Genomic DNA, 51887 nt, shown 5'->3' with positions numbered 1-51887 from the left:
CGACTGTATCAGACGCTTTCCAGTGTCTGACCCCCAGTCAGCGGGGTCCGTCTTCCCGGCTGTTGGGCCGTTCCGACGAGTGAGACTTTAGCGGATGTTCACCGGCCGATCCAAATCGGCCGCTTTCCCTTCCGGCATTCCGTAAACAGGCAAACGGAAGCCACATCAGGCCGAAGACGGCCGTCGTGGTGAATCCGAGTACGTTGCTGCGGGATGGCTGTCCGGGGACCGACCGGAGTCGGCGCTCACGTCGGACAACCCGAAGGACACTACGGAAGAGATCCGGCGGTGTCAACTCTGCCCTCCGCTGTCCCCGCTCCGGTACTCTGTGTCCATGACTTCGCACACGTGCTGCACCCAGTGGTGGGCCGCCTAGGGCGGCCCGGGACTCACGTATGCATCCGACGGCCGCCGCCTCAGGCGGCCGTTTCGCGTTCTCCCGGCCGTGACGAGACGGCGGCTCCTGACAAGGGAGAGCACGCGCTCATGACACGCATCTTCAGCGGGATCAAGCCGACCGGCCACATGACCCTGGGCAACTACCTCGGGGCGCTGCGGCAGTGGGTCGAGAAGGACCAGCACCGCGCGGAGTCGCTGTTCTGCGTCGTGGACCTGCACGCGCTCACCGTCGACCACGATCCCGCGCGCCTTCGCCGGCTGAGCCGGCAGGGGGCGACGCTGCTGCTCGCCGCCGGGCTGGACCCCGAGCTCTGCACGGTGTTCGTGCAGAGCCACGTCGACGAGCACGCCCGCCTGTCCTACGTGATGGAGTGCGTCGCCTCCGACGGCGAGATGCGGCGGATGATCCAGTACAAGGAGAAGTCCGTCCGCGCGCAGGCGTCCGGGCAGAGCGTGCGGCTGTCGCTGCTCACCTATCCGGCGCTGATGGCGGCCGACATCCTCATCTACGGCGCCGACGAGGTGCCGGTGGGCGAGGACCAGACGCAGCACGTGGAGCTGACCCGGGATCTGGCCGAGCGGTTCAACCACCGCTACGGCCACACCTTCGTGGTGCCCCGGGCGGTGGTACCGGAGGTGGCCGCGCGGGTGATGGACCTCCAGGACCCCACCGCCAAGATGGGCAAGTCCCATGACGCGACGGCCGGGATCATCTACCTGCTGGACGAGCCCGACACGATCGTCAAGAAGGTCCGGCGGGCGGTGACGGACAGCGAGGCCGGAGTGACGTACGAGCCGGAGACCCGGCCGGGCGTCGCGAACCTGCTGGAGATCCTGTCCGCGTGCACCGGCAAGGAGCCGGCGGCGCTGGCCGACGCGTACGAGGGCAGCGGGGCGCTGAAGGCGGACACCGCCGAGGCCGTGGTCGAGCTGCTGCGTCCGCTGCAGGAGCGGCACGCCCGGCTGAGCGCCGACCCGGGGTACGTGGACGGGGTGCTGCGGGACGGGGCGGCGCGGGCCAGGGCGCTCGCCCGGCCGACCGTCGACAGGGCCTACCGGGCGATCGGCCTGCTGCCGCCGGCCTGAAGGTCAGGCACTGAAGGTCAGGCGCCGGAGGCCAGCTCGCGGCTGCGGTCGCGGGCGGCCTCCAGTGCGGCCAGCAGGGCCGCGCGGACGCCGTGGTTCTCCAGTTCCCGGATGGCGTTGATGGTGGTGCCGGCCGGGGACGTGACGGCCTCGCGCAGTTTGACGGGGTGCTCGCCGCTGTCGCGGAGCATGACGGCGGCGCCGATCGCGGACTGGACGATGAGGTCGTGGGCCTGGGCGCGGGGCAGGCCGAGCAGGATGCCCGCGTCGGTCATGGCCTCGACGAGGTAGTAGAAGTACGCGGGCCCGGAGCCGGACAGCGCGGTGGCCGCGTCCTGCTGCTTCTCCGGAACGCGCAGGGTCTTGCCTACGGGCTGGAAGATCGCCTCGGTGCGGGCGAGGTGCTGCTCGGTGGCGTGCCGGCCCGCGGAGATCACGGACATGCCCTCGTCGACCAGCACCGGCGTGTTCGGCATCACGCGGACGACGGCGATGCCCTCGGCGAGGCGCTCCTCGAAGTAGGTGGTCGGGATGCCGGCGGCCGCGCTGATGACGAGCCGGTCGGCGGCGAGGTGCGGGGCCAGCTCGTCCAGCATCGCGCCCATGTCCTGCGGCTTGGCGGCCAGGATCAGGGTGTCGGCGGCCTTGGCGGCCTCGGCGTTGCTGACCGCCTCGACGCCGTAGCGGGCACGCAGTTCCTCGGCGCGTTCGGCGCGGCGGGCGGTGACGAGGAGGTCGGCGGGGGCCCAGCCGGCCCGGATCATGCCGGAGAGCAGGGCCTCGCCGATCTTGCCGGTGCCGAGGACGGCGACTTTTTGGCTGCGGGTCAGGTCGGTCATGGCGGCGGCTCTCCTCGTCGCACCTGCGGGGCTGGTGGTGGCCCATCCTTCCAGGTGACCCGGACGCGGTGCTTCCGGTGGCGGTGGCCGGGTGGGACGGGGTTGCCCCGGGGGTCCGGGGCGGGCGTGGGGGAATCGTCAGGGTCATCCCCTATGGCGTTCGCGTCCCCTGCGATGGACCGTTGGCGGTATGAGGCGTTCATCCCGTGAAATCGCTGTGTCGGGCGCGGAGAAGCGGCAGTTGGCCGTGGCTTCGGCGACCCTCGGTCCCTGGCGGCCGGCCGCGGTCGTCGGCGCGCTCGGCGGAGGGGTCGACCTGGCCCTCCACCTCGTGTCGGGGCACTTCGGGCTCGGCATCTTCAGCAGTGCGATATCCATTGCGGCGCTCCTGTTCTTCTGCGTGGGTGGGGCAGGGGCCGCGCTCGGGTACTCCTCGCGTGGGGAGGGGCGCGATCGCCGCATACGGCGGTGGGCGCGGCGGCACCCTTGGCGCGTGGCGGCCGTGCCTGCCACCGCGATGTTCTTCTTCGACCTGGTCGTGCGGCAGGTCCTGACCAGTCAGGGCTTCTTCGGGTCGGTGTGGACCGGGCTCTGGCATGGCGCGGTTGTCGCGGCGGTCGTGGGGGGCGTGGGGTCGGTGGCGGCTTCTCGTAAGGCCTGAGGCGCCGGTCGCTGCGCGTTGCCGTCTGCTGGTCTCGCTGCGGCTGGTCGCGCAGGTCCCAGGGGCACCCCGGCAACCGGGGTGGCCACGGGGGGCTTTGCCGCCTGCCGCGCCGTCGTGGCTGGTCGCGCAGTTCCCCGCGCCCCTGGCGGTGCACGTTCGGTGGGTGGGTCGGGGCCGCCACGGGAGTATCTCCTCGGAACTGTGCGTGCGGCTTCTTCCATCGGCTTGCCCGGGCGCACGCACAGTTCCTGCGGGGACACTCCCGCACCGTCCCCTCCCAGCCCGCCCCCCGTCTGCGGGAGGAATAGGGCCCGGCTCCCCTACCCACCGGGCGCACCCAAGAGCGCGGGGAACTCCGCGCCCAGCCCCAACGGGTCCGTGCCCGGCAACGCACCCCCGGGGGCACCCCGGATGCCCGCCCCGAAGGGGCGATGCTCCAGGAGCGCGGGGAACTCCGCGCCCAGCCAAAGCCGACCGCTCGACGGCAAAGCGCCCTCGGGGGCTGCCCAGTTGCCGTCAGGGGCGCGGGGTCCCCCAGCGCTTCGCCTGGGAGGTGCCCCCAGCGCGACCAGCCACGACGGCGCAGCACCCGGCAACGGCGGCCCGGGGGCACCCCGGACCCCCGCCCCGGAGGGGCGATGCTCCAGGAGCGCGGGGAACTCCGCGACAAGCCAAAACGAACCGTTGCGACGGCAACGCAGCCCAGGGGGCACCCCAGATCCCGCAAGGGGCGCGGGGTCCCCCAGCGCTTCGCCTGGGAGGTGCCCCCGGCGCGACAAGACACGGCGGACCGTGGGACGGGGCGTACCGCCCGGGGGCTGCCCGGTTGGGGTAGGACGAATCCGGGCGCGGGGAGGGAGGGGGGTCAGTGAGGGGAGCGGGGGGACTCGTAGGTGGCGCGGGCGAGCGCCTCACCGGGGGCCTCGGTAAGGGACCGGACAAAGTAGGCGAGCAAAGCCCCGATGAAGCCGATCGCGTAGACGCCCCGCGAGGCGTCCGCGTCGTCCGCGCCGCCCTTGGCCCGTGGAGTGGTGAAGGACTGCCACGTCCGCTGGAAGGCGAGCGCCGAGCAGACGGCGAACCCGCACACCGCGAGGATGACGACCAGGACGTTGACGTCGGAGTCGGCCAGCCCCTGGAAGCCGAACCGCAGGGCGAACGCCCCGGCCGCGGCCGCGGCCAGCGAGCCGGCGGAGACCGCGACCCGGCGCCCCCGGTACCCGCCGTCGTGCTCGACCCAGGTCGTGCCGAAGAACCGGATCGGTTCCGGCTGCGGCCGCGCCTGCGCCCGGGACCGGGCGGACGGGCGCTTCCTGGAGGTGCTGGTCGATTCGCTCACGTCATCGATTATGACGTATGGCCCGGGAATGTCCCGGATCACCCGTACTCCCACGGTTCGGCCCGCACTCCCCCGGTTCGGCCCGTCCTCGCCCGGCCTTCGGGCGGACGCCTCACAGGTCCCGGCGGCCGACCACCAGCACCGCTGTGACCACCGCCACCAGCGGCCACAGCGCGAGGACGGTCCAGGACCCGGCGAGCGTCGCGCCGTACAGGCCGGGCGGGTGCCAGCCGTCGACGCTGGTCAGGCGGTCCCAGGCGGGGAACGGCAGGGCGTGCTCGATGTCGGCGGTCCACCGGTGCTTCTCGCTGAAGAGGGTGTGGAGCAGCAGCAGGACCAGGACGCTGACGACCATGGTCGCGGCGCTGTGCCGGACGACGGCGCCGATGCCGAAGCCGGCGAGCGCGGCGACCGGTGCGAGGAGGGCGGAGGCGGCGACGACGCGCACGGTCGCCGGGTCGCCGAACGCAACGCCGATGTGCCGCCGGGACAGGATCGCCTGCGAGCCGAAGAAGGACGCGAAGGCGACGGCCGTGCCGAACAGGGTGAACACCGGCGTCAGGACAGCGACCTTCGCGGCGACCACCGAGCGCCGGGCAGGCACCGCGGTGAACGTGGTGCGGATCAGCCCGGTGCTGTACTCGCCAGCGATCGCGATCCCGCCCAGGCCGGCGCACGCGAGGATCAGGATCGTCGCGGAGACGTTGGTGAACGCGTCCCGGAGCGCCCACACCGGGACGAAGTGCGCGCGGATGTCGGCGTTGTAGCCGGGCCAGTTGTGGGAGTCGGCGTTGGCCGCGTTGAGGTTGGTGGCGATCACCGCCAGCCCGCTCAGCGCGAGCACCCAGGCGGTGGAGCGCAGCGACCAGAGCTTGATCCACTCGGCGGCCACCAGGTCGCGGAAGCGGGCCTGTTCGGCGGCGGGCGCCCGTTCGCCGGGTCCGTGACCGCGTGCCGTGCCGGGGGCGGCGCTCGCGGGCGTGCCCGGCTGCGCGCCCGTCGCCGTGGCCGCCGTCGGGGTCGGTGCCGTGCTTCCGGTCATCGGGCCTCTCCTGCCAGGTATGCGCCGCTGCCTGCGGTCAGTTCGAGGAAGGCGTCCTCCAGGGACGTGCTGCGGGTGGCCAGTTCCTGGAGCATCACGCCGTCGTGGAAGGCGAGTTCGCCGATGCGGGCGGCGGGCAGGCCGGTGACGGAGAGGACGTCGCCGTCCTCCGCCGCGGTCACCCGCCCGCCCTCGGCGGCGAGCAGCGGCGCGAGCCGGGTGGCGGCGGGCGTGCGGACGGTCACCGTCGTGGCGGTGCCGCGGGCCGCGAAGTCCCGCACGGTCTCGGCCGCGATGAGCGCGCCGCGGCCGATGACCACCAGGTCCTCGGCGGTGTGCTCCATCTCGGCCATGAGGTGGCTGGACACGAAGACGGTCCGGCCTTCGGCGGCCAGCCGGCGGAACAGCCCGCGGACCCACAACACCCCCTCGGGGTCGAGGCCGTTGAGCGGCTCGTCGAACACCAGCACCGGCGGATCGCCGAGCAGGGCGGTCGCGATGCCCAGGCGCTGCTTCATGCCGAGCGAGTAGCCGGCGACGCGGCGGCCGGCCGCGCTCTCCAGGCCCACCTCGGCCAGCACCTCGTCGACCCGGGCGCGCGGGATGCGGTTGCCGCGGGCCAGGGCGGCCAGGTGGGCCCGGCCGCTGCGCCCGCCGTGCACGTCGTGGGCGTCCAGCAGCGCGCCGACGTGCCGCAGGCCGCGGGGCCGTTCGCGGAACGGGCGGCCGCCGACGGTCGCGGTGCCGCCGGTCGGGGCGTCGAGGCCGAGGATGATCCGCAGCGTGGTGGTCTTGCCCGCGCCGTTCGGGCCGAGGAAGCCGGTGACGCGGCCCGGCCGCACCCGGAAGGTCAGGCGGTCGACGGCGGTGGTCCCGCCGTATCTCTTGGTGACTTCGTTGACGTCGATCACGCCGTTCACGGTGCCTCCGTGCGGGGGCGGGCGGCATCGGGCGGGGGGCCACAGTTCGGCGGTCGCGATGTGGCCCACGGGCGTAGTCCCGGGGGCCGATGACCGCCCAGACAGCGCTGGCTACTCTCGGGGCATGGCTGCCCTGCCCCGCCCGAACCAGCGTCCGCCGCTGGTCAAACGCGTCCCGCCGGGCGCATGGCCGGCCCTGGTCTGGGGGCTGGCGACCGCCTACCCGCTGGTTGACCGATTGGGCAGGCCGGGCCCGGTGTTCGCGGGAGCAGGCGCGGCCAAGGGCTTCGGGCTGCTGCTGGTCGTGGCCGCCGGGCTCGTCGGTCTCTCCACGGCGGTAGTACGCCGGCCGATGTCGGCCATGGTCATGCTGCTCACCGGAACGGTGGTGTCCACCACGGCGCTGAGCGTGCTCGGCATCCCGCTGCTGGAGTTCCTGCCGGTCGACATCGGCGTCTGCTACCTCGCGGCGACCCATCCGCGGCGCACCTCGGTGCCGGCCGCGGCGCTGGCCCTGGCCACGGTCACCGGCTACACGCTGGCCCGGGCGCTGCTCCACCACTCGATCCAGGGGCCGACGGCGCTGATCGTCGCGCTGTCCGGGCTCGTCGCCTGGCTCATCGGGGACTCGGTCCACCAGAACCGGGTACACGCGGAAGCAGCAGGCACCCAGGCCGCCGAACAGGCGGTCGCCGCCGAACGGCTGCGAATAGCAAGGGAGTTGCACGACATGATCGCGCACAGTGTGGGGGTGATCGCCATCCAGGCGGGCATGGGAAGCCGGGTCATCGACACGCAGCCTGAGGAGGCGCGGGCCGCGCTCAGCACGATCGAGCTGACCAGCCGCGAGACGCTGGCCAGCCTGCGCCGCACGCTCACCGCGCTGCGCAGGACCGCCCCCGGCGGTCCCGACCTGGCGCCGGCCCCCGGCCTCGCCGACCTGGACCGGCTGACCGCGTCGACCGCGGCGGCCGGCGTGCGGGTGGCGCTGCGCCGCGAGGGCGCCGAGGTGCCGCTGCCGCCGGACGTGGACCTGGCCGCGTACCGCATCGTCCAGGAGTCGCTGACCAACGTGGTGCGGTACGCGGCGGCGCGTGCCTGCACGGTGACGATCACCTACGGGGAAAGGGAGTTGAGGGTGCGTATCGAGGACGGCCCGGCGGCGGGCGGGCGGCGGGAGGAGCGGGAGCACGGCCACCGACCGGCCGCGCGGGGACCGGGGTTCGGCATCGCCGGGATGCGCGAGCGGGTGGCGCTGCTGGACGGGCGGTTCGCGGCCGGGCCGCTGCCGGCGGGCGGGTTCCGCGTCGAAACGTGGCTGCCGCTGCCGGCGGACGAAACGGTGGCGGAAGCACCGGCGTCGGACGAAGCGGTGGCGGAGGCGGCATCGGGCGGCTCGTCGCCGAAGCCGGGAACGGGACGACTGGAGGCGGGAACGGAACCGCAGGGGCCGGCGTCGTGACCATCCGCGTCGTCCTCGCCGACGACCAGCCGCTGGTGCGGACGGGCCTGCGTGTCCTGATCACCGATGCTCCGGACATCGAGGTGGCCGGGGAGGCCGGGACCGGCCGCGAGGCCGTGACCCTGACCCGCGAGACCCGCCCGGACGTCGTCCTGATGGACATCCGCATGCCCGACCTCGACGGGATCGAGGCGACCCGCATCATCACCGCGGGCGCGGACACCGCGTCCGCCCGGGTGCTCGTCCTCACCACCTTCGACGACGATGACCACGTCTACGGGGCGCTGCGGGCGGGGGCGAGCGGCTTCCTCGTCAAGGACATGGCCATCGACGACATCCTCACCGCGATCCGGGTGGTCGCGGCGGGCGACGCGCTCATCGCGCCGTCCGTGACGCGCCGCCTCATCGCGGACTTCGCGGTCCGTCCCGACCCCGCCCCCGCCGCCCGCAGCCTGAACGGCGTGGTCACCGAGCGCGAACGCGAGGTCCTGACCCTGGTCGGCCGCGGCCTGTCCAACGGCGAGATCGCGGCCGAGCTGTCCATCAGCGCCGCGACGGCCAAGGCCCATGTCGCCCGCCTCTTCACCAAGCTCGGCGCGCGCGACCGCGTCCACCTGGTGATCATGGCCTACGAGGCGGGACTGGTCGCCCCGCCCAACTGACCTCTCACCGCGGGCCGCAGACCCCGGCGGACGATCCGGCTGGCTGCGGCGGCGGGTCGGCCGGGGGTTCCGCCAACACACCCGTTCGGCAGATGTTGTGACCGATTGATTGAGCTATGCGGTGTTCTGGGTCGTATGTCCATTGCATCCGCTCCTTCCAGTGACACCGCCGGTGGCAGACGTCGCAGGGCGCTGGCCCGTGTGACGCTCGGTGCGACCTCGGCCTGCGCCATCGCGGCGGCGTGCTTCGTCGCGGTCAGCCCGGGCGACGCGCACGCCGCCGGCGAGGTCGCCACCAGCACCCTGGCCGACCTGACCATCTCGTCCGCGCCCGCCCTGGGTCTCGACGCCTTCCACGGCACGTTCGGGACCGCGGCCTCGGCAGCCGACGCGGGCCTGGACAACGGGGACTTCTCCGACCCCTCCGGACTGCAGGACCATCTGACCGTCGAGGGCTCCCTCACCGCCAAGACCGACGCCGAGCCCTCGAAGAACTACGCGCAGGCGCAGGCGTCCGGGTTCACGCTGGCCCTCACCCGGCCGGACTTCCTCAGCATCGGCTCGCTCGACTCCTACGTGGAGTGCATCCCGCCGCCCGTCGGCCCGCTGGCGCTGGCCTACGCGCACACCGACTCCGACGAGATCGACGTGGTCGGCCACCTCGTGCCGGAGGGCACCACGCAACTGGAGGTCACCGGCGAGGAGTTGGGGCTGGCCGGCACGGTCCGCAGCGCCACGCTCACGGTCACGTACGACCGCTTCGAGGACCCGGCAGGCGGCGCGTACCAGCCCGTGGGCAGCGCCCGGGCCGGCCTCGACGTCACCATCACCGGCACGTTCACCGGCACGGACGGCGACGTCGTGTACGACGGCCCGCTCACCCATGCGGAACTCGGGCACGTGGCCGTGACGTGCGAGGGCGCGGCACCCACGACCGGCCCGAACACCACGCCGCCCACCACCGGGCCGACGACGGAACCGCCGACGACCAGCCCCACGACGGAGCCGACGACGGGGCCACCGACGACCAGCCCCACGACCGAACCTCCGACCACCGGGCCGACGACGGAGCCTCCGACCACCGAGCCCACGACCGAACCGCCCACCACCAGCCCGACGACGGAACCGCCCACCACCGGGCCCACGACGGAACCCCCGACCAACGGGCCGACGCCCACGCACAGTTGCCCGCCGACCGGCGAGCCCGGCACGTCGCCGAGCCCGATGGACAGCGGCTGGCACAGCTGACCCGTCCGCGGCGGCCGGGCAGCGGTCCGACCGCCGCGGCGCCGTTCGCGCGGGGCCGTACCGCCGGTGATCGGCATGGCGGTACGGCCCCGCGCAGGTGCGCGGCCCGGCGCGACATTCCGTGCGCGACGTATTGACGACCTACTGACCGGTCAGTAAGTTCCGCGCAGCGTCGAGGCATTGCTCCAGCGCGGGACCGCGCTGGACGACGCCCCCCACGTCTGTCGTCAAGGGAGATCCAGATGTCGTTGCGCGCTCTCGTCCGCGGCCTCGCGGCGGTCGCCGCCGCGGGAACCGCGGCCCTCGGGCTGACCGCCCCGTCCGCTCAGGCCTCAAGTCCCGTGCCGTACGTGGCACTCGGCGACAGCTACAGCGCCGGTTCCGGCATCCTGCCGCTGGACCCGAACGCCTCGCTGCTGTGCGCCCGTTCGACGGCGAACTACCCCCACGTGCTGGCCGCGCGCACCGGCGCGCAGCTCACCGACGCGACGTGCGGCGGCGCGCAGACCAAGGACTTCGCGGGGTCGCAGTACCCCGGGGTCGCTCCGCAGCTCGACGCGCTGAGCGGCAGCACCAAGCTCGTGACGATGACCATCGGCGGCAACGACAACAACACGTTCATCGACGCGATCCTGGCGTGCGGCTCGGCGGGCGTCGCGACGCTCGGGTTCGGCCACCCGTGCCAGAGCCTGTACGGCAGCAGCTTCGACGACACCATCGACTCCAGCACCTACCCCGCACTGGTGGGCGCGCTCGCCGCGGTGCGGGCCAAGGCGCCCGACGCGCGGGTGGCGATCCTGGGTTACCCGTGGATCCTGCCGACCTCGTTCGACCCGACGTGCTTCGCGAAGATGCCGATCGCCTCCGGCGACGTGCCGTACCTGCGGGACCTGCAGACGCATCTGAACTCGGCGGTGCGGCGGGCCGCCGCGGCGACCGGTGCCACCTACGTGGACCTGTCCGCGGCATCCGAGGGGCACGACGCGTGCGCGGCCTCCGGCACCCGCTGGATCGAACCCGTGCTGTTCGGCACCAACTTCGTCCCGGTGCACCCCAACGCGCTGGGCGAGTCGAAGATGGCCGACCGGACCGCCGCCGCGCTGGGCCTGTGAGGCGGACCGGCCCGTGACCGCGGACGCGTCCACGACTCCGTCCGGACGGTGACGACACCACCGGTGCCGCACGCCAGTGCCCCGCCGTCGCGTTGACGGCGGGGCACTGGCGTGTCGTGGGAACGGCCGGCTCGGCCGGCGGCGAACTCCCGGCTCAGCCTTCGAGCTTGCTGATGTCGCGCACCGCGCCCTTGTCCGCGCTGGTGGCCATGGCCGCGTAGGCGCGCAGCGCCGCGGAGACCTTGCGGTCGCGGGACTTCGGCGCGTAGACGCCGCCGAGCGCGTCCCGGCGGGCGGCCAGCTCCTCGTCGGAGACCAGGAGTTCCATGGAGCGCGACGGGATGTCGATGCGGATCCGGTCGCCGTCCTGGACCAGGGCGATCGTGCCGCCGGAGGCCGCCTCGGGCGAGGCGTGGCCGATCGACAGGCCCGAAGTGCCGCCGGAGAAGCGGCCGTCGGTGATCAGCGCGCAGGACTTCCCCAGGCCGCGGCCCTTCAGGTACGAGGTCGGGTAGAGCATCTCCTGCATGCCGGGGCCGCCGCGCGGGCCCTCGTAGCGGATGACGACGACGTCGCCGGGGGTGATCTCCTTGCGGAGGATCTTCTCGACGGCCTCCTCCTGGGACTCGCAGACCACCGCGGGGCCCTCGAACGTCCAGATGGACTCGTCGACGCCGGCGGTCTTCACGACCGCGCCGTCCACGGCGAGGTTGCCGCGCAGCACCGCCAGGCCGCCGTCCTTGGAGTAGGCGTGCTCGACGTCGCGGATGCAGCCGCCGGCCGCGTCGGTGTCCAGCGACTCCCACCGCTCGGACTGCGAGAACGCCTCGGCCGAGCGGACGCAGCCGGGGGCGGCGTGCCACAGCTCGACGGCCTCGGGCGACGCGGTGCCGCCGCGCACGTCCCAGGTCTCCAGCCACTCCTTGATCGAGCGGGAGTGGACGGTGTGCACGTCCTCGTTGAGCAGCCCGCCGCGGTACAGCTCGCCGAGGATGGCCGGGATGCCGCCGGCCCGGTGCACGTCCTCCATGTAGTAGGTGCCGCCGGGCGCGACGTTCGGGGCGACCTTGGCCAGGCACGGCACGCGGCGCGAGACCTCGTCCATCTCGCTGAGGCCGTAGGCGACCTCGGCCTCCTGGGCGGCGGCCAGCAGGTGCAGGATCGTGTTGGTCGAGCCGCCCATCGAGATGTCCAGCGCCATGGCGTTCTCGAACGCGGCCGGCGTGGCGATGGCGCGGGGCAGCACCGACGCGTCGTCGTCCTCGTAGTAGCGCCGGGCCAGGTCCACGACGGTCCGGCCGGCGTTCTCGTAGAGCGCCCTGCGGGCGGTGTGGGTGGCCAGCACCGAGCCGTTGCCGGGCAGCGACAGGCCGATCGCCTCGGTCAGGCAGTTCATCGAGTTGGCGGTGAACATGCCGGAACACGAGCCGCAGGTCGGGCAGGCGTTCTCCTCGATGCGCAGGATGTCCTCGTCGGACACGCTCTCGTCGACCGCGTCGGAGATCGCGTTGATCAGGTCGAGCTTGCGGACCGTGCCGTCGACGAGGGTGGCCCGGCCGGCCTCCATCGGGCCGCCGGAGACGAAGACGGTGGGGATGTTGAGCCGCAGCGCGGCCATCAGCATGCCCGGGGTGATCTTGTCGCAGTTGGAGATGCAGATCAGCGCGTCGGCGCAGTGCGCCTCGACCATGTACTCGACGGAGTCGGCGATCAGGTCGCGGGAGGGCAGCGAGTAGAGCATGCCGCCGTGGCCCATGGCGATGCCGTCGTCGACCGCGATCGTGTTGAACTCGCGGGGCACCGCGCCGGCCGCCTTGATCGCCTCGGAGACGATCCGGCCGACCGGCTGGAGGTGGGTGTGGCCGGGTACGAACTCGGTGAAGCTGTTGGCGACCGCGACGATCGGCTTGCCGATGTCGGAGTTGGCGACGCCGGAGGCGCGCATCAGCGCGCGGGCTCCCGCCATGTTGCGGCCGTGGGTGACCGTACGTGACCTCAGCTCGGGCACGGTGTCCACTCCCTAGGGTTCACTCGAGTGCGTACGAGTAGGCGGTGCTCCGCCTGCGGTCCGAGCGTACGCCCGCGGCCCAGGATCCGGACAACCCGTCCGGATCGCGGGACCGCCGTGCCGCGCTGTTTCGTGCTGTTCCCGGCCGTTCCCCGCCGTTCCCGGTCGTGCGGCGCGCCCGGGACAGCGCCCCGAGCCGTGCGGGCTCCGGTCAGCGGCGTCCCACACCCGCGGCCGCCGCCAGGTGCAGCCGGGTGAAGGCCAGCGCCTCGGCCAGGTCGGCCTCGCGTTCGGCCGCGGACATCGCGCGCCGGGTGTTGACCTCGATCACCACATGGCCGTCGAAGCCGGTGGTCGCCAGCGACTCCAGGAGCTCCGCGCAGGGCTGCCCGCCGCGCCCCGGCACCAGGTGCTCGTCCTTGGCCGAGCCGCTGCCGTCGGCCAGGTGGACGTGGGCCAGCCGGTCGCCCATCCGCTCGACCATCGCCAGCGCCCCGGTCCGCGAGGTGGCCGCGTGCGACAGGTCCACGGTGAAGTGCCGGTAGTCCTCCTTGGTCACGTCCCAGTCCGGGGCGTAGGCGAGCATCTCCCGGTCCCGGTACCGCCACGGGTACATGTTCTCCACCGCGAACCGCACGTCCGTCTCGCCGGCCATCCGCCAGATCCCGCGGACGAAGTCCCGGGCGTAGGAACGCTGCCAGCGGAACGGCGGGTGCACCACCACGGTGGTCGCGCCCAGCCGCTCGGCGGCCCGCCGGGCCCGCTGCAGCTTCACCCAGGGGTCGGTGGACCACACCCGCTGCGTGATCAGCAGGCAGGGCGCGTGCACCGCCAGCACCGGGATGCCGTGGTACTCCGACAGGCGGCGCAGCGCGTCCACGTCCTGGCTGACCGGGTCGGTCCACACCATGACCTCGACGCCGTCGTAGCCCAGGCGCGCGGCGACCTCGAAGGCGGTGGCCGTGGACTCCGGGTAGACCGAGGCGGTGGACAGCGCGACCCTGGCACCCGGCAGCGCCACGGGCCGGCCGGTACGGCTCGCGGCACGGTGCGCCTGGGGGTCCACGGGTTCAGCCACGGGAGCTAGCGTACGGCCGACACGCAGCGTGCTCGCGACGTCACCCGCGCCACGGCGCCAGGGTGGCCCCGGTGCCGCCCTCCCGGGACCGCGAGCCGGGGGTGGCGGGCGGCGCGGTCTGGCCGGCGCCTGCGGTGTCCGCGGCCATCACGTCGAGCTTGCGCAGGATCACACCCTCGCGCAGCGCCCACGGGCACATCTCCAGCTCGGCGAGCCCGTACAGGTCCATCGCGCCCTCCGCGACCAGCGCGCCGGCCAGCAGCTGGCGGGCCCGGCCCGCCGAGACGCCGGGCAGCTCGGCGCGCTTGGCCGTGGTCATCGCGGCCAGCTTCGGCACCCACTCCTCCAGCGCCGCGCGGCGCAGCGTCCGCTGCACGTACAGGCCCTCCGCGCTGCGCGCGGCGCCCGCGATCCGGGCCAGCTGCCGGAACGTCTTGGAGGTGCCCACCGCCAGGTCGGGCCGGCCCAGCCGGGCGAACTCCGCGACGGTGCGGGCGATTTCGGCGCGCACATGGCGGCGCAGGGTGCGGACGTCGTCGGCCGTCGGCGGGTCGTCGCGCAGCCAGCCGCTCGTCAGCCGGCCGGCGCCCAGCGGCAGCGAGACCGCCGCGTCCGGGTACTCGTCCATGCCGTAGCCGATCTCCAGCGAGCCGCCGCCGATGTCCAGCACCAGCAGCCGGCCCGCCGACCAGCCGAACCAGCGGCGCACCGCCAGGAACGTCAGCCGCGACTCGTCCTCGCCGGACAGCACGGTGAGCCCGACCCCGGTCTCCCGCTCGACCCGGGCCAGCACCGCCTCGCCGTTGGCCGCCTCGCGCACCGCGGAGGTGGCGAACGGCAGCACGTCCTCCACGCCCTTGTCCTCGGCGACCCGCATCGCGTCCGCGACGGTGTGGACCAGCTGGTCCACACCCGACTCGCTGATCGCGCCCTGCTCGTCCAGCAGCTCGGCCAGGCGCAGTTCCGCCTTGTGCGAGTAGGCCGGCAGCGGGCGCGCGCCCGGGTGCGCGTCCACCACCAGCAGGTGGACGGTGTTGGATCCCACGTCGAGCACTCCGAGTCGCATGGGGTGACGCTAGCGCCCCCGGCCCCCCTCACGCGCGGGTGGGTTGCGGCATTACGCGCATTCCGGTCTTACGCTTGGGCGCGTGGCGAAGGCGAAGGGCCGCTCGACCGGCCGTGACGAGACAGCACTGGACTTCCCCCGGGCCTGGGTGGAGTTCGTCGACCCTGCCGACGAGGAGCAGGTGTTCCGCTGCGACCTGACGTGGCTCACGTCGCGCTGGACCTGTGTCTTCGGCCACGGCTGCCAGGGCATCGTGGCCGGCCGGGCCGACGACGGCTGCTGCTCGCTGGGGGCGCACTTCTCGGACGACGACGACGAGAAGCGGGTCGCCGGCCACGTGGCGCGGCTCACCCCCGACATGTGGCAGTTCCACGGCCTGGGCACCGGCGGCGACGGCTACTGGGCCGAGGAGAACGAGGACGGCGAACGGCAGACCCGCGTCGTGGACGGCGCCTGCATCTTCTCCAACCGGGCCGGTTTCCACGGCGGCCAGGGCTGCGCGCTGCACGCGCTCGCCCTCCGCGACGGCCGCGAGCCGCTGGAGACCAAGCCCGACGTGTGCTGGCAGCTGCCGATCCGCCGCACGTTCGACTGGGTGGACCGGCCCGACGACACCCGCGTGCTGGTCGTCTCCATCGGGGAGTACGACCGCAGGGGCTGGGGGCCGGGCGGGCACGACCTGCACTGGTGGTGCACCTCTGCGGTGTCGGCGCACGGCGGCGGCGAGCCGGTGTACGTGTCGTACAGGGCCGAGCTGACCGAGCTGTTGGGGGCGGAGGCGTACGAGGTGCTGGTCGGGATGTGCGAGGCGCGGCTGGCCGCGGCCCTGCCGCTGGTGGCCCCGCACCCGGCCGACCCCGCGTAGCCCGCGCCCGTGGGGACCGCGCCCGTGCTCAGGCGGGCGCGGGGCTGCGGACCGGCGTGAGCAGGGCGAGGACGGCGATCAGCAGGCAGCAGGAGCCGGCGACCAGGCAGGCCCACGCGGTGCCGTAGTGCTGGGCGGCCCAGGTGAGGACGGCCGCGCCGGCGGGGGCCGCCGAGTAGTGGATGGTCCAGTGCGCGGAGGTGACGCGGCCCAGCAGGTGTTCCGGGGTCACCTCCTGGCGCAGCGACATCGAGCAGGTGCCGGCCACGCTGACGCAGCCCAGGAACAGGGCGGTCAGGGCGGCCGTGGCCGCGACGCCCCCCGCCGAGCCGACCGCGGCCAGCGCCAGCCCGCACAGCGCGACACCGCCGATCCAGGCGGCGCCGAAGCCCAGCGCGCGGCGGATCATCGCGACGGACAGCGCGCCCACGACCGTGCCCAGGGCGCCGATGGCGAAGACCGTGCCGACCGCGCCGTCGCCCTGCCCCAGGTCGTGCTTGACGTGGTAGACGATCAGGTCGTTCAGGCCCAGGGTCAGGAAGCTGAAGACCGACAGCAGCACGGTCAGGGTGCGCAGCACGGGATGCCGGCCGAGGAACGCCGCGCCGGCCGCCAACTCCCGCCAGACGCCGACGCGTTCGGGGGCCTCCTCGCCCTCGGCCGGCTTCCCGGCCCGCAGCGGGCCGCGGAACCGGACCAGGCTCATGCAGGCGGCGGAGACCGCGAAGCTCGCCGCGTCCACGCCGACCGCGGCGGCCGCCCCGAACCAGGCGACCACCAGCCCCGCGCAGAGCGGGCCGACGACGCCGGCCGCGGCCGCGGTCGCGTTCAGCCGGCCGTTCGCCTGCGTGAGGCGGTCCGCCGGCACCAGTGACCGCACCACGGTGACGTAGGTCACCGAGAACAGCATCCCGACCGCCTCCGCCAGCGGCAGGACCACGTAGAGCAGCCAGATCTGCGGGCCCGCGGCCCAGGCCAGCGGGATGAGCGCGTACAGCACCATGCGGACCAGGTCGGTGGCGATGAGCAGCTTCCTGCGGTCCAGCCGGTCCACCACGACGCCGGCGAACACCCCGGCCACGACCGACGCCGCGCCGCCCACCGCGGTCAGCAACCCCATCCGCGCCACGGATCCGGTCGCGTGCAGCACGAGCAGCGGCAGCGCGATCAGCGCGAAGGAGTCCCCCACCACGGACAGGGTCTGTGCGACCCAGAAAGCCCCGAAGTCCTTGCGCCCGCCGCCCTCACCCATCCTGCGACCCTAACCACCGGCCGGCGCCGGGCGCCTCCGGATTTCCGTCCCGCGCGGGGGCTCCGGACCCGCCCCGCCGCGCTCGGGTCACGCCCCGCCGGTGGCCCCCGAGGCGGACGGCGTGCCCTGATCCGAGGAACCGGTGTCCGTCGGGGAGGGCGACGGGTCGTCCGTCGTCGGCGGCGGCGACGTGGGCGGCTGCGAGGTCGGCGGGGGCGAGGAGGAGGGCGGCTCCGACGTCGGCGGCGCGGAGGTCGGCGGCGGCACCGACCGGGTCGACGAGCCGTGCAGCCGCACCTGCGCCCCGCCCGGCGCGAACGAGATCACCGCGCTCCACGCCCCGGACGGCTCCATCGCACGGTCCACCCGGACGGTGAGCGTGACCGACTCGCCGGGCCGCAGCACCCCGCCGCGGGCCGACAGCTCCAGCCAGTACGCCGACGTCGTCGCCGTCCACTTGACGGGCGCGCCGCCGCTCGCGGACAGGGTGACGGTCGTGGCGCCGCCCGCGGGGCGCGCGGTGACCATCAGGTACCCGGAGCCGTCCGCCGGGGTGCCCGAGGAGACGGAGACCGTCGGCGACGCGGGGTCCCCCGAGGTGCCGGCGGCCGACGGCGAGGGCCGGCCGGAGCCCTCGGGGCCCGCCCCGCCCGCGCGTGGGGTCGGCACGGAACTGCCGGCCTTCTCGTACGGCACGCCGTCGATGCCCTCCGGCTCGCTGACGGACGAGTGGCCGCGGGCACCGGGCGCCTCGTCGCCCAGCGGCGCCGCCCGGTAGGCGGCCCACAGCGCGAGGACGGGCGCGGCCACCACCGCGGCGACCACGGTCGTGGTGACCGCGCGGTGCCGCAGCTGGGCCCGCCGGGCCGCGCGGTCCTTGAGGTCGAACGGGAAGCCGCGCCGGTCGAACCGCGGGGTCGCCTCGCGGGTGCGCCCGACACCGGTGTCCATGGCGTGCAGCAGCGCCGCGTACGCCGCCGACCGCGGCGCCTCGACGAGGGCCAGCACCGCGGCGGCGCCCGGTGCGGACGCGCCCGGCCAGGGGCCCTGGGCGACGACGCGCTCCGCGGTGCGGCGGCACACCGCGCACTCGTCGACGTGCCGGACCAGTTCGGTGCGCAGCGCGGTGCCCAGCAGCACCCGGGTGTCCCCGGCGAGTTGGGCGACCAGCGCGCAGCGCCCGGTGTCGACGACGGCCAGCGCGGTCCTGGTCCGCTCGACCTCGCAGGCCGCGCGGGCCAGCCGGGACCGCGCGGCGTCCGGGTCCAGGCCCAGCACATGGCCGATCTCGGCCGGCGTGAGCTGGTGGCGGACGGCGAGTTCGAGGGCCTCGCGCTGCTCGGGGGTGGTGCCGGCCGCCTCCGGCCAGGCGAGGGAGGCGAGTTGGGCGCGGCGCTGCTCGGCCACGGCCTCCGAGGCGCGCGGCAGCGGCTGCGCGCCGGCGGCCAGCCTGCGCAGGCAGGCCCAGCGGGCGAGCGCGTACAGCCAGGGCCGGCGCAGCGCCGGGTCGGCCAGCCGGGCGCGCTGGCGCTCGGCCAGGGCGAGCGTCTCGCCGAGGGCGGCGCCGGCCGCGTCGTGCTCGCACAGGATGGACAGGCAGTACGTGAACAGGCCGTCGAGATAGGGCTCGTAGTGCCCGGGCGGCTGCATGGGCAGGGTGCCCCGCGGCCGCCGCTCGCGGTCCCGGTCCGCCGGGCGGGCCCGCCCGGCGGGTGCCCGGTGCCGGCGGTGCGCGCCGGTGCTCTGAGTGGGGATCTCCTGCCTGCTCATCACCGGGTGACGGTAGGCCCGCACGGGGGGCGAGTTCATCACTCCGGCCGGACGTTAACCCTTATGAGTAATGATCCAGGCGGAATTCGGACATGACGGCCATACGTACGGGTGACGGCACGCGCACGCGCTCGAACGGCGCGGCGCGCGCCCCCGGATGCGCCGCCGGCGCCCGCCCGCCACCGCCGGCCGGGGGCAGGCCGAGGGGCCGCCGGATCGTCGGGCGCCGGGGCTCACGGCCCGAACCCGCCGCCGGGACCGCGGCCCGAACACGCCGCCCTGAGCCCGTTGTCGGACCCGCCCGCTACGGTGAATCGCATGGCCACCCGCAAAACCGCCGCCAAGGACCGCCCGTCGTACCGCTGCACCGAGTGCGGCTGGACCACGGTCAAGTGGCTCGGCCGCTGCGGCGAGTGCCAGGCATGGGGCACCGTCGAGGAGTACGGCGGCGCGCCCGCGGTGCGCACCACCGCGCCGGGCCGGGTGACGGCCGCGGCCCGGCCGATCGGCCAGGTCGACAGCCGGCAGGCCACCGCGCGGTCCACCGGGGTGCCGGAGCTCGACCGGGTGCTGGGCGGCGGGCTGATCCCCGGCGCCGTGGTGCTACTGGCCGGCGAGCCGGGCGTCGGGAAGTCCACGCTGCTGCTCGACGTGGCCGCCAAGGCGTCAGGACCGCAGACCCCGACCCTGTACGTCACGGGCGAGGAGTCCGCGTCCCAGGTACGGCTGCGGGCCGACCGGATCGGGGCGCTCGCCGACCACCTCTACCTGGCCGCCGAGACGGACCTGGCCACGGTCCTCGGCCACCTCGACGACGTCAAGCCGTCGCTGCTGATCCTGGACTCGGTGCAGACGGTGGCCTCCGGCGAGATCGACGGCGCACCCGGCGGCATGGCCCAGGTGCGCGAGGTCGCCGGCGCGCTGATCCGCGCCTCCAAGGAACGCGGCATGGCCACCCTGCTGGTCGGCCACGTCACCAAGGACGGCGCGATCGCGGGCCCGCGGCTGCTGGAGCACCTGGTGGACGTGGTGCTGAGCTTCGAGGGCGACCGGCACGCCCGGCTGCGGCTGATCCGCGGCGTGAAGAACCGGTTCGGGGCCACCGACGAGGTGGGCTGCTTCGAGCTGCACGACGAGGGCATCACCGGACTCGCCGACCCGTCCGGGCTGTTCCTGACCCGGCGCGACGAGCCGGTGCCGGGCACCTGCCTGACGGTGACGCTGGAGGGCCGGCGCCCGCTGGTCGCCGAGGTGCAGGCGCTGACGGTCGACACGCAGATCCCCTCACCCCGGCGGACCACGTCCGGCCTGGAGACCTCCCGGGTGTCGATGATGCTGGCGGTGCTGGAACAGCGCGGCAGGATCCGCTCGATCGGCAAGCAGGACATCTACACCGCAACGGTCGGCGGGGTGAAGCTCTCGGAGCCGGCGGCCGACCTGGCGGTCGCCCTGGCACTGGCCAGCGCGGCCATCGACACCCCGCTGCCGAAGAACCTGGTGGCGGTCGGCGAGGTGGGGCTGGCCGGCGAGGTGCGGCGGGTCACCGGCGTGCAGCGGCGGCTGTCCGAGGCGCACCGGCTGGGCTTCACGCACGCCCTCGTCCCGCCGGACCCCGGCAAGATCCCGCCGGGCATGAAGGTGATCGAGGTCGCGGACATAGGCGACGCGCTGCGCGCCCTCCCCCAGCGCGCCCCGCGTTCCTGACCGCGCCCCAGGACCCGGCCGGCCCCGCCGCCCGCCTCTTCGTCACCCTCGCGCCACGCCCGCCACCCCCGGCCCGCGCGTGCCCCATCCCCCTGCGTCAGCCCAGCCCCGCTTTACAGTCCGTCCTCCTGCTCACCGCCTCCGCGGACGCCCTCGTTCCTCGGCCGGCCACTTCGACGGCTCGGGCGTCAGCCCTCCGGTGGCAAGGAAGACGTAAACTTTGCCCTGGTCTCGCCTCTCGCCGAGTCGGCAGTGGGCATCCGTAGCTACCGGAGGATTGCAGAGTGGCAGCCAAGGACGGAGCAGGGGGCGCCGCCCCGGCCCGTAGGGCGGCAGGAGACTCTGCCGGAAGATCCGGCGGGGGCTCTGGCGCCGACGGCGGGCTGATGCGCGCCTCGCTGAGCGCGGTCGCGCCCGGCACGAGCCTGCGGGACGGCCTGGAGCGCATCGTCCGCGGCAACACCGGCGGGCTCATCGTGCTGGGCATGGACAAGACCGTGGAGTCGCTGTGCACCGGCGGCTTCGTCCTGGACGTGGAGTTCACCGCGACCCGGCTGCGCGAGCTGTGCAAGCTGGACGGCGCGATGATCGTCGACAAGGACATCACCAAGATCCTGCGCGCCGGCGTGCAGCTGGTGCCGGACCCGGCGATCCCCACCGAGGAGACCGGCACCCGGCACCGCACCGCCGACCGGGTCAGCCAGCAGGTCAACTTCCCGGTCGTCTCGGTCAGCCAGTCGATGCGGGTGATCGCCCTGTACGTGGACGGGCAGCGCCGGGTCCTGGAGGACTCCGCGGCGATCCTGTCCCGCGCGAACCAGGCGCTGGCCACGCTCGAGCGCTACAAGCTGCGGCTCGACGAGGTCGCCGGCACCCTGTCGGCGCTGGAGATCGAGGACCTGGTCACGGTCCGGGACGTCACCGCGGTCGCGCAGCGGCTGGAGATGGTCCGCCGGATCGCCACCGAGATCGCCGAGTACGTCCTGGAGTTGGGCACCGACGGCCGGCTGCTGGCGCTCCAGCTGGACGAGCTGATCGCCGGTGTGGAGCCCGAACGCGAGCTGGTGGCACGGGACTACGTGCCCGAGCCGACCGCCAAGCGCAGCCGCACCGTGCCCGAGGCGCTGGCCGAACTCGACGCGCTGCCGCAGAGCGAGCTGATCGAACTCGTCTCCGTGGCAAGGGCGCTGGGCTACACCGGCTCGCCGGAGTCGCTGGACTCCGCGGTCTCGCCGCGCGGTTACCGGCTGCTGGCGAAGGTGCCGCGGCTGCCGAACACCGTCATCGAGCGGCTGGTGGAGCACTTCGGCGGCCTGCAGAAGCTGCTCGCCGCGAGCGTCGACGACCTGCAGACCGTGGACGGCGTCGGCGAGGCCCGCGCCCGCTCGGTGCGCGAGGGCCTGTCGCGGCTGGCGGAGTCCTCGATCCTCGAACGCTACGTGTAGGGCCGGCGCTTCAGGACCCGCCAGTGAGGCCCTTCGCATGGCGGCCTTCGTAGGACGCCCTTGGCATGGCGGCCTTCGTGACGGCCGAACGCTCCGCGTGGCCAGCGGAGTCGCTCGCGCGGGCCGCGCCGCCGTCAGTCGGCGCTGAGCGCGAAGGACGAGGGCTTGGTGCTGTGGCCGGCGACCCTGGCGGACACCAGGTAGGTGGCGTTCAGCGCGGCCTGCTGGCCCTGGGAGCCGGTGCAGTCGGGCGCGCTCGTCTTCTCGTTCCAGTCCAGCGTGTACGTGGTCGAGCCGTGCGCCGGCACCTGCAGCAGGTGGTGGGTCGCGGGCTTCCCGCAGTCGTCGGAGGCCCACACATGGCCGTTGTCAGTGGCCTGGGTGATGGAGAACACCGCCTGCGTCGGGCCGAAGTCCACCTTGCAGGTGATGCTCGACGTGTTGGTGACGGTCAGGTCCAGCTTCGGCGTCTGGGTGGGCCCGTAGCTGTTCTGCCGGGGATGGACCGACGCCACCTGGAGTGCGTTCGGGGCGCAGTCCGGCACCGAGGACCCGACCGGCAGCTCGACGCCGCCGGCCGAGCTGGTCGTGCCCGAACTCCCGGACGACGAGCCCGCGTTGGCGGCGCCGTCGGAGGAGTTCCCGGCCGTGTCCGCACCGGAGGTGCCGGCGCCCGCGGACGTGCCGCCGGTCGCGCCGTCCGAACTGCCGCCGCTGGTACCGCCGTCGGTGGAGGTGCCGCCCGGCGCGGTGTCGCGGCCGCCGGGACGGCCGCTGATGTGGGTGCCGGTGGGCGCGGGGCCCGCGGTGATGGTGGCGACCGGCGTGTGCGAGCCGGCGGGTGCGCCGGAGCCCTTGCCGCCCTTGCCGCTGCCGGAGGTGACCGCCCACGCCACCAGCGCGACGGCCAGGGCGAGCAGGCACAGCACAACGGCCCGCCGCCGCCAGTAAATGGACGACGGAAGAGGTCCCACGGGATTGCGCATCGAGCCCACAGGCGAACTCTAGGGGAGATCGGCCGTGCGCCGTCGCCACACGCGCCGCTGGGCGCCCGGTCTTTACGGATGATCACGTTTAACCGCACCACCGGTCACCGCCCGTGTCCGGGCCGCGGCATGTGCGAGGATCGGAAGGAGATGAGCACTGACCTCCGCAACTCCCGTTCCCGCGCCGCCTCCGCCGGTCCGGCCGCGTCCGACGCCCCGGTGGACTCCGCCCGTTCCGGCGGTTCCGCGGAGTCCGCCGGGTCCGCCGGTTCCACTCCCGGCCACGACGCGGCGGACCCCGCCGACCGGCGGTCCCCGCAGCCGTCCGCGGCCGCGCCGCCGCTGCGCCCGCAGGCCGTGGCCGAGCTGCACGACCTGGTCATCGACTGGTTCGACGGGAACGCCCGCGACCTGCCGTGGCGCCACCCCGACGCGGGCGCCTGGTCGGTCATGGTCAGCGAGTTCATGCTCCAGCAGACCCCGGTCAGCCGGGTCCTGCCCGTGCACCAGGAGTGGCTGGCCCGCTGGCCGCGGCCGGCCGACCTGGCCGCCGAGCCGCCGGGCGAGGCGGTCCGCGCCTGGGGCCGGCTCGGCTACCCGCGCCGGGCCCTGCGGCTGCACGCCGCGGCGACCGCCATAGCGCACCAGCACGACGGTGAAGTCCCGGAGGCGCATGACGAGTTGCTGGCCCTTCCGGGCGTCGGCGAGTACACCGCTGCCGCGGTGGCGTCGTTCGCCTACGGGCGGCGGCATGTCGTCCTGGACACCAACGTGCGGCGGGTGTTCGCCCGGCTGGTGTCGGGCACGGCCTACCCGCCCAACGCGACGACCGCGGCCGAGCGCCGGACGGCCGGCGCGCTGCTCCCGGCCGACGAGGCGACCGCGGCCCGCTGGGCTGCGGCCACGATGGAGCTGGGCGCGCTGGTGTGCGCGGCCCGCTCGCCGGAGTGCGGCCGCTGCCCGGTGGCGGCACGCTGTGCCTGGCGGCTCGCGGGCTCGCCGGCGCACGACGGCCCGCCGCGCCGCGGCCAGACCTATGCCGGCACCGACCGCCAGGTGCGCGGCCGGCTGCTGGCCGTACTCCGCGCCTCACGGGAGCCGGTGCCGCAGGCGGCCCTGGACGCGGTGTGGCACGAGCCCGTCCAGCGGGCGCGGGCCCTGGACGGCCTGGTCGAGGACGGCCTCGTCGAACCCCTCTCCGGTGCCCGCTACCGGCTGCCCCAGTGATGACCGGCAAGCCCCAGGGATGACCGGCAGAGCAGCGGCCTGACGCCCCGGCGTCGTCACCGAGGGCCACCCTCCCTCCTTCTCGCCTGGCCTTATGTCCCCTTTACGCGCCGGGGAGCGACCCGCATTACGTCGCTTGTCCCGATTCGCTCCTGGGCGTTACACAACCGATGGGTTGCTGTGCGTTCGCTGTGCGCTCGCGGTGGCGAAAGCCCAACATCCGCTTCGTAACTTCAATTGCGGCCGGTTGGGAGTCCTTCCCCCGGCCCGGCGAATGGGCAGATGGGGCGGAGGCACCGATGACGGCGAACGGCGCGGTACTGGAGTTCGAGGAGTACGTCCGGACCCGGCAGGATGCCCTGCTGCGCAGCGCCCGCCGGCTGGTGCCCGACCCGATCGACGCCCAGGACCTCGTCCAGACGGCGCTGGTCCGCACCTACCCCCGCTGGGACGGCATCGCCGACAAGGCGCTGGCCGACGCCTACATGCGCCGCGTGATGATCAACACCCGCACCGAGTGGTGGCGCAACCGCAAACTGGAGGAGGTGCCGTCCGCCGAACTGCCGGAGGCCAGCATCGACGACGGCGCGGAGCAGCGGGCCGACCGCGAGATGCTGCGCGACGCCATGCGGGTGCTCGCCCCCAAGCAGCGGCAGGTCGTGCTGCTGCGCCACTACGGCCAGCTCACGACCGAGGAGACGGCCCGCGCCTTGGGCATGTCCACAGGTACGGTGAAGAGCACCCTGCACCGGGCACTGGCCCGGCTGCGCTACGAGCTGGAGCACGGCACCTACGGCTATTCACGGAGGGAGAGCGTGTGCGCCGCATAGCCTCCCTGACCACGGCGGTCGCGCTGATCTGCGTGTGCGTCGTGGTGGCCGGCTGCGGCACATCGGTGACCGGAGCCCGCAGGGAGGGGCCGGCACCGACCGAGACCGTCAAGCCGCGTTCCACCACGGCGCCCGCCATCGCCGCCGATCCGGCGGCCCTGGCGACCATGATCCGCAGGGACACCGCCGTCAGTCCCGACGTGCGCGAGGATCTCACTCCGTGCAACGACGACGCCTACCCGATGGACACCGACTCCGGCAATCTGACGTCCGGTGACGGCCCCGACCTGGTGGTCAACATCATGACCTGCGGTGACGGCCTGGGCGTGGCCTCGTACGTGTACCGGAAGGTCGGCGGCAAGTACCAGAACGTCTTCGCGGACGAGCACACCGGCGTCTACGGCACGGTCGACAGCGGCCGGCTGCAGGTGATCCACGAGGTCTACCGTTCCGACGACCCTGTGGCGTACCCCACAGGCGAGGAGTCGACCACGTACGTCTGGCGCGGCAGCCAGTTCGTCCAGGTCGCCCGCACTTACCAGGACTACGGGGCGAAGACGCCGACGGCCTCCCCGGAGCCGCTGGCCACCGACCCGCTGCCGGTGCCCGACTCCGACCCGCTGGATCCGGATCTGCCGTCGCAGTCGCCCACGAGCAGTGCGCCGGTTGGGGGACGATAGGGACATGGCGGCCACCCATGTCCTCTTCGTCGAGGACGACGATGTCATCCGCGAGGCGACCACCCTCGCCCTCGAACGTGACGGCTTCCAGGTCACCGCGGCCCCCGACGGGCTGACCGGCCTGGAGGCCTTCCGCACCAAGCAGCCCGACCTGGCGCTGCTCGACGTGATGGTCCCCGGCCTGGACGGGGTCAGCCTGTGCCGCCGGATCCGGGACGAGTCCACGGTCCCGGTGATCATGGTGTCGGCGCGCGCCGACGCCATCGACGTCGTGCTCGGCCTGGAGGCCGGCGCCGACGACTACGTCACCAAGCCGTTCGACGGCGCGGTCCTGGTCGCCCGGATCCGCGCGGTGCTGCGCCGGTTCCGCGCCGCGGCCGCCGACGACCCGGCCGACGAGGCCGCGCTGCTGGCGTTCGGCGACATCGCGATCGACCCCGAGGGCATGGAGGTCACCCGGGACGGGGCGCGCCTGGCGCTCACCCCGACCGAGATGCGGCTGCTCCTGGAGTTCGCCGGGGCGCCGGGCACCGTGCTGTCCCGGGACCGCCTTCTGGAGCGGGTGTGGGACTACGAGTGGGGCGGTGACACCCGCGTGGTGGACGTCCACGTGCAGCGGCTGCGCACCAAGATCGGCCAGGACCGGATCGAGACGGTGCGCGGCTTCGGCTACAAGCTGCGGGCATGAGCATGCGCGCGTTCTTCCGCAGTGGCCTGCAGTGGAAGCTGAGTGCGGCGATCGCCGTGGTCTCGGCGCTGGTGGCCGTCGCGCTGAGCCTGGTCGTGCACAACGCCGCCCGGGTCAGCATGATCAACAGCACCCGTGACGTGCAGGACGAGAAGGTCCAGTCGGCGCTGCGGATCTACGAGCTGACCAACCGCCCGGCGTTCTTCGCCAAGATCGACGATCCGGCGCTGCCGAAGCCGCTGAAGGAGTACGCGGCCAAGGGCCAGCGGGCCACGTTCGTGCAGGAGAACAAACACGGCGCCCCGACCGTGTGGGCGGAGACGCCGCTGAACGACGGGCACGTGCTGTCGCTGAAGGGCGCGTTCACCGACCGCTACTCGGTGCTCGTCGACCTGGACCAGGCGCTGGTGGTCGGCTCGATCGCGGTGGTGGGCGTCGGCACCGCGCTCGGCGTGCTGATCGGCGGCCGGATGTCGCGGCGGCTGCGCAAGGCCGCGTCGGCCGCCCGCCGGGTGGCCGACGGCGACAACAACGTGCGGGTCCGCGAGGAGATCGGCGGGCGCCGGGTACGGGACGAGACCGACGAGCTGGCACGGGCCGTGGACGCCATGGCCGACGCGCTGCAACTGCGGCTGGAGGCCGAGCGCCGGGTGACCGCCGACATCGCCCACGAGCTGCGCACCCCGGTCACCGGCCTGGTCACCGCGGCCGAACTGCTGCCGCCCGGCCGCCCGTCCGAACTCGTCAGGGACCGGGTGCACGCGCTGCGCACCCTGGTCGAGGACGTCCTGGAGGTGGCCCGGCTGGACGGCGCCGCCGAGCAGGCGGACCTGGCGGACGTGGCGCTCGGCGAGTTCGTGCGGCGCCGGGTGCCGGCGCTCGCGCCAGAGGCGAAGGTCACCGTCGAGGAGGAGGCGGTCGTGCAGACCGATCCGCGCCGCCTGGAGCGGATCCTCGGCAACCTGCTGGCGAACGCGGGCCGCCACGGCCGGCCGCCGGTCGAGGTGGTGGTCGACGGCCCGTTCCTGCGGGTCCGCGACCACGGCCCCGGCTTCCCCGAGGACCTGCTCCGCGAGGGGCCGAGCCGGTTCCGCACCGGCAGCAGCGACCGCTCCGGCAGTGGCCACGGCCTCGGCCTGACCATCGCCACCGGCCAGGCCCGCGTCCTCGGCGCGCGCCTCACCTTCCGCAACGCCCCGCCCGAGGACGGCGGCGGCGCGGTCTCCCAGCTCCTCCTGCCGCGCTAGACCCGGCGCTGCCGCACCGCCTGGTCCGGCCGGTCGGCGACGCGGCCGGCTTCGCCCGCTTCAGATCCAGGTGGGGACCTGTCCTTCGGCGTAGCGGGCACCGAAGCCGCCAGTCGGGAGGATCTCGCGGATCGCGGCCAGATCCTCGTCCGTGAGGGCGACGTCGGCGGCGTGGGCGTTCTCCTGCATGCGGGCGGCGCTGCGGGTGCCCGGGATCGGGACGATGTGCTCGCCCCGGGCGAGCAGCCAGGCCAGGGCGAGCTGGGAGACGGTGATGCCCCTCTCGCGGGCCAGCCGGCCGAGTCGTTCCACGGCTTCGACGTTCTTCTCGAAGTTGCCGGGCTGCCAGCGCGGGTCGGTGTTGCGCATGTCGGTCGCGTCGTACTCGCCAGCGGGCCTGGCGGTGCCGGTGATGAAGCCGCGGCCCAGCGGCGAGTAGGCGACGAAGCCGATGCCCAGCTCCTCCAGGGTCGGGAAGAGCTGCTCGACGTCGCGCTCGAAGAGCGAGTACTCGCTCTGCAGGACCGAGACCGGCTGGACGGCGTGCGCGCGGCGGATGGTCTGCGGGCCCGCTTCGCTGAGGCCGAAGTACGCGACCTTGCCGGCGTCGATGAGCTCCTTGACGGTTCCGGCGACGTCCTCGATCGGCACGGCGGGGTCGACGCGGTGCTGGTAGAAGACGTCGATCCGGTCGACGCCCAGGTAGCGCAGGCTGTTGTCGGCGACCTTGCGGATGTTCTCCGGGCGGCTGTCGAGCCCGAAGCCGCGCTCCTCGAAGGTGAAGCCGAACTTGGTGGCCAGGACCACCTCGTCGCGGAAGTCCTTGACCGCCTTGCCGACCAGGGTCTCGTTGGAGCCGGTGCCCCACCCGTAGAGCTCGGCGGTGTCGAAGAAGGTGACGCCCAGCTCGTGGGCGCGGCGAACGGCCGCGACGCCCGCCTCCTCGTCGCCGGGACCGTAGGCCATGGTCAGGCCCATCGCGCCGTAGCCGAGGGCCGAGACGGTCAGGCCCTGGGTGCCGAGTGTCCGCTGCTGCATGGAGCCTCCTCGATGTCACACCAAACTGTTCGGTTTGAACCCTACGCCCTGCACCGCCCACGACCAAACCGAACGGTTCGGTCGAGTAGCGTGGAGTCATGACGCCTCCGCCCCGCGCAGACTCGACCCGCGACCGCATCGTCAGCGCCGCCAAGGACGAGTTCTCCCGGTACGGGATCGCCGGGGCCCGGGTCGACCGCATCGCCAAGGGCGCGCGGACCAGCAAAGAGCGCTTCTACGCCTACTTCGCCGGCAAGGAGGACCTCTACCGCTTCGTCTCCGCGCAGGAGCTGACGGCGGTCGCCAAGGCGACCCGGCTGGACCCCGCCGACCTGCCCGGCTACGCGGGGCGCATCCACGACTACTTCACCGACCATCCCGAGCACTTCCGTCTCATGCGGTGGGGACAGCTCGAACTGGGAACGGACGGCTCTCCGCCCGACGACGCCATCCGCCGGTCGGTGGCCGGCAAGATCGAGCAACTGCGCCGGGCCCAGCAGACCGGTCGGCTGGACTCCGCCTTCGCGCCGATCGACGTCCTTGTCCTCGTCAACCAGATCGCCATGGCCTGGGCCGCGCAACCCGACCTGCTGCCCCCGGACGACGCGGCACGCGCGTCGTTCCTCGCGGACCGCCGGGCGGCGGTCGTGGCTGCCGTCGAGCGCCTGTTTCCCGCGGCCACCGAGGACTGACGCCCCCGAGGGGCGCGAGGAGAACGCCGGAACGCCGAGAACCCAGAGAACGCCGAGAACGCAGACGGCCGGACCCCTGGTGGGGGTCCGGCCGTCGGGTCGGGGGCGGGGAGGCCCGGAGGGTCAGTGGGCGTCGGCCAGGACCGGCGCCTCCTCGGCGGCCGGGGCGGACTTGGAGGTCGCGCCGCGCAGCGGGGTCTCGACCAGGAACCAGGCGGCGATGAAGCCGACGATGCTGACGAGAGCGCCCCACAGGAACACCACGTGGGTACCGGAGGCCACCGCGTGGAAGTAGGCGTCCTTGATGTCCGGCGGGAACTTGGCGATCGTCGCCGGGTCCAGCTGAGCGCCGCCCTGGGTGGCCGCGGCGCCCTTGCCGCCCGCGCCGCTCTCCATGCCGTGCTGCACCTTGTGGGTGAACAGCGCGCCGAACAGCGAGACGCCGAAGGAGCCGCCGATCGTGCGGAAGAGCGTCGCCGACGAGGAGCCGACGCCGATGTCCTTCATGTCCACGCTGTTCTGGGCGATCAGCATGGTGATCTGCATGATGAAGCCCATGCCGGCGCCGAGCACGGCCATGAACACGCCGGAGGTCAGCCGCGAGGTGTGCACGCCCATCGTGGACAGCAGGTAGAGGCCGACGATGATCAGCGCGCCGCCGATGATCGGGAAGATCTTGTACTTGCCGGTGCTGGTGGTGACCCGGCCGGCGACCATCGAGACCGCCATCATGGCCAGCAGCATCGGCAGCAGGAGCAGCCCGGAGTTGGTCGCCGAGGCGCCCTGCACGGTCTGCTGGAACAGCGGCAGGAAGGTCATCGAGCCGAACATGGTGAAGCCGACCAGGAAGCCGATCAGGGAGATCAGCGTGAAGTTGCCGCTGCGGAAGATGCGCAGCGGCAGGATCGGCTCGGCGGCGCGGGTCTCGGCGTACAGGAAGCCGGCGAGCGACGCCAGGCCCAGCACCAGCAGGCCGATGATCATGCCGGAGCCCCACGCGTACTGGGTGCCGCCCCAGGTGGTGAGCAGTACCAGCGAGGTGATGGCGACGGTCAGCAGGACGGCGCCGAGGTAGTCGATCCGGCTCTCGGTGCGCTTCTTGGGCAGGTGCAGCACGATGGTGATCATCGCGAGCGCGACCACGCCGATCGGCAGGTTGATGTAGAAGCTCCAGCGCCAGCCCCAGTTGTCGGTGATGGAGCCGCCGACCAGCGGGCCGCCGATCATGGCGATCGCCATGACACCGGCGGTCAGGCCCTGGTACTTGCCGCGCTCGCGCGGCGGGATCAGCTCGCCGATGATCGCCATCACGCCGACGATCAGGCCGCCGGCGCCCAGGCCCTGCACGGCGCGGAAGGTGATCAGCTGGTCCATCGACTGGGAGGCGCCGGACAGCGCGGAGCCGGCCAGGAACATCACGATCGACGTCATGAAGATGTTCTTGCGGCCGTACATGTCGCCGAGCTTGCCCCAGATCGGGGTCGAGGTGGCGGTGGCCAGGGTGTAGGCCGTGACGACCCACGACAGGTGGTTCAGGCCGCCGAGTTCGCCGACGATCGTCGGCATCGCGGTGCCGATGATCATGTTGTCGAGCATCGCGAGCAGCATCGCGACCATCAGGCCGACCATGACCACACGGACGCTGCGCTGGCGCGGTCCGTCGGTGGCGGCCGGATTTTCGGTCTGGGACATGACCGTTCTTCCTCCCCCGTGCGAGGGCGGTGGTTCAGGGGTACTTACTTGCCGCCCGGCTAGTTCTGTACGGTGAGCAAGTTACGGTGTTTACTAGCCGGGCGTCAAGTAAGTGCGTAGCCTCACAGTAAGGCCCTACCGTGGGGGTGCAACCGGGCCCGTCACGCTCGACCGTCGCGAGGTGACGCGTAGTGCAGCAGGAGAGCGACAAGTCAATGGCCACACCGCACCACACCCGCCGGGGCGACACGCGCCGCCGGATCCAGGAGGTCGCGCTGGCCCTGTTCGCCGAACAGGGCTACGAGAAGACCTCGTTGCGGGAGATCGCCGAGCGGCTGGAGGTCACCAAAGCCGCGCTGTACTACCACTTCAAGACCAAGGAGGACATCCTCAGCTCGATCGCCGAGGACCTCGCCCGGCCCATCAGGGACCTCATCGCCTGGGGCGAGGCGCAGCCGCGCACGCTGGAGACCAAGCAGGAACTGCTGCGCCGTTACAGCGAGATCCTGTGGCAGTCCACGGATCTGTTCCGGTTCATCCAGGAGAACCAGGCCACCGTCCGCGAGCTGACCATCGGCGAGACGTTCCGCTGCGCCACGGCCGCGCTCGGCGACCTGCTCAAGGACCCCGACGCCCCGATCGCCGCGCAGGTGCGCAGCGTCACCGCGCTGTTCTCAATGCACGCCGGCATGTTCGTGACGCGCAACGTCGAGGGCGACCCCGAGGAGAAGCGCGCGGCCATCCTCGAGGTCGCCCTCGATCTTGTTGCTCAGGCGGAGACGAACGTCGCGGTGGACTGAACGTTCCGCCGTCCCGAGCTGATGCTGATCACTCGCAGGAGTCGATCATGCTGCTCACGGGTTGACGCCGTGGGCACGCAGGAAGTGCAGCGGCTCGACGGAGGAGCCGTAGTACGGGGTGGTCCGGACCTCGAAGTGCAGGTGCGGGCCGGTCGAGTTGCCGGTGGAGCCGGACTTGCCGATCTCCTCGCCGGTGGTGACCTTCTCGCCCACGTGCACCTCGATCTTCGACAGGTGGCCGTACTGGGTGTACAGCTGCGAGCCGTGCTTGATCACGATGTTGTTGCCGTAGGCGCCGCCCCAGCCGGCGGTGACGACGGTGCCGGTGTGCGCGGCGCGCACGGTGGTGCCGCTCGGCACGACGAAGTCCTGGCCGGAGTGCTTGTGGGCCCAGTGCGGGCCGGCCTGGTTGTAGCCGGCGCCGAGCACGTAACCGGTGGTGGGGGTGACCCAGCCGTTGACGCGCGCCTTGGCGTCGGCGGCCTTCTTCGCCTCCGCGGCCTTGGCGTCGGCGGCCTTCTTCGCGGCGGCCGCCTTCTGGTCCGCGGCCTGCTTCTGCACGGCCGTCGCCGAGGCGGGGGCGGAGTCCGAGGGAGCGGCGGCTATCGCAGCGGTCGAACCCAGCGCGATCGCCGCGACCAGACCTCCGGTCACCACGGCGACCCTGCCGCGGGTAACGGACTTCGGGGTGCGGTTCTTCATCGTCGAGATCTTGCGCATGGAGAAATAACCTCACTGAATCGGGGGTGCAGCAGATTCCGTAGAGCAGCAGATTCCGTTCTGCGGCCCGCTGCCATTCCTTGGTAACGCGGCATTCGGCGAGGCGGCAAGGACCCCTCTTACTAGCCGGACTCGTAGCGGGACCCCCTGGCGAACCCGTCCTTCACGGGGCGGATAACTCCCGTTACGCCCGAATTGCCCGGGCGAGCGCCCTGGCGGGCCTTCACTTCCCCCGTCCCCACCCTGTGGACAGCCCCACGCACCCCGGCGTCCGACTATGTCGGTTAGTAAGTGGCGTGGCTCACGTGCGGCACGTCACTCGGGCACGCCATTTCCGATGGATTCACCCGGCAAGGGAATGTGGCCCGGGCCACATGACCCGTTCCGAATTCGCCGGAATTCGTGGCCGCGGTCACACCGGCTCCACTACCGTGGTGCCCTTGTCCGCGCAGGAGGGGGCGCTGCCGCATGACCACACAGGACGAGCACGTCGAACCGGCGGCGGTGAGCGGCATGGACCTGGCCGACGCCGTGGAGGCGGTACGGCAGGGGCTGATGGCCGGCGCCGCCCGCGGCGCGGGACAGGGCCTGCGGTTCGAGGTCGGCGAGATCCGGATGGACTTCACGGTCCAGCTGCAGCGCGCCCGCACGGGCCGCGGCGGGGTGCGGGCCTGGGTCGTGGACGCCGGCGCCGACCTGTCCCGGACAGACGGCCGCACCCACACCGTCTCCTTCACCCTGCGGCCCGTGGACGCCGCCACCGGCCACGCCCCGCTGATCGGGGCACCGGACGAGGGCGACATCTCCGGCCTGGCCCAGCGTGGCTGAGCCGGCCGCCGGGACCGGGCCGCTCCGGGAGCGCCTGGCCGTGGTCCGCTGCGGCGGACGCCAGGGCAGCGGCTACCTGCTCGGCCCCCGGCTGGTGCTCACCGCCGCACACCTGGTGGAGGGCGGCGAGGGCGCGGCGGACGCCCGCGTCACCGTGCCCGGCGGGCCGGGCGAGACGGTCTGCGCCCGCGCGTGGTCCCGGCGGCACGACCCGTCCGGGATCGACGCGGCCCTGCTCGCCGCGCCGGTGGACCTGGCGCCGCCCGGCCTGTTCCCGCAGGCCGGCGACCGCTGGGCGCAGATCGTCTCGCTCGGCACCGTCCCCGGCTGCGACGCGGTCGGCTTCCCCTACGTGCAGCGGGACGCGGCGGGACGGCTGGACAGCGAGCAGCTGACCGGCACCTACAAGCCCGGCTCCGGCCTGTTCACCGGCCGCGACGTGCTCACCCTGGACGGGACCCCGCCCGCGCCGCGGCCCGACGGCCACTCGCCGCTCGCGGGCCTGTCCGGCACGGCCGTGTTCGCCCGCGGGGTGCTGCTGGGCGTGATCACCACCGACCCCGCCGGCTGGCAGCACGGCCGGGTCACCGTCACCCCGCTGTACCGGCTGCTCGAGGAGGACGACTTCCTCGCCGCGCTCACCGCCCACCGCGTCGCTCCGCCGCGGCTGGCGCCGCCCCCCGGGCAGCTCGTCGACGAGGCCGCCGAGTTCGAGCCGCGCTACGGCGCGTACGTCGCCAAGCGCCACGGCACCCTGCGGATCTTCGGGATCGACGTCGGCGACCGCAGCCGGGCGACCTGGCCGCTGGACGCCGCCTACTACAGCCTGGAGGCCGCGCCGAGCGCCGCCGCCGGGAACGCGTGGCGGAGCGGCGGCGTCCTCGGCGGTGCAGAGGGGTCCGGCTCGCTGCCCGCCGAGCAGGCGCTCGCGGGACGGGACCGGGTGCTGCTGCGCGGGGTCGCCGGGTCCGGCAAGAGCACCCTCGTGCAGTGGCTGGCGGTCGCCGCCGCCCGGCAGGACCTCGGCGAGCATCTGGGCCACCTGCGGGACACCGTCCCGTACGTGCTCCCGCTGCGCACCCTCGCCCGCCGCGACCGGCTGCCCGCGCCCGGCGGCTTCCTCGGCGCGGTCGACGTCCCTATGACCGCGCCCGACGGGTGGGCCGAACAGGTGCTGCGCGAGGGCCGCGGCCTGGTGCTGGTGGACGGCCTGGACGAGATCGACGAGCGGGCCCGCGAGCGCGTCGGCGACTGGCTGCGCGGCCTGCTCGCCGCCTACCCCGGCAACCGCTGGCTGGTGACCTCGCGCCCCTCGGCGGTGGCCGACGCCTGGCTCGCCGACGAGGGCTTCACCGAGCTGACCCTGTCCCCCATGAACCGCGCCGACGTCCAGGCCTTCACCGCCCGCTGGCACGACGCGGTCCGCGGGACCGTCCGCGGCGACACGGCCGAGCTGGCCCGCCTCGACGGCTACGAGCGCTCCCTGCTGCAGGCCCTGCACGCCAAGCAGGACCTGGCCAGGCTGGCCACGAACCCGCTGATGTGCGGGCTGATCTGCGCCCTGCACCGCGACCGCGGCGGCTACCTGCCCACCGGCCGCAAGGAGCTGTACGACGCGGCGCTGGCGATGCTGCTGGTCCGCCGCGATCAGGAGCGCGACCTGGCGCCGCTGCTCACCGAGGCGCCGCAGGTCCAGCTGCTCCAGAAGCTGGCGTACTGGCTGGTCAGGAACCGGCAGGCGGAGATGGACACGGCCGACGCGGTCGCGCTGATCGGCGCCGCGCTGCCGGCCATGCCCGCGGTCGCCGCCCTCGGCGACGCCGGCGCGGTCCACCGCTACCTGCTGGGCCGCAGCGGGCTGATCCGTGAGCCCGCGGCCGGCAGCGTCGACTTCATCCACCGCACCTTCCAGGACTACCTGGCGGCGAAGGCCGCGGTGGAGGAGCGCGACTTCGACCTGATGACCCGCAACGCCCACCACGACCAGTGGGCCGACGTGATCCGCATGGCCGTCGCCCACGCCCGTCCCGGCGAGCGCGCCCGGCTGCTGCGCAAGATCGTCACCCGCGGCGACCGCACGAAGTCGCACCGCGCCCGCCTGCACCTGCTGGCCATGGCCTGCCTGGAACACGCCACCGAACTGGACCCCGAGGTGCGCCGCCTGGTCGAGGACCGCGGCGCGGCCCTGATCCCCCCGCGGACGTACCCGGAGGCCGAGGAGCTGGCGGCCGTCGGCCCGATGGTGCTGGAGCTGCTGCCGGGGCCCGGCGAGCTGGCGGACGATGACGCGCGGGCGGTGGTGCAGGCCGCGCACCGCGTGGGCGGGGACGCGGCGGTGCCGCTGCTGGCCCGGTTCGCCGGCCACGCCGACGCCGGGGTCCGCAGCCCTCTCGCCCAGTTCCCCCACGGCGCGGACTGCGCGCGGTACGCGGCCGAGGTCCTCGACCGGCTCCCGAGGGCGGAGACCCTCTACGTGGCCGAGTCGGCGGACGAGCTGCGGGCGCTCGCGGAGCTCGGCGGGGTGACCCAGGTGCGCACGGCGGGCGCCCTCTCGGCCACCGCGCTGCTGGCCGGGATCGGCGATCCGCAGCAGCTCACCAAGATCCACCTGGGGCCGGCCGTGACCGACGCCGAGCTGGCGGCGCTGTGCGCGCTGCCCCGGCTGGCCGAGCTGATGCTGCTGGACGCCTCGCGGATCACCGATCTCTCGCCGCTGGGACGCCGGGCGCTGCGCAAGCTGTGGCTCTACGAGCTGCCGCGGCCACTGGACCTGGCCGGGCTGGCCGGGCTCGGCGACCTGGAGTTCCTGGCGGTCGACGGCCAGGAACGCCCATGGCCGGGGCTGTCGACGCTGCCGCAGGGACTGCCTCTGAAGGAGCTCTACACGCCCTACGGCATGGACGGGTTCGACGGCATCGAGCACGTTCCCGGTCTCGTCCATCTGGGCTGCCACTCCCCGTTCAAGCCTCTTCTGCGGGAGGACTGGGCCAGGCTGGCGGGCCTGGCCGCACTCGAGTCCCTGGCCCTGAGCACCGCGATGTTCGACCACCTCGATCCTGGATTTCCCCCGCTCCCCGGGATCCGGCGGCTGTCCCTCACCGCCCAGCACGAGCTGCCGCCGCTCGACGGGGTCGACGGGCTGTTCCCCGGCCTCGAAGAGATCAGCCTGCTCTGCGCCCACCGGCCGCCGGACACGATCGACCTGCTCCCCCTGGCCGGCCTGGCCGAGCTGGCCTCGGTCACGATCCGCGACCCGGTCCGCGGCCTCACCCTGCTCAACGCCGACGCCCTCCCGCCCAAGGCGACCGTGACGTTCGTCCCCCGCCCCCGGACGTGACGAAAGCCCAGCCCCGGACCAGCGGTGCTGGTCCGGGGCCGGGCCCTTGCAGGGGGCGCTACCGCGCCGGAGGCGTCACGCCTCCTTGGACAGGTTCGGCGGGCCGCTCGCGGTCTCCACGGGCGGGGCGTCGGCCACGGTGACCTTCTCCTCGCCGCGGAAGGTGAACTTCGCCGACTCGCCCTCGCCCTCGACGTCCACGACGACGATGTGGCCGGGGCGCAGCTCGCCGAAGAGGATCTTCTCGGACAGCGAGTCCTCGATCTCCCGCTGGATCGTGCGACGCAGCGGCCGGGCGCCGAGCACCGGGTCGTAGCCCCGCTTGGAGAGCAGGACCTTGGCCTCGTTGGACAGCTCGATGCCCATGTCGCGGTCCCTCAGCCGCTCGTCCACCCGGCCGATCATCAGGTCGACGATCTGCAGGATGTCGTCCTGGCTGAGCTGCGGGAAGACGATCACGTCGTCCACACGGTTCAGGAACTCCGGGCGGAAGTGCTGCTTCAGCTCGTCGCTGACCTTGGCCTTCATCCGGTCGTAGCCGGACTTGGTGTCGCCCTGGGCGGCGAAGCCCAGGTTGAAGCCCTTGGAGATGTCCCGGGTGCCGAGGTTGGTCGTCATGATGATGACCGTGTTCTTGAAGTCCACGACCCGGCCCTGGGAGTCGGTCAGGCGACCGTCCTCCAGGATCTGCAGCAGGCTGTTGAAGATGTCCGGGTGGGCCTTCTCGACCTCGTCGAAGAGGACCACGGAGAACGGCTTGCGGCGCACCTTCTCGGTGAGCTGGCCGCCCTCCTCGTACCCGACGTAGCCGGGCGGGGAGCCGAACAGCCGCGAGACGGTGTGCTTCTCGCTGAACTCCGACATGTCCAGGGAGATCAGCGCGTCCTCGTCGCCGAACAGGAACTCCGCCAGCGCCTTGGACAGCTCGGTCTTACCGACACCGGACGGGCCGGCGAAGATGAACGAGCCACCGGGACGCTTGGGGTCCTTCAGACCGGCGCGGGTACGCCGGATCGCCTTGGACAGCGCCTGGACGGCGTCCTTCTGGCCGATGACGCGCTTGTGGAGCTCGTCCTCCATGCGCAGCAGCCGGGAGGACTCCTCCTCGGTGAGCTTGAAGACCGGGATACCGGTGGCGGTGGCGAGGACCTCGGCGATCAGCTCGCCGTCGACCTCGGCGACGACGTCCATGTCGCCGGCCTTCCACTCCTTCTCCCGCTTGGCCTTCGCGGCGAGCAGCTGCTTCTCGTTGTCCCGCAGGGAAGCGGCCTTCTCGAAGTCCTGCGAGTCGATCGCGGACTCCTTCTCGCGACGCACCTCGGCGATCTTCTCGTCGAACTCGCGGAGGTCCGGCGGCGCGGTCATCCGGCGGATGCGCATCCGGGAGCCGGCCTCGTCGATCAGGTCGATCGCCTTGTCCGGCAGGAAGCGGTCCGAGATGTAGCGGTCGGCCAGCGTGGCCGCCTGCACCAGGGCCTCGTCGGTGATGGACACCCGGTGGTGCGCCTCGTACCGGTCGCGCAGGCCCTTGAGGATCTCGATGGTGTGCGGGAGGGACGGCTCGGCGACCTGGATGGGCTGGAAGCGGCGCTCCAGGGCCGCGTCCTTCTCCAGGTACTTCCGGTACTCGTCCAGGGTGGTGGCACCGATGGTCTGCAGCTCCCCGCGGGCCAGCATCGGCTTCAGGATCGAGGCCGCGTCGATCGCGCCCTCGGCCGCGCCGGCGCCCACCAGGGTGTGCAGCTCGTCGATGAACAGGATGATGTCGCCGCGGGTGCGGATCTCCTTGAGCACCTTCTTCAGGCGCTCCTCGAAGTCACCGCGGTAGCGGGAACCGGCGACCAGGGCGCCCAGGTCCAGCGTGTAGAGCTGCTTGTCCTTGAGCGTCTCGGGCACCTCGCCCTTGACGATCGCCTGGGCCAGGCCCTCGACGACGGCGGTCTTGCCGACGCCGGGCTCGCCGATCAGGACGGGGTTGTTCTTGGTACGGCGGGACAGCACCTGCATGACCCGCTCGATCTCCTTCTCGCGCCCGATCACCGGGTCGAGCTTCGTCTCACGAGCGGCCTGGGTGAGGTTGCGGCCGAACTGGTCCAGCACGAGCGAGGTCGAGGGGGTGCCCTCGGCCGGCCCGCCGGCCGTGGCCGACTCCTTCCCACCGGAGTAACCGGACAGCAGCTGGATGACCTGCTGCCGGACGCGGTTCAGGTCGGCACCCAGCTTCACCAGGACCTGGGCGGCGACGCCCTCGCCCTCGCGGATCAGGCCGAGCAGGATGTGCTCGGTGCCGATGTAGTTGTGGCCGAGCTGAAGGGCTTCGCGGAGCGACAGCTCCAGCACCTTCTTGGCCCGGGGCGTGAAGGGGATGTGCCCGGACGGGGCCTGCTGGCCCTGACCGATGATCTCCTCCACCTGCTGGCGGACCGCCTCGAGCGAAATCCCGAGGCTCTCCAGGGCCTTAGCGGCGACACCCTCACCCTCGTGGATCAGGCCCAGGAGGATGTGCTCGGTGCCGATGTAGTTGTGGTTGAGCATCCGGGCTTCTTCCTGAGCCAGGACGACAACCCGCCGCGCGCGGTCGGTGAACCTCTCGAACATCGTTAATCGCTCCTCAGAGCGGTCGGGCAGTGAGGGGTCGGTCCCCTCCCTGTCCTTCCGCATGCTAGTCCCGCACAGCGGCGCCGCTCACGTATCACCCCCGCATCCCCCAGGGAAACACAGGGCAAGCCGCGCTACCGGCTGACGTCACTCCCACAACCTCGATGGTGCGAGACGATGTTCCCGCAGGCCAGGCGAATACCCCGTTCTCAAGTACGCCCGTGGCGAACGCCCGTCCCGCCTGCTCGAACACCAGCCCTTCTCACTAGGTACTTCTTACCCTCAGCTGCCGGTAATCCACACGGCGCCAGCGTTTCGAGTGCGCTACGGGCGAACACGACTGGACATCCCCTGACCCCCATGCCGTGACGCGGCGCATTCGGGCCGGGACGAAGCGTAACCCTGGTGGCGGGTGGCAGTTGCACACGGTATGGGCTGGTACGAGCACGAGCTGGGGTGGCCGGTCTCCGGGTCGCCGCCCGGTCTGGTCACCGGGGTCCGGTTCGACGCGCTGGACGCGCCGGCGGAGGCCGGCTTCGCCATGCTGAGCCGCTTCTCGCGGCCGGAGCAGCTGGGGCCCGTCGCCCTGGACGGCCACCGGATCAGGCTGCTGGTCGCCGCGGGCGCGGCGGAGGAGCTGCCGGGGCTGCTGGAGTGGCTGGAGTGGGGCGGGATCGCCCTGGACCTGGCCGCACTGGGCGCAGGCACCCTGATGCGGGCCCCGGCGCATCCCGAATGGGTCCGCCGGGAGGCCGCGTACGACCGGTCGGCACCGGTGTGGCTGCGGCCTCCTCGGCCGGGAGTAGACGTGGAATCCGCCGTGCCCGCACTGCGTGTCTCGGACCGTGCCGATGGATCGGGGGTGCCCATCGGACTGGCGGCACTGGTCGCCTCGCTGGCGACCGCCTGCCACCGGCTCACGCTGCGAACGCGCGCCCAGGATCAGCCGTGGGCCTTCTCGTACGCCTCACGGATGGTCGCGGGCACGCGTCCGCGGTCGTTGACTTCGTAGCCCTTCTCCTTGGCCCACGCACGGATCTTGGCGGTGTCGGGGCCGGAAGCGCCCCCGCTGCGGACCGCCTTGGTGCGCCCGCGGCCCGCCCGTCCACCGGTACGGCGGCCACGGTCCGTGTACGGGTTGAGCAGCCCGCGCAGCTTGTCGGCATTCTCTGTGGTGAGGTCGATCTCGTACGTCACACCGTCGAGTGCGAACGTCACGGTCTCGTCCGCCTCGCCACCGTCGAGGTCGTCAACAAGAAGGACCTGAACCTTCTGTGCCACCGGCTTCCCTTTCATCGAAAACGGATTAACGGTAAAAGCAAAGCGCCTTTCACCGGAAAACACAAACCCCTTGCGCGAAGAGGTTCGCCCGAGGTAGCGCGATCCGGACAAACCGGATCTCTCAGAGTTGCAGCAGCATGCGGCTGTTGCCCAAGGTGTTCGGTTTCACTCGCTCGAGGTCGAGGAACTCGGCGACACCCTCGTCATTGGAGCGGAGCAGCTCACCGAAGACATCGCGGTCCACCGGGGTCTCGCCGATCTCCACGAAGCCGTGCTTGGCGAAGAAGTCCACTTCGAAGGTCAGGCAGAAAATGCGGCGCACTCCCAGCCACCGCGCGGTGTCCAGCAACTTGGTCAGCAGCAGGTGGCCGACGCCCCTGCCGTGCAGCTCGGTGGCCACCGCCAGGGTCCTGACCTCGGCCAGGTCCTCCCACATCACGTGCAGCGCGCCGCAGGCCACCACCGTGGCGTCCTCGTCGCGTTCGGCCACCCAGAACTCCTGGATGTCCTCATAAAGGGTCACCGTGGCCTTGTCGAGCAGGATGCCGCCGCGGACATAGGAGTCCAGCAGGGCCCGTACCGCGGGGACATCGACGGTGCGGGCGCGGCGGATCGTGACGTCATTCGACATGAGGGCCATGGGCGGACGCTATCGTCCTTCGGCTTCGCCCGGTCCCGAGGGGTCACCCGACTCGATGATGCGCATTGCGTCCCGCAACGCCTCGCGCTGTTCCGGTGACATCATGCCGAAGAAGTGGACCAGTGCGGCCGCGGGGTTGTCGCTCGCCGCCCACGCTTCGTTCATCAGTGCGGCTGAGTATGCCGCTCTCGTCGATACCGCCTCATAGCGATATGCGCGGCCTTCCTGGGTGCGCCGGAGCCACCCCTTCTGACGCAGGTTGTCCATTACGGTCATCACCGTTGTGTAGGCGATGGAACGGTCCCGTGTCAGGTCTTCGAGTACCTCACGAACCGTGACCGGGCGGTTCCACTCCCACACCCGTGTCATCACGGCGTCTTCGAGCTCTCCCAGCGGTCGGGGCACACTGGGAATCCTACGGGCCGATAAGCGGAAATGCCCGAATTGCTACTCCGCGCAGGCTGTGCTGGGGCGGGTACGCAGGCCCGAGCCCCCGGCCGCCGCCGGCCGGGTGTGTCCTGTGTGTCGCGCCTACTCGGCGTCGGCGGTGCGCTGCGACGCCTCGGCCCGGGCGAGCGCGGCGTCGACCGCGGCGTCCTCCTTGGCCTTGTTGGCGCCGCCCTGGTTCTTGATGATCGTCACGACCAGCACGGTGAAGAACACCGCCATCACCAGAGGCGGCACGATCGCGGAGAGGTAGTCCATGGCGTCCAGCGTAGCCAGGCGCCCGGTGGCACTTTTGCCCGCCCTCTGTTGTCCGCGCCGCCGTGGCGGGCCAGAGTGGTCGGCGCAAGCGGCAGCCGCACGCCGGCCACGGGGTGCGCCCTGCCGGGGCCGACGCCGGCAGCGCAGCACCGAAAGGCTCCCCCACCGTGGCAGAGCGCGAGGGCAATCCGCCGATCGAGGCGTTCCTGGACTCGCTGTCCGCGGCGAACCGCAGGACGCTCGCCGCCTCCGGGTTCGACATGGCCCGGCTGCGCGAGCTGGCCGGCACCGAGGCCGGCGCGCGGCAGGTCCGGCACATCGTCGCCGAGTTCGGGGCCTCCCCCGGCCGGCGGGCGACGGTACGCCGCCTGGCGGGTCCTGGCCCGGCGGACATCGCCGACCCGGCGGGCAAGGTGGCGGGGTTCTGGCTGCTGTACCTGCTGGGCGCGGCGGTCCTGCTGCTGGTCCTGCTGGGCTGCGTGGTGCTGGTCGGGCAGCTGCTCGGGGTGATCGTCGCGGTGCTGGGCTTCACGGGGCTGTTCCTGATGTGGGCGGTCGTGCCCAGCGCGCCGTGGAGCGGTCCCGCGTTCCTGGTGACGGTGCCGGCGATGATCGTGCTGCTGGCGGCGACGCTGCTCTACTCCCCCGAGTGGTACCTGGCGGCGCGCGGCCGGGACGCGCAGGCCACCGTCGAGTCGCCGACGTACCGGTGGGAGCACGGCGCCCGGGTGGCCACCTGCCGGGTGCGGCTGCCCGACGGCTCGGTGCACGGCGTCCGCGCCGACGGCACCTGCGCCCGCGCCGTAGGACTGGTCCGGCCGGTGGTGTACGACCCGGCAGGCCGCGTCGGGCCGGCGTTCGGGCGCCGCACCGGGCTCGGTGCGAGGGCCCGCGACGTGGCGGGCGGGGCCGCGGGGCTGGCCGTGCTCGCCGCGGCGGTGGCCCTGGCGGGCTCGGCCCGCCGCCGGGGTGCGCGCTGAGCGCGCGGCTGAGCGCGCGGCCGTGCCGGGCCGCCATGCAGGCCGGGCTCCCCGTCCTGGACGCCGCTGGCCGCCGCCACGGGAAAGGGCGCCGGCCACGGTGGTGGCCGGCGCCCTTTGCGGTGGCGGGGGACGGTCAGGCGCTGCGCGCCGCCTGGTCCGGCTTGCGCGTCCTGCGGTGCGGCGGCCAGATCTCCGCGGGCGTGGGCGTGCGCGGCTTGTCCGGGGTGGCCGGCTTGGGCTTCTCCTCCGGCGCCTGGCCGGGCCCGGGGCCCGGCTTGGGCGCGGGCTTGGGCGTCGGCTCGTCGGCGAGTCCGGGCAGGGTGAGCAGCCGGCGTGGGGCGGTCATAGTCATATGGGCCTCCAGACGCAGTCGGACGTCGTTCTCCGCGAGGGTCTCGCTGCGGCGCAGCAGCACGGTGCGCCGCCGGTTCTCCGCGGGGCCGCACGGCAGCGCGCGCAGCCGCCGCAGGGCGGCCAAATCGTCGGCGCGGGGGACGTATCCCGCCGCGAGCGCGGCGGTCAGGCGCTCCAGGTAGCCGCCCGCACTGCCCGGGAGTGCCTGCCGGTACCGGACCAGCTCGTCCAGCAGGAAGGCACGCAGCCGCCCGGCCTCGTGCACGGCCTCGTCGAGTGCCTCGGCCAGCCGCAGGCAGTCCTGGACGTACTCCGCCGGGCGGGGCGCGGCGGCGGGGGTAAGGGCGGTGGACGCCGCGGGCGGGCCCGGCCTCCTGCTGGGGTGCAGGACCTCGGCCAGCGCGCGCCGCAGCACGCTCAGCTCGTTCGCGCTGAACGCCATTCCGCCTCGGGTTCCGTGTGGCGTGGGCATGAATGGACTTTAAGTGCTAAGAGGACAAACTTCGCGCAATACGGTATACGCGGTGCGTCGCCGGGATGGGTGCGTCCCCGCGGCGGGCCCCGGGACGTGCGCGAGCGCCTCCGCGCGGCTTCCCGGAACCCGTAGCGGGCCCGCCGCGGGGAGGTCGCGGAGCCACCGCGGGCCCGTCGCGGGATCAGGTCGTGGAGACGTTCCGCTCGTAGACCAGCCGCAGGCCGATGAGGGTCAGCCACGGCTCGTGCGCGTCGATGATGGACGCCTCGCCCAGCACCAGCGGGGCGAGCCCGCCGGTGGCGATGACGGTGACGTCGTCCGGGTCGTCGGCCAGCTCGCGGGCCATCCGCTCGGCGATGCCGTCGGCCTGCCCGGCGAAGCCGTACAGGATGCCGGACTGCATCGCCTCGATGGTGTTCTTGCCGATGACGCTGCGCGGCCGGGCGAGTTCGATCTTCCGCAGCTGCGCGCCGCGCACCCCCAGGGCGTCCACCGAGATCTCGATGCCCGGGGCGATCGCCCCGCCGACGTACTCCCCGCGTGCCGACACCGCGTCGAACGTGGTGGCGGTGCCGAAGTCGACGACGATGCACGGGCCGCCGTACAGGTGCACCGCCGCAAGGGAGTTGATGATCCGGTCGGAGCCGACCTCCTTGGGGTGGTCGACCAGGATCGGCACGCCGGTCTTGATGCCCGGCTCGACCAGGATCGACGGCACGTCGCCGTAGTAGCGCCGGGTCACCTCGCGCAGCTCGTGCAGCACCGACGGCACCGTCGAGCAGATCGCGATGCCGTCGATGCCGTCCCCGAGGTCGCCGAGCAGCGGGTGCATGCCCATCAACCCCTGGAGCAGGACGGCGAGTTCGTCGGCGGTCCGGCGGGCGTCGGTGGAGATCCGCCAGTGCTCGACGATCTCCTCGCCGTCGAACAGCCCCAGGACCGTGTGCGTGTTGCCGACGTCGATGGTGAGCAGCATCCGCCTACGCTTCCGCTCGCAGGTCCAGGCCGATGTCCAGGATCGGGGAGGAGTGCGTGAGCGCGCCCACCGCGAGGAAGTTAACGCCGGTCTCCGCGTAGGCGCGGGCGTTGTCCAGCGTCAGCCGCCCGGAGGACTCCAGGAAGGCCCGGCCGGCGACGATCGCCACCGCCTCGGCGGTCTCGGCGGGGGTGAAGTTGTCGAGCAGGATCAGGTCGGCGCCGGCGTCCAGCACCTCCCGCACCTGGTGCAGGGTGTCCACCTCGACCTCGATGGGCACGTCGGGGAACTCCTCGCGGACCAGCTTGAACGCCTGGGCGACTCCGCCCGCGGCGACCACGTGGTTGTCCTTGACCAGGGCCGCGTCGGACAGCGACATCCGGTGGTTGGCGCCGCCGCCGCAGCGCACCGCGTACTTCTCCAGGGCCCGCAGGCCCGGCGTGGTCTTGCGGGTGTCGCGCACCTGCGTCGTGGTGCCCTCCAGCGCCTCCACCCACCGGGCGGTCGCGGTGGCGATGCCGGACAGCCGGCACAGCAGGTTCAGGGCGCTGCGCTCGGCGGTCAGCAGGTCGCGGGTCCGGGTGGTCACCGTCAGCAGCTTCTGCCCGGCCTCGACCCGGTCGCCGTCCTCGACGTGCCGCTCGACCTCGAACGCGTCGGTGCACACCACGGACAGCACCGCCTCGGCGACCCGCAGCCCGGCGACCGTGCCGGCCTCGCGCGCGGTGAAGTCGCCGACCGACAGCGCCTCCTCGGGCACCGTCGCCACCGTGGTGACGTCCACGCCCTGGTCGAGGTCCTCCTCGATCGCCATGTGCGCGATGTCCTCGACCTGGACCGGGTCGAGCCCGGCGTCGGCCAGCAGCACCGCCAGGTCCGGGTCCAGGCCGCACTCCAGCGGGTCGAGCGCGTAGTCCTCGCCGTCGCCGCAGCCGCAGCCGTCACCGCAGCCGCCGCCCGCCGCGGGCGGCGGCCCGATCGTCGGCAGCGGCAGGGAGACGGGCTGGGGACGGTCGGGGGTGGTCACGAGAACTCCTTCGGTGCGGCGGGCTGCCGGTCGGGCGCCTCGGTGGGCGCCTGCGCGGCCGCGGGGGCCGGATGCGGTGCGGCCGCCCCATCATCCCCGATCCGGGAGGGGCGCGTGCCCGCGAAGTCGGGGCCTTCGGTGGTCCGCACCTCCAGTGTGCGGTGCGGGGTGAGCCGGACGACGAGGTGCCGCCGCCACCGGGCGTCGTCCCGGTCCGGGCGGTCGTCGCGCCAGTGGCAGCCGCGGGTCTCCTCGCGGCGCCGGGCGGCGGCGACCAGCACCCGGGCCACCAGGCTCAGGTTCGTCGCCTCCCACGTCTCCACGCACGGCTCCGCGGTCTTGCCGTCCCGGTCGTACGCCTCGACGGCCGCGGTGTTCAGCCGCTCCAGCGCGCCGGCGGCCACCGTCAGGCTCTCCGCGCTGCGCAGCACGCCGGCGCCCGCGGACATGATCCGCTGCACCTCGTAGCGCGCCTCAGAGGCCAGCAGCGGATCGCCGTGGACCTGGCCCGTGGGGCCGGGAACGACCGGCTCGCCGGACACCGCCGGGTGCGCGGCGATGTCGGCGGCGATCCGCTCGGCGAAGACCAGGCCCTCCAGCAGCGAGTTGGAGGCGAGCCGGTTCGCGCCGTGCACGCCGGTGCAGGCGACCTCGCCGCACGCGTACAGGCCCGGCACCGTGGTCCGGCCGCGCAGGTCGGTGCGCACCCCGCCGGAGGCGTAGTGCGCGGCCGGCGACACCGGGATCGGCCGGGTCACCGGATCGATGCCGTGCGCCCGGCAGGCGGCCAGGATCGTCGGGAAGCGCTGCTCCCACATCTGCGCGCCAAAGTGCGTGGCGTCCAGGTACATGTGCGCGGCGCCGGTCTCCTGCATGCGGCGCAGGATCCCCTTGGCGACCACGTCGCGCGGCGCCAGCTCGGCCAGTTCGTGCTGCCCGACCATGAAGCGCACGCCGTCGGCGTCCACCAGGTGCGCGCCCTCGCCGCGGACCGCCTCCGACACCAGCGGCTGCTGGCCCTCGGCGTCCGGGCCCAGCCACAGCACCGTCGGGTGGAACTGGACGAACTCCAGGTCGCTGACCTCGGCGCCCGCGCGCAGCGCCAGCGCCACGCCGTCGCCGGTGGACACCGCGGGGTTGGTGGTGGCGGCGAAGACCTGGCCCATGCCGCCGGTGGCCAGCACCACGGCCGGCGCGTGCACCGCGCCCACGCCGTCGCGGGCCCCGGCGCCCATCACGTGCAGGGTGACGCCGGCGGTGCGGCCCTCGGCGTCGGTGAGCAGGTCGAGCACCAAGGCGTTCTCGACGAACTCGATACCGGCGGCGCGGACCGCGGCGATCAGCGCGCGGGAGACCTCGGCGCCCGTGGCGTCGCCGCCGGCGTGCGTGATGCGCCGCCTGCGGTGCCCGCCCTCGCGGGTCAGCAGCAGCTCACCGGTGGCGGCGTCGGTGTCGAAGTGGGCGCCGGTGGCGATCAGCCGGCGCACCGCGTCCGCGCCCTCGGTGACCAGCGTGCGCACCGCCGGCTCGTCGCACAGCCCGGCGCCGGCCACCAGGGTGTCCTCCAGGTGCTGGTCCGGGGTGTCGCCGTCGCCGAGCGCGGCCGCGATGCCGCCCTGCGCCCAGCGGGTCGAGCCGTCGTCCAGGTGGGCCTTGGTCACCACCGTGACCTTCGCGCCGGCGGCGGCGCAGCGCAGCGCCACCGTGAGCCCGGCGACGCCGGAGCCGACCACGACCACGTCCGCGCGCAGCGCCCAGCCGGGCGGCGGCGCGGTCAGGCGTATGCCGGTGCTGCTGCCGGCGCCGTCGCGGCCGGCGTTCCAGGTGGCGGTCATTCGGGTTCTCCGAACTCCAGGGGGATGTTGTCGATCAGCCGGGTGGCGCCGACCTTCGCGGCGACGGCCAGCACGGCCGGGCCGGTGTGGCCGGGGGCGGCGTCGGTGAAGTCGGCGGGGTCGATGAGCGCGAGGTAGTCCGGGCGGACCGGCGGCTGCGCCGCGGCGGCCTCGTCGAGCACCACCTGCGCCGCCCGCAGGGCCGCGGCCGGGCCCCGCGCCGCCGCCTCCCGGCCGCTGAACAGCGCCCGGGACAGGGCGCGGGCCGAGACCCGCTCGCTCTCGGACAGGTAGCGGTTGCGGCTGGACAGCGCCAGCCCGTCGTCCTCCCGCACGGTCGGGACGGCGACGATCTCCACCCCGAAGTTCAGGTCGGTGACCATCCGGCGGATCAGCGCGAGCTGCTGGGCGTCCTTCTGGCCGTAGAACGCGGCCTGCGGGCGGGTCAGGTGCAGCAGCTTGGCGACGACGGTGAGCATCCCGTCGAAGTGGCCGGGGCGCGAGGCGCCCTCGTAGCGCTCGCCCATGGGCCCGGCGGAGATCCGCACCTGCGGCTGGCCGCCCGGGTACACCTCGTCCGCGTCGGGGGCGAACACCACGTCCGCGCCGGCCAGCTCGGCGAGCTTGACGTCGGCGTCCAGGGTGCGCGGGTAGCGGTCGAGGTCCTCGCCGGGGCCGAACTGCAGCGGGTTGACGAAGACGCTCACCGTCACCCGGCCGTCGCCTGCGCGGGCCCGGGCCGCCCGGATCAGCGAGGCGTGCCCCTCGTGGAGCGCACCCATCGTCATGACCACGGCGGCGGCCGGAGCGAGGTCGCGGGCGTGGTGCACCAGTTCGGTCATCGGGTCCCCTCGTCGGCGAGGGCGCCGAGCAGCGCCTCCGCGTACTCGGCCTTGAGCATGCCGTTGGCGAGCGCGCGGTCCGCGGTGGCCCGGGCCATCGCCACGTACGAGGCGACGGTCTCCGGCGCGTGCCGGCGCAGTTCCTCCAGGTGGGCGCTGACGGTGCCGGCGTCGCCGCGGGCGACCGGGCCGGTCAGCGCCGCGTCGCCGGAACGCAGGGCGTTGTCCAGGGCCGCGCCCAGCAGCGGGCCGAGCATCCGGCCCGGCTCCTGCACGCCGGCGGCCCGCAGCAGGTCCATCGACTGCGCGACCAGCGTGACCATGTGGTTCGCGCCGATCGCCAGGCCCGCGTGGTAGAGCGGCCGGGCCGACTCCTCGATCCACTCCGGCTCGCCGCCCATCTCGATGACCAGCGCCTCCGCTGCCATCCGCAGCTCGCCGGGGGCGGTCACCCCGAAAGTGCAGCCGTTCAGGCGCTGGACGTCGACGCGCGAGCCGGTGAACGTCATCACCGGGTGCAGGGCCAGCGGCAGGGCGCCGGCGCGCAGCGCCGGGTCCAGGACCGCGGTGCCGTAGCGGCCCGAGGTGTGCACCAGCAGCTGGCCCGGCCGGACCGCGCCGGTCTCGGCCAGACCGCTGACCAGGTCGGGCAGCGCGTCGTCGGGAACGGTCAGCAGCACCAGGTCGGCGTTCTCCAGCACGGCCGCGGGCTCCACCAGCGGCACGCCGGGCAGCAGCACCTCCGCACGGCGGCGGGAGGCGTCGGACACTCCTGAGGCGGCGGCCGGACGGTGCCCCGCCAGGGCCAGTGCCGCGGTGAGCGTCGCGCCCACCCGGCCCGCGCCCACGACCCCCACGGCCAGCCTCGCCGGCTTCTCCTCGACGACCACGTTGCCTCCCGGCTGTCCCTTCTCGTCAATCCTACGCGAAGGCGGTGCGCGCCGACCCCGGCCGCGACGCGTAACCCGCCTCACACCCCACGCCCCCGTGCGGATGCCCGGCCCCGCGCGTGCCCGCCCCGGACCTGCGGCGGACCGGGTGCGACCCGGGTGAGTCCTGGGGAAGAGGATCCACCTTGGGGCGTAGAGGAGATCGCTCTGCGGGGTGACCCCGTCACGGGTTCCCCTCCCTACGCTGGGTTATGTGCAGCGCGTCTACGACTTCTTCCGACGGCACCCGACAGGGGTCGACTCCTTCTGGGCCGTCGTCCTGCTGGCGGCCTGCGCCGCCTGGATCGTGGGCGACCCCCGACCGTCGGCGGCGGCGAAGGTCGCCGCGGTCCCGCTCTCCTTCGCCCTCGCGACGGTCGTCGCGAGGCGCCGCCGCGCGCCCGAGCGCATGCTGCTGCTGGCCATCGCCACCGGTCTGGCGCAGCTCGCCCTCAACGTCGAGACGAATCCGGGCGACGCCGCCTTCCTGGTGATCATCTACACCTGCGCGTCGAACGCCGAGCGCTGGGCGTCCCGGCTCGCGCTGATCGCGGGTCTGGCCGCCGCCCCCCTGTCGATGGTGCGCTGGCCGCCCCACGAGAGGGGCACGACGATCTGGACCACGCTGTTCCAGACCATCCTGCTCACCGTGATCTTCGCCTGCTCCTGGGTGGTGGGCGACCGGCTGCGCACCCGCCGCGCCTACTACGCGCAGCTGGAGGAGCGGGCGGCGCGCCAGCATCGGGAGCGCGAGGCGCAGTCGAAGGCCGCGGTCGCCGCGGAACGGGCCCGGATCGCCCGCGAGCTGCACGACGTGGTGGCGCACAACGTCTCGGTGATGGTGGTGCAGGCGGACGGCGCCGCCTACGTGCTGGACGCCGCGCCGGACCAGGCGAAGCAGGCGCTGGAGACCATCTCCAGCACGGGGCGGCAGGCGCTGGCCGAGATGCGCCGGCTGCTGGGCCTGCTGCGGGCCGGGGACGACGCGGGCGGCGAGTACGTGCCGCAGCCGGGCGTCGACCAGCTCGCCGACCTCATCGACCAGGTCCGCGGCGCGGGGCTGCCCGTGCGGTTCGAGGTGGCCGGCCAGGCCCGGCCGCTGTCCAGCGGCGTCGAGCTGACCGCGTACCGCATCGTGCAGGAGGCGCTGACCAACGTCCGCAAGCACGGCGGCGACGGCGCGAGCGCCAAGGTCCTGCTGGACTTCGGGGACTCCGCGCTGGACCTGCTGATCGAGGACGACGGCCGGGGCGCCGGCCAGGAGCTGCTCACCCAGGGCGGCCGGGACGGCCTGGGGCAGGGCCTGATCGGCATGCGCGAGCGCATCGGCATGATCGGCGGCACCCTCGACGCCGGGCCCCGCCCCGGCGGCGGCTTCCGGATCAGCGCCGTGCTGCCGCTGAAGACCGGCCGATAGCACCGGCCGACGAGACCCGGCCGCCGAGGACCGGCAGCCGGACCCACGACCAGAGAAAGGACCCCTCATGGCCATCCGGGTCATGCTCGTCGACGACCAGGTGCTGCTGCGCACCGGCTTCCGGATGGTGCTCGCCGCCCAGCCGGACATGGAGGTGGTCGCCGAGGCCGGCGACGGCGCGGAGGCCCTGGAGGTGCTGCGGCACACCAAGGTCGACGTGGTGCTGATGGACGTGCGCATGCCGCGGCTGGACGGCGTGGAGGCGACCCGCCGGATCTGCGGCGGCGACCGGCCGCCCGGCGACGGCGCCCCGCGGGTGCTCATCCTGACCACCTTCGACCTCGACGAGTACGCGTTCACCGCGCTCAAGGCCGGGGCGAGCGGCTTCATGCTCAAGGACGTGCCGCCGGACGAGCTGCTGACCGCGATCCGCGCGGTGCACAGCGGGGACGCGGTGGTCGCCCCGAGCACCACCCGCCGGCTGCTCGACCGGTTCACACCGATGCTGCCCAGCTCCGGCACCGAACGGCAGGACAAGGAGATCGACAAGCTCACCGAGCGCGAACGCGAGGTGCTGATGCTGGTCGCCCAGGGCCTGTCGAACGGGGAGATCGCGCGGAAGCTGGTGCTGTCGGAGGCCACCGTGAAGACCCATGTCGGCCGCATCCTCACCAAGCTGAACCTGCGCGACCGCGTGCAGGCCGTCGTCCTCGCGTACGAATCCGGCCTGGTGCGGGCGGGCGGCGGGAATTTCTAGCCCTCCCCGGGCGTCTTGACGCTTCGACAGGTCGGATGTTGCACCGGGCGGCCGGACAGGGCAGCCTCGGGCAGCAAACGGAACCACGACGGGGAGAATTGGCATGCGCGCCATCGTCATCGAGGAGTTCGGCGGTCCCGAGGTCCTCAGGGTCGCCGACATACCCGCGCCCGAGCCGGGTCCGGGCGAGGTCACCATCGACGTGGCGTACGCGGGCGTCAACTTCGCCGACGTCAAGGCCCGTTCGCAGGGGTACCGGGTGGAGTCGCTGCCGTTCCGGCCCGGCCTGGAGGTCTCCGGGACGGTCCGCGCGGTCGGCGCGGGCGTCGCGGAGTTCGCGGT

At 73.3% G+C, this 51887-nt stretch carries 47 protein-coding genes (1 of these 47 only partly in view); 23 read left to right on the top strand and 24 right to left on the bottom strand.

What is annotated here, in order from left to right:
* The first annotated feature begins 486 nt into the window (after positions 1 to 486).
* Positions 487 to 1485: a tryptophan--tRNA ligase gene (gene trpS, locus ACH4TG_RS36430; protein ID WP_398246962.1), complete on the top strand. Its 999-nt coding sequence runs from the start codon at positions 487 to 489 to the stop codon at positions 1483 to 1485.
* Between the two features lie 17 nt (positions 1486 to 1502).
* Here the strand turns inward: trpS and proC are convergent, their stop codons facing one another.
* Positions 1503 to 2324 carry a pyrroline-5-carboxylate reductase gene (gene proC, locus ACH4TG_RS36425; RefSeq protein WP_398246961.1) on the bottom strand — a complete coding sequence of 274 codons (822 nt, stop codon included), beginning with the start codon at positions 2322 to 2324 and terminating at the stop codon, positions 1503 to 1505.
* A 190-nt stretch (positions 2325 to 2514) separates the two neighbouring features.
* Between proC and ACH4TG_RS36420 the strand changes: the two genes are divergently transcribed.
* Positions 2515 to 2985, top strand: coding sequence for a hypothetical protein (locus ACH4TG_RS36420; RefSeq protein ID WP_398246960.1), 471 nt, complete (start codon positions 2515 to 2517; stop codon positions 2983 to 2985).
* 868 nt (positions 2986 to 3853) lie between these two features.
* On the opposite strand, the gene ACH4TG_RS36415 is transcribed toward ACH4TG_RS36420, so the two are convergent.
* The 3 genes from ACH4TG_RS36415 to ACH4TG_RS36405 all read right to left on the bottom strand — a co-directional run bounded on the left by ACH4TG_RS36415 (position 3854) and on the right by ACH4TG_RS36405 (position 6280).
* Positions 3854 to 4327 (bottom strand): hypothetical protein, encoded by a 474-nt coding sequence (locus ACH4TG_RS36415; RefSeq protein WP_398246959.1) that lies wholly within the window; start codon positions 4325 to 4327, stop codon positions 3854 to 3856.
* A gap of 112 nt (positions 4328 to 4439) precedes the next feature.
* Positions 4440 to 5369: an ABC transporter permease gene (locus ACH4TG_RS36410; RefSeq protein WP_398246958.1), complete on the bottom strand. Its 930-nt coding sequence runs from the start codon at positions 5367 to 5369 to the stop codon at positions 4440 to 4442.
* Complete coding sequence (locus tag ACH4TG_RS36405) at positions 5366 to 6280, bottom strand: ATP-binding cassette domain-containing protein (protein WP_398246969.1); 915 nt, start codon at positions 6278 to 6280, stop codon at positions 5366 to 5368. Before ACH4TG_RS36405 ends, ACH4TG_RS36410 begins: the two co-directional genes overlap by 4 nt.
* Before the next feature lie 133 nt (positions 6281 to 6413).
* On the opposite strand from ACH4TG_RS36405, the gene ACH4TG_RS36400 reads away from it, so the two are divergent.
* From ACH4TG_RS36400 to ACH4TG_RS36385, 4 genes are all read left to right on the top strand, one after another.
* Positions 6414 to 7751: a sensor histidine kinase gene (locus tag ACH4TG_RS36400; protein ID WP_398246957.1), complete on the top strand. Its 1338-nt coding sequence runs from the start codon at positions 6414 to 6416 to the stop codon at positions 7749 to 7751.
* Positions 7748 to 8413 carry a response regulator gene (locus ACH4TG_RS36395; RefSeq protein WP_398246956.1) on the top strand — a complete coding sequence of 222 codons (666 nt, stop codon included), beginning with the start codon at positions 7748 to 7750 and terminating at the stop codon, positions 8411 to 8413. Before ACH4TG_RS36400 ends, ACH4TG_RS36395 begins: the two co-directional genes overlap by 4 nt.
* Positions 8414 to 8614: 201 nt before the next feature.
* On the top strand, positions 8615 to 9661 hold the full coding sequence (locus tag ACH4TG_RS36390) for a hypothetical protein (protein ID WP_398246955.1): 1047 nt from the start codon (positions 8615 to 8617) through the stop codon (positions 9659 to 9661).
* Between the two features lie 242 nt (positions 9662 to 9903).
* Complete coding sequence (locus ACH4TG_RS36385) at positions 9904 to 10773, top strand: SGNH/GDSL hydrolase family protein (protein WP_398246954.1); 870 nt, start codon at positions 9904 to 9906, stop codon at positions 10771 to 10773.
* A 154-nt stretch (positions 10774 to 10927) separates the two neighbouring features.
* On the opposite strand, the gene ilvD is transcribed toward ACH4TG_RS36385, so the two are convergent.
* The 3 genes from ilvD to ACH4TG_RS36370 form a co-directional block, all read right to left on the bottom strand.
* Entirely contained in the window at positions 10928 to 12781 is a 1854-nt protein-coding gene (ilvD, locus tag ACH4TG_RS36380; RefSeq protein ID WP_398246953.1) for a dihydroxy-acid dehydratase, read from the bottom strand.
* Between the two features lie 211 nt (positions 12782 to 12992).
* On the bottom strand, positions 12993 to 13847 hold the full coding sequence (locus ACH4TG_RS36375; protein WP_398246968.1) for a sugar phosphate isomerase/epimerase family protein: 855 nt from the start codon (positions 13845 to 13847) through the stop codon (positions 12993 to 12995).
* A 52-nt stretch (positions 13848 to 13899) separates the two neighbouring features.
* Positions 13900 to 14925 carry a Ppx/GppA family phosphatase gene (locus ACH4TG_RS36370; protein WP_398246952.1) on the bottom strand — a complete coding sequence of 342 codons (1026 nt, stop codon included), beginning with the start codon at positions 14923 to 14925 and terminating at the stop codon, positions 13900 to 13902.
* 82 nt (positions 14926 to 15007) lie between these two features.
* Between ACH4TG_RS36370 and ACH4TG_RS36365 the strand changes: the two genes are divergently transcribed.
* Positions 15008 to 15790: a hypothetical protein gene (locus tag ACH4TG_RS36365; RefSeq protein WP_398246951.1), complete on the top strand. Its 783-nt coding sequence runs from the start codon at positions 15008 to 15010 to the stop codon at positions 15788 to 15790.
* Positions 15791 to 15818: 28 nt separating this feature from the next.
* Here the strand turns inward: ACH4TG_RS36365 and ACH4TG_RS36360 are convergent, their stop codons facing one another.
* Together ACH4TG_RS36360 and ACH4TG_RS36355 are read right to left on the bottom strand one after the other, a co-directional pair.
* Positions 15819 to 17042: an MFS transporter gene (locus ACH4TG_RS36360; protein WP_398246950.1), complete on the bottom strand. Its 1224-nt coding sequence runs from the start codon at positions 17040 to 17042 to the stop codon at positions 15819 to 15821.
* Positions 17043 to 17129: 87 nt separating this feature from the next.
* Positions 17130 to 18812 (bottom strand): hypothetical protein, encoded by a 1683-nt coding sequence (locus ACH4TG_RS36355; RefSeq protein WP_398246967.1) that lies wholly within the window; start codon positions 18810 to 18812, stop codon positions 17130 to 17132.
* 318 nt (positions 18813 to 19130) lie between these two features.
* On the opposite strand from ACH4TG_RS36355, the gene radA reads away from it, so the two are divergent.
* On the top strand, positions 19131 to 20516 hold the full coding sequence (radA, locus tag ACH4TG_RS36350; protein ID WP_398246949.1) for a DNA repair protein RadA: 1386 nt from the start codon (positions 19131 to 19133) through the stop codon (positions 20514 to 20516).
* Between the two features lie 386 nt (positions 20517 to 20902).
* Positions 20903 to 21961, top strand: coding sequence for a DNA integrity scanning diadenylate cyclase DisA (disA, locus tag ACH4TG_RS36345; RefSeq protein WP_398246948.1), 1059 nt, complete (start codon positions 20903 to 20905; stop codon positions 21959 to 21961).
* A 134-nt stretch (positions 21962 to 22095) separates the two neighbouring features.
* Here disA and ACH4TG_RS36340 read toward each other — a convergent pair whose 3' ends face one another.
* Complete coding sequence (locus ACH4TG_RS36340) at positions 22096 to 22935, bottom strand: hypothetical protein (RefSeq protein WP_398246947.1); 840 nt, start codon at positions 22933 to 22935, stop codon at positions 22096 to 22098.
* A 162-nt stretch (positions 22936 to 23097) separates the two neighbouring features.
* On the opposite strand from ACH4TG_RS36340, the gene ACH4TG_RS36335 reads away from it, so the two are divergent.
* The 5 genes from ACH4TG_RS36335 to ACH4TG_RS36315 all read left to right on the top strand — a co-directional run bounded on the left by ACH4TG_RS36335 (position 23098) and on the right by ACH4TG_RS36315 (position 27619).
* Positions 23098 to 24174, top strand: coding sequence for an A/G-specific adenine glycosylase (locus tag ACH4TG_RS36335; protein WP_398246946.1), 1077 nt, complete (start codon positions 23098 to 23100; stop codon positions 24172 to 24174).
* Between the two features lie 299 nt (positions 24175 to 24473).
* Entirely contained in the window at positions 24474 to 25004 is a 531-nt protein-coding gene (locus ACH4TG_RS36330; RefSeq protein WP_398246945.1) for a SigE family RNA polymerase sigma factor, read from the top strand.
* Entirely contained in the window at positions 24992 to 25684 is a 693-nt protein-coding gene (locus tag ACH4TG_RS36325; protein ID WP_398246944.1) for a hypothetical protein, read from the top strand. Before ACH4TG_RS36330 ends, ACH4TG_RS36325 begins: the two co-directional genes overlap by 13 nt.
* 4 nt (positions 25685 to 25688) lie before the next feature.
* The gene (gene cseB, locus ACH4TG_RS36320; RefSeq protein WP_398246943.1) at positions 25689 to 26372 is read left to right on the top strand and encodes a two-component system response regulator CseB; all 684 of its coding nucleotides are present in this window, start codon (positions 25689 to 25691) and stop codon (positions 26370 to 26372) included.
* Positions 26373 to 26374: 2 nt separating this feature from the next.
* The gene (locus tag ACH4TG_RS36315; protein ID WP_398246966.1) at positions 26375 to 27619 is read left to right on the top strand and encodes an ATP-binding protein; all 1245 of its coding nucleotides are present in this window, start codon (positions 26375 to 26377) and stop codon (positions 27617 to 27619) included.
* A 60-nt stretch (positions 27620 to 27679) separates the two neighbouring features.
* On the opposite strand, the gene ACH4TG_RS36310 is transcribed toward ACH4TG_RS36315, so the two are convergent.
* Positions 27680 to 28657 carry an aldo/keto reductase gene (locus tag ACH4TG_RS36310; protein ID WP_398246942.1) on the bottom strand — a complete coding sequence of 326 codons (978 nt, stop codon included), beginning with the start codon at positions 28655 to 28657 and terminating at the stop codon, positions 27680 to 27682.
* 98 nt (positions 28658 to 28755) lie between these two features.
* Here ACH4TG_RS36310 and ACH4TG_RS36305 point away from each other — a divergent pair, with 98 nt between their 5' ends.
* A complete protein-coding gene (locus ACH4TG_RS36305; RefSeq protein WP_398246941.1) occupies positions 28756 to 29349 on the top strand; it encodes a TetR family transcriptional regulator in 594 nt (197 codons plus the stop codon).
* A gap of 123 nt (positions 29350 to 29472) precedes the next feature.
* Here the strand turns inward: ACH4TG_RS36305 and ACH4TG_RS36300 are convergent, their stop codons facing one another.
* Positions 29473 to 31041 carry an MDR family MFS transporter gene (locus ACH4TG_RS36300; protein WP_398246940.1) on the bottom strand — a complete coding sequence of 523 codons (1569 nt, stop codon included), beginning with the start codon at positions 31039 to 31041 and terminating at the stop codon, positions 29473 to 29475.
* 215 nt (positions 31042 to 31256) lie between these two features.
* Here ACH4TG_RS36300 and ACH4TG_RS36295 point away from each other — a divergent pair, with 215 nt between their 5' ends.
* A complete protein-coding gene (locus ACH4TG_RS36295; RefSeq protein WP_398246939.1) occupies positions 31257 to 31841 on the top strand; it encodes a TetR/AcrR family transcriptional regulator in 585 nt (194 codons plus the stop codon).
* A gap of 54 nt (positions 31842 to 31895) precedes the next feature.
* On the opposite strand, the gene ACH4TG_RS36290 is transcribed toward ACH4TG_RS36295, so the two are convergent.
* Positions 31896 to 32561: a M23 family metallopeptidase gene (locus ACH4TG_RS36290; RefSeq protein WP_398246938.1), complete on the bottom strand. Its 666-nt coding sequence runs from the start codon at positions 32559 to 32561 to the stop codon at positions 31896 to 31898.
* A gap of 468 nt (positions 32562 to 33029) precedes the next feature.
* Here ACH4TG_RS36290 and ACH4TG_RS36285 point away from each other — a divergent pair, with 468 nt between their 5' ends.
* Entirely contained in the window at positions 33030 to 33389 is a 360-nt protein-coding gene (locus ACH4TG_RS36285) for a trypco2 family protein (RefSeq protein WP_398246937.1), read from the top strand.
* Positions 33382 to 36726, top strand: coding sequence for an NACHT domain-containing protein (locus ACH4TG_RS36280; RefSeq protein WP_398246936.1), 3345 nt, complete (start codon positions 33382 to 33384; stop codon positions 36724 to 36726). Before ACH4TG_RS36285 ends, ACH4TG_RS36280 begins: the two co-directional genes overlap by 8 nt.
* 75 nt (positions 36727 to 36801) lie before the next feature.
* Here ACH4TG_RS36280 and ACH4TG_RS36275 read toward each other — a convergent pair whose 3' ends face one another.
* A complete protein-coding gene (locus tag ACH4TG_RS36275; RefSeq protein WP_398246935.1) occupies positions 36802 to 39324 on the bottom strand; it encodes an ATP-dependent Clp protease ATP-binding subunit in 2523 nt (840 codons plus the stop codon).
* Positions 39325 to 39736: 412 nt separating this feature from the next.
* Here ACH4TG_RS36275 and ACH4TG_RS36270 point away from each other — a divergent pair, with 412 nt between their 5' ends.
* Entirely contained in the window at positions 39737 to 40336 is a 600-nt protein-coding gene (locus ACH4TG_RS36270; RefSeq protein WP_398246934.1) for an SCO3374 family protein, read from the top strand.
* On the opposite strand, the gene ACH4TG_RS36265 is transcribed toward ACH4TG_RS36270, so the two are convergent.
* From ACH4TG_RS36265 to ACH4TG_RS36250, 4 genes are all read right to left on the bottom strand, one after another.
* Entirely contained in the window at positions 40267 to 40605 is a 339-nt protein-coding gene (locus tag ACH4TG_RS36265) for an Lsr2 family protein (RefSeq protein WP_398246933.1), read from the bottom strand. The genes ACH4TG_RS36270 and ACH4TG_RS36265 overlap by 70 nt on opposite strands.
* A gap of 121 nt (positions 40606 to 40726) precedes the next feature.
* The gene (locus ACH4TG_RS36260) at positions 40727 to 41245 is read right to left on the bottom strand and encodes an amino-acid N-acetyltransferase (protein ID WP_398246932.1); all 519 of its coding nucleotides are present in this window, start codon (positions 41243 to 41245) and stop codon (positions 40727 to 40729) included.
* Positions 41246 to 41254: 9 nt separating this feature from the next.
* A complete protein-coding gene (locus tag ACH4TG_RS36255) occupies positions 41255 to 41650 on the bottom strand; it encodes a BlaI/MecI/CopY family transcriptional regulator (protein ID WP_398246931.1) in 396 nt (131 codons plus the stop codon).
* Positions 41651 to 41776: 126 nt separating this feature from the next.
* Positions 41777 to 41950, bottom strand: coding sequence for a hypothetical protein (locus ACH4TG_RS36250; RefSeq protein WP_398246930.1), 174 nt, complete (start codon positions 41948 to 41950; stop codon positions 41777 to 41779).
* Between the two features lie 167 nt (positions 41951 to 42117).
* Between ACH4TG_RS36250 and ACH4TG_RS36245 the strand changes: the two genes are divergently transcribed.
* A complete protein-coding gene (locus tag ACH4TG_RS36245; RefSeq protein WP_398246929.1) occupies positions 42118 to 42930 on the top strand; it encodes a hypothetical protein in 813 nt (270 codons plus the stop codon).
* 136 nt (positions 42931 to 43066) lie between these two features.
* Here the strand turns inward: ACH4TG_RS36245 and ACH4TG_RS36240 are convergent, their stop codons facing one another.
* The 6 genes from ACH4TG_RS36240 to ACH4TG_RS36215 form a co-directional block, all read right to left on the bottom strand.
* Positions 43067 to 43759, bottom strand: coding sequence for a hypothetical protein (locus ACH4TG_RS36240; protein WP_398246928.1), 693 nt, complete (start codon positions 43757 to 43759; stop codon positions 43067 to 43069).
* A 184-nt stretch (positions 43760 to 43943) separates the two neighbouring features.
* Entirely contained in the window at positions 43944 to 44738 is a 795-nt protein-coding gene (locus ACH4TG_RS36235; protein WP_398246927.1) for a type III pantothenate kinase, read from the bottom strand.
* A gap of 4 nt (positions 44739 to 44742) precedes the next feature.
* Complete coding sequence (nadC, locus tag ACH4TG_RS36230; RefSeq protein ID WP_398246926.1) at positions 44743 to 45765, bottom strand: carboxylating nicotinate-nucleotide diphosphorylase; 1023 nt, start codon at positions 45763 to 45765, stop codon at positions 44743 to 44745.
* The gene (locus ACH4TG_RS36225) at positions 45762 to 47600 is read right to left on the bottom strand and encodes an L-aspartate oxidase (protein WP_398246925.1); all 1839 of its coding nucleotides are present in this window, start codon (positions 47598 to 47600) and stop codon (positions 45762 to 45764) included. Before ACH4TG_RS36225 ends, nadC begins: the two co-directional genes overlap by 4 nt.
* On the bottom strand, positions 47597 to 48442 hold the full coding sequence (panC, locus tag ACH4TG_RS36220; RefSeq protein WP_398246924.1) for a pantoate--beta-alanine ligase: 846 nt from the start codon (positions 48440 to 48442) through the stop codon (positions 47597 to 47599). The genes ACH4TG_RS36225 and panC overlap by 4 nt, the downstream gene beginning before the upstream one ends.
* On the bottom strand, positions 48439 to 49332 hold the full coding sequence (locus tag ACH4TG_RS36215) for a Rossmann-like and DUF2520 domain-containing protein (protein WP_398246923.1): 894 nt from the start codon (positions 49330 to 49332) through the stop codon (positions 48439 to 48441). The genes panC and ACH4TG_RS36215 overlap by 4 nt, the downstream gene beginning before the upstream one ends.
* Positions 49333 to 49585: 253 nt before the next feature.
* On the opposite strand from ACH4TG_RS36215, the gene ACH4TG_RS36210 reads away from it, so the two are divergent.
* The 3 genes from ACH4TG_RS36210 to ACH4TG_RS36200 all read left to right on the top strand — a co-directional run.
* On the top strand, positions 49586 to 50788 hold the full coding sequence (locus tag ACH4TG_RS36210) for a sensor histidine kinase (protein WP_398246922.1): 1203 nt from the start codon (positions 49586 to 49588) through the stop codon (positions 50786 to 50788).
* A 67-nt stretch (positions 50789 to 50855) separates the two neighbouring features.
* Positions 50856 to 51545 carry a response regulator gene (locus ACH4TG_RS36205; RefSeq protein ID WP_398246921.1) on the top strand — a complete coding sequence of 230 codons (690 nt, stop codon included), beginning with the start codon at positions 50856 to 50858 and terminating at the stop codon, positions 51543 to 51545.
* A gap of 103 nt (positions 51546 to 51648) precedes the next feature.
* Positions 51649 to 51887, top strand: the start of a protein-coding gene (locus ACH4TG_RS36200; protein ID WP_398246920.1) for a zinc-binding alcohol dehydrogenase family protein. Its footprint extends 733 nt past the window's final position; 239 of the gene's 972 nt are visible here — the first part of the coding sequence; the start codon lies at positions 51649 to 51651; its stop codon lies beyond the right edge, outside the window.

It is taken from the genome of Streptomyces sp. NPDC020917, from assembly GCF_044333795.1.
Taxonomy (GTDB): domain Bacteria; phylum Actinomycetota; class Actinomycetes; order Streptomycetales; family Streptomycetaceae; genus Actinacidiphila.
Note: the sequence above shows the minus strand (reverse complement) of the source record. Positions and strands in the feature narration are given on the sequence as shown.

What these genes read in the sequence shown, in the direction of transcription:
- ACH4TG_RS36410 (WP_398246958.1), bottom strand. Translation starts at nt 5,369, where the DNA reads ATGACCGGAAGCACGGCACCGACCCCGACGGCGGCCACGGCGACGGGC.
- ACH4TG_RS36240 (WP_398246928.1), bottom strand. Translation starts at nt 43,759, where the DNA reads ATGCCCACGCCACACGGAACCCGAGGCGGAATGGCGTTCAGCGCGAAC.
- ACH4TG_RS36355 (WP_398246967.1), bottom strand. Translation starts at nt 18,812, where the DNA reads ATGAGCAGGCAGGAGATCCCCACTCAGAGCACCGGCGCGCACCGCCGG.
- ACH4TG_RS36335 (WP_398246946.1), top strand. Translation starts at nt 23,098, where the DNA reads ATGAGCACTGACCTCCGCAACTCCCGTTCCCGCGCCGCCTCCGCCGGT.
- ACH4TG_RS36330 (WP_398246945.1), top strand. Translation starts at nt 24,474, where the DNA reads ATGACGGCGAACGGCGCGGTACTGGAGTTCGAGGAGTACGTCCGGACC.
- panC (WP_398246924.1), bottom strand. Translation starts at nt 48,442, where the DNA reads ATGACCGAACTGGTGCACCACGCCCGCGACCTCGCTCCGGCCGCCGCC.
- ACH4TG_RS36315 (WP_398246966.1), top strand. Translation starts at nt 26,375, where the DNA reads ATGCGCGCGTTCTTCCGCAGTGGCCTGCAGTGGAAGCTGAGTGCGGCG.
- trpS (WP_398246962.1), top strand. Translation starts at nt 487, where the DNA reads ATGACACGCATCTTCAGCGGGATCAAGCCGACCGGCCACATGACCCTG.
- ACH4TG_RS36285 (WP_398246937.1), top strand. Translation starts at nt 33,030, where the DNA reads ATGACCACACAGGACGAGCACGTCGAACCGGCGGCGGTGAGCGGCATG.
- ACH4TG_RS36310 (WP_398246942.1), bottom strand. Translation starts at nt 28,657, where the DNA reads ATGCAGCAGCGGACACTCGGCACCCAGGGCCTGACCGTCTCGGCCCTC.
- disA (WP_398246948.1), top strand. Translation starts at nt 20,903, where the DNA reads ATGCGCGCCTCGCTGAGCGCGGTCGCGCCCGGCACGAGCCTGCGGGAC.
- ACH4TG_RS36250 (WP_398246930.1), bottom strand. Translation starts at nt 41,950, where the DNA reads ATGGACTACCTCTCCGCGATCGTGCCGCCTCTGGTGATGGCGGTGTTC.
- proC (WP_398246961.1), bottom strand. Translation starts at nt 2,324, where the DNA reads ATGACCGACCTGACCCGCAGCCAAAAAGTCGCCGTCCTCGGCACCGGC.
- ACH4TG_RS36205 (WP_398246921.1), top strand. Translation starts at nt 50,856, where the DNA reads ATGGCCATCCGGGTCATGCTCGTCGACGACCAGGTGCTGCTGCGCACC.
- radA (WP_398246949.1), top strand. Translation starts at nt 19,131, where the DNA reads ATGGCCACCCGCAAAACCGCCGCCAAGGACCGCCCGTCGTACCGCTGC.
- cseB (WP_398246943.1), top strand. Translation starts at nt 25,689, where the DNA reads ATGGCGGCCACCCATGTCCTCTTCGTCGAGGACGACGATGTCATCCGC.
- ACH4TG_RS36400 (WP_398246957.1), top strand. Translation starts at nt 6,414, where the DNA reads ATGGCTGCCCTGCCCCGCCCGAACCAGCGTCCGCCGCTGGTCAAACGC.
- ACH4TG_RS36260 (WP_398246932.1), bottom strand. Translation starts at nt 41,245, where the DNA reads ATGGCCCTCATGTCGAATGACGTCACGATCCGCCGCGCCCGCACCGTC.
- ACH4TG_RS36225 (WP_398246925.1), bottom strand. Translation starts at nt 47,600, where the DNA reads ATGACCGCCACCTGGAACGCCGGCCGCGACGGCGCCGGCAGCAGCACC.
- ACH4TG_RS36295 (WP_398246939.1), top strand. Translation starts at nt 31,257, where the DNA reads ATGGCCACACCGCACCACACCCGCCGGGGCGACACGCGCCGCCGGATC.
- ACH4TG_RS36235 (WP_398246927.1), bottom strand. Translation starts at nt 44,738, where the DNA reads ATGCTGCTCACCATCGACGTCGGCAACACGCACACGGTCCTGGGGCTG.
- ACH4TG_RS36305 (WP_398246941.1), top strand. Translation starts at nt 28,756, where the DNA reads ATGACGCCTCCGCCCCGCGCAGACTCGACCCGCGACCGCATCGTCAGC.
- ACH4TG_RS36370 (WP_398246952.1), bottom strand. Translation starts at nt 14,925, where the DNA reads ATGCGACTCGGAGTGCTCGACGTGGGATCCAACACCGTCCACCTGCTG.
- ACH4TG_RS36420 (WP_398246960.1), top strand. Translation starts at nt 2,515, where the DNA reads ATGAGGCGTTCATCCCGTGAAATCGCTGTGTCGGGCGCGGAGAAGCGG.
- ACH4TG_RS36275 (WP_398246935.1), bottom strand. Translation starts at nt 39,324, where the DNA reads ATGTTCGAGAGGTTCACCGACCGCGCGCGGCGGGTTGTCGTCCTGGCT.
- ACH4TG_RS36360 (WP_398246950.1), bottom strand. Translation starts at nt 17,042, where the DNA reads ATGGGTGAGGGCGGCGGGCGCAAGGACTTCGGGGCTTTCTGGGTCGCA.
- ACH4TG_RS36385 (WP_398246954.1), top strand. Translation starts at nt 9,904, where the DNA reads ATGTCGTTGCGCGCTCTCGTCCGCGGCCTCGCGGCGGTCGCCGCCGCG.
- ACH4TG_RS36290 (WP_398246938.1), bottom strand. Translation starts at nt 32,561, where the DNA reads ATGCGCAAGATCTCGACGATGAAGAACCGCACCCCGAAGTCCGTTACC.
- ACH4TG_RS36300 (WP_398246940.1), bottom strand. Translation starts at nt 31,041, where the DNA reads ATGTCCCAGACCGAAAATCCGGCCGCCACCGACGGACCGCGCCAGCGC.